This is a genomic window from Bradyrhizobium agreste (assembly GCF_016031625.1).
In the GTDB taxonomy this organism is placed as follows: Bacteria; Pseudomonadota; Alphaproteobacteria; order Rhizobiales; family Xanthobacteraceae; genus Bradyrhizobium; species Bradyrhizobium agreste.
On sequence record NZ_JACCHP010000004.1, the window covers coordinates 109556 to 165655 of the forward strand.

Here is a 56100-nt window from a genome sequence, read left to right on the forward strand (position 1 = left end):
AGAACACCATCAACACGATGGTGGACCAGCTCAACGGCTTTGCCGGCGAAGTCACGCGCGTGGCGCGCGAGGTCGGCACCGAAGGCAAGCTCGGCGGCCAGGCCGAAGTGCCCGGCGTCGCCGGCACCTGGAAGGACCTCACCGACAATGTCAACTTCATGGCCTCCAACCTGACGGCGCAGGTCCGCAACATCGCCGAGGTCGCGACCGCGATCGCCGGCGGTGACCTGTCGAAGAAGATCACGGTGGACGTACGCGGCGAGATCCTTCTCCTGAAGGATACGCTGAACACCATGGTCGAGCAGCTCCGCTCCTTCGCCGCCGAAGTCACGCGCGTGGCGCGCGAGGTCGGCACCGAGGGCCGGCTCGGCGGCCAGGCCGTCGTGCCCGGGGTCGGCGGCACCTGGAAGGATCTCACCGATAACGTCAACCTCCTGGCTGCGAACCTCACCACGCAGGTCCGCAACATCGCCGAAGTCACCACGGCGGTCGCGCGCGGCGACCTCTCGCGCAAGATCACGGTGGACGTGAAGGGAGAAATCCTCGAGCTGAAGAACACCATCAACACCATGGTGGACCAGCTCAACGCCTTCGCCGGCGAGGTGACGCGCGTGGCGCGTGAGGTCGGCACCGAGGGTAAGCTGGGCGGCCAGGCCCAGGTGCCCGGCGTCGCCGGCACGTGGAAGGATCTCACCGACACCGTCAACTTCATGGCGGCGAACCTGACCGAGCAGGTGCGCGGCATCGTCAAGGTGGTGACCGCGGTCGCCAATGGCGATCTGAAACAGAACCTCACGGTGAAATCGAAGGGCGAGGTCGCGGCGCTCGCCGACACCATCAACAACATGACCGAGACGCTCGCGACCTTCGCCGATCAGGTGACCTCGGTGGCGCGCGAGGTCGGCGTCGAAGGCCGGCTCGGCGGCCAGGCCAACGTGCCCGGCGCTGCCGGCACCTGGAAGGATCTCACCGGCAACGTCAACCTGCTCGCGGCCAACCTGACCTCGCAGGTGCGCGCGATCGCGGAAGTCGCAACTGCGGTGACCAAGGGCGACCTGACGCGGTCGATCCAGGTCGACGCCCGCGGCGAAGTGGCGGAGCTGAAGGACAACATCAACACGATGATCACCAACCTCCGTCTCACGACGGAGCTGAACACCGAGCAGGACTGGCTCAAGACCAACCTCGCCAAGTTCACCAACATGCTCCAGGGCCAGCGCGACCTCACGACCGTCGGCCGGCTGCTGCTCACCGAATTGTCGCCGCTGGTGAACGCCCACACCGGCGTGATCTACCAGGTCGAAAACGAGAACGATCCCCAGCTCCTGCTGCTTGCCTCTTACGCCAGCGACGGAGTCTACCCTTATCTGCCGGTGCTGCAGTTCGGCGAAGGCCTGATCGGCCAGTGCGCCCTCGACAAGCGGCCGCGCGTTGTCTCCGACATTCCGTCGGACGTGGTGCCGATCAACTCGGCGCTGTTCCGCGTCGCACCGAAGAACCTCGTCGTGCTCCCGGTCCTGTTCGAAGGCCAGGTCAAGGCCGTGATCGAGCTCGCCTCGCTGGTCTCCTTCACGACCTCGCAGATGACGTTCCTGGAGCAGCTCACCGACTCCATCGGCATCGTGCTCAATTCGATCGAGGCCACGATGCAGACCGAAGGCCTGCTCAAGCAGTCGCAGCAACTCGCCGGCGAGCTGCAGACGCAGCAGCGCGAGCTGCAGCAGACCAACGACCAGCTCGAGCAGAAGGCGCAGCAGCTCGCCGAGCGCAACGTCGAGGTGGAACGCAAGAACCAGGAGATCGAGCAGGCCCGCCGCGCGCTCGAGGAGAAGGCGACCGAGCTCGCGCTGACCTCCAAGTACAAATCCGAATTCCTCGCCAATATGAGCCACGAGCTGCGCACGCCGCTGAACTCGATCCTGATCCTCGGACAGCAGCTCAGCGACAACCCCGATGGCAACCTCTCGGCCAAGCAGGTCGAATTCGCCCGCACCATCCACGGCGCCGGCACCGACCTGCTCAACCTCATCAGCGACATTCTCGATCTCTCCAAGATCGAGTCCGGTACCGTGACGGTCGATGCCGAGGAAATCCTGACCGCGAACCTGCTCGAGACCGTCGGCCGGCCGTTCCGGCACGAGGCGGATAACCGCAACCTGTCATTCAAGATCGACGTCGATCCGAATCTGCCGCGCAGCATCGTGACCGACTCCAAGCGGCTGCAACAGGTGCTGAAGAACCTGCTCTCCAACGCCTTCAAGTTCACCGCCGAAGGCGAAGTGCGCCTGAAGGTCGCCGGCGCGGTCGGCGGCTGGGGGACAGATCATCCGGTGCTGAACTCGGCGCCGGCCGTGATCGCCTTCGAAGTGTCCGACACCGGTATCGGCATTCCCCTGGAGAAGCAGAAGCTGATCTTCGAGGCGTTCCAGCAGGCCGATGCCGGCACCAGCCGCAAATACGGCGGCACCGGGCTCGGCCTTGCGATCAGCCGCGAGCTGGCCAGCCTGCTCGGCGGCGAGATCCACCTGCGCAGCGCGCCGGGCAAGGGCTCGACCTTCACGCTCTATCTACCCTTGAAATATTCCGGCCCGACCCTCGCGCCGCGGGCGCCGGCGTCACAACAATACAGCCAGCCGCCGGCGCTGCAGCCTGCGGCGCCTGACCAGCAGCGCGTTATCGAACAGCTGCCGGACGACCGCCTCAACCTCGAGCCCGGCGACACCATCCTCCTGATCGTCGAGGACGACCCGCATTATGCCCGCGTCCTGGTCGATCTGGCCCGCGACAAGGGCTTCAAGGTTCTGGTCGCCGCGCGCGGCGCCGAGGCCCTCGATCTCGCCAAGCAGTACCAGCCGACGGCCGTCTCCCTCGACGTGTTCCTGCCCGACATGCTAGGCTGGACCGTGCTGAGCCAGCTCAAGCACAATCCGCTCACCCGCCACATCCCGGTCCAGATCATCACGCTCGACGAGGATCGCCAGCATGCGCTGGCCCGCGGCGCCTTCTCCTTTGTCAACAAGCCGACGACGACCGAGGGCGTCTCGGCCGCTCTGACGCAGATCAAGGAATATGCGCGGCCGCGGCGCAAGCGGCTCCTGATCGTCGAGGACAACGAGGCCGAGCGGCTCTCGATCCGCGAGCTGCTGCACCACGACGACATCGAGATCCTGGCCACCGATACCGGGGCCGGCGCGCTCACGACGCTGCGCGAGCAGCCCTGCGATTGCGTGGTGCTCGACCTCAGGCTGCCCGACATGAGCGGCTTCGAGGTGCTCGATCAGATCCGCAACGACGAGTCGCTATCGAACATCCCCGTCGTGGTGTTCACCGGCCGCGAGCTTTCCGCCGAGGAGGATGCCGAGCTTCACACCATGGCACGCAGCATCGTGGTCAAGGGCGTGGAATCGCCCGAGCGCCTGCTCGACGAGACCGCGTTGTTCCTGCACCGCGTGATCACGGAGCTGCCGATCGAGAAGCAGCGCATGCTGGAGAAGCTGAACAGTTCCGACGAGGACCTGATCGGCAAGACCGCCCTGCTCGTCGACGACGACGCCCGCAATATCTTCGCGCTGTCCAGCGTGCTGGAACGGCGCGGCATGAAGGTGCTGACGGCCACGACCGGCAGCGAGGCGGTGACACTGGTCGAATCCAATCCGGAGATCGCGATCGTGCTGATGGACATCATGATGCCGCAGATGGATGGCTATCAGACCATCGGCGTGATCCGCGAGAACCCGGCCTTCGCCCGTCTGCCGATCATCGCGTTGACCGCCAAGGCGATGAAGGGCGACCGCGAGAAATGCCTCGAAGCCGGCGCGTCCGACTACCTCGCCAAGCCGGTCAACACCGACCAATTGCTGCTTGCGATCCGCATGTGGCTGCATCGCTGAGTTGGGCCCGCGTATGGACCAGGAAAAGGTCAACATCCTGCTCGTCGACGATCAGCCGGCCAAGCTGCTCGCCTACGAAGTGATCCTGAAGGATCTCGGCGAGAACCTCGTGATCGCCTCCTCGGGCCGCGAGGCGTTGGAGGTGCTGCTCAAGACCGAGATCGCGGTGATCCTGGTCGACGTCTGCATGCCCGAGCTCGACGGCTTCGAGCTCGCCGCGATGATCCGCGAGCATCCGCGCTTTCAGAAGACCGCCATGATCTTCATCTCGGCCATCCAGGTCAGCGACATCGACCGGCTGCGCGGTTACGAGATGGGCGCGGTCGATTATGTGCCGGTGCCGGTCGTGCCGGAGGTACTTCGCGCCAAGATCAAGGTGTTTGCCGAGCTCTACCGCAAGACGCGCGAGCTCGAACGGCTGAACCACGAGCTCGAGGACCGCGTCCGCGCCCGCACCGCGGAACTGGAAGCTTCCACCGCGAAGCTGCGCGAGAGCGAGCAGCGGCGGAGCATGGCGATCGCGGCCGGCAAGATGGGGTCCTGGGACTGGGACTGGATCAGCGGCGACTGGATGTGGGACGAGGGGCAATACCGGATCTTCGGCGTCAGTCCCGAGAATTTCGAGGTCAATCCGGCCAACGTTCAGGCCCTGTTGCACCCTGACGACGTCGACCAGTTGCGCAAGGCGATCGCCGAGTTCAACAAGGGCACGCGCGCCTACGAGACGGAGTTCCGCATCATGCGGCCCGACGGCGAGGTGCGCTGGTGCGTCGGCACGGCGGCCGCGACCACGGACGAGAGCGGACGCGTGGTGCGCGTCAGCGGCGTTACCGTCGACATCACCGAGCGCAAGCGCGCCGAAGAGAGGCAGAACCTGCTGGCGCGGGAAGTCGATCATCGCGCGAAGAACGCGCTGGCGCTGGCGCAGTCGATCGTGCGCCTCACCCGGGCCGACGAGGTCAAGGCCTATGTCAACGCCGTCGAGGGGCGCATCAATGCGCTGGCGCGCGTGCACACCATCCTGTCGCTGTCGAGCTGGCAAGGCGCCGAGCTCTCCAGGCTCATCGACGAGGAGCTTGCGCCCTATTCGCTCGGCGACCAGATCAAACTGGCAGGGCCCGAAGTTCAGTTGCTGCCGGCGACGGCCCAGACCCTGGCGCTCGCACTGCACGAGCTCTTCACCAACTCGGCAAAGTACGGCGCGCTATCCACCCGATCGGGGCGGCTCGCGATCGATTGGCAGGTCGACGACGAGCTGCTCACGCTGAGCTGGGAGGAATCCGGCGGCCCCCTGGTCAAGACCCCGAAATCGCGCGGCTTCGGCACGCGAAGCCTGCTTGCGAGCATCGAGTCCCAGCTTGGCGGACAGGCGCAGTTCGATTGGCGCGCCGAAGGCCTGTTGTGCCGTCTGGAGGTGCCGTTGACACGCAAGACCGCGACGGCTGCACCTGGCAAGTTCGACACCGCGGGCGCTGCCGAATTGCAGCGCGCATCCGGCTAGCCGGACGCTGCGCTCGTCTTGCGCTGAGCGGTGCGCGGTTCACGCGCGATGCGCCCCTCGAGCCAGGCTTCCGTTCGCGCGAGATCGCGCAGCGCCCGGGCGTAGCGGCGAGCCGCGCTCCGCTCCGCGCCACGCGGGAGCTTGCGCGCCTTGCGCAGGATGTCCGCGGCTGCGTTGCGATAGGCCAGCGAGCGGTAAAGAAAGACGACCTTACCCATATCGATGTTCCCGTTTTGCTGGCGCCCATCTTGGCAAGCCCCGCATGAACGCCGGATGAAGCGGGTGGTAACAATTCCTTCCGCGGAACGGAACCAGGGAATCGCATGCGCGTTGGCTTGGCAGTCGGGATGCCGTCCCATGCGCACCAAGAAGTCGTCTGAGCTGATCTCCGCCAGCGGCCTTATCAAGCTGATGACGCATGCGATGATGGGCGCAGCGCTCGGCCTCACCTTCAGCCTCGCGCTCGTCCTGTCCAATCCAGCCGTCGCCAACCTGCTGAACAATGGCGGAAGCCAGGCCGCCATAGTCTTCACCATCATCTTGGTGACGACCTTCGCGATCGGCGCGACGCTCACCGGCGCCGTGTTTATCCTGGCCGAGGACGACCAAACTTGAAGCGTGCGTGACGCAAGCTCCGCATCGGGAGGCCCTTTCGTCTTCTATGCCTTATCGTGGGTTCGACACTCGGCCCTCAGTATCTGGCGCCCACGATCTCAGGGACGCTCGGCTGCGCGCGCGGGATTGCCGCCTGTCTTCACGGCACGAAGCCGCACCCGGTCGCGGACGTCAGGCAGCACGTCGCTACCGCCGGCCGCCCTCCATTCGGCAATCAAGAGGTTGATTTTCCGGCGCAGGTCCATCTGCGCCAGGGCCCTTTCCGTGCAGTCGCGATCGCGCTCGACGAGGTCGCGCACCGACGCCTCGACGTCGGCCATCTCCAGCCTCAAGGCTCTGATTTTACGTCGAATTTCATTAATTCTGTTGTCCATGGCTTGTTAGAACAAAATAAGAACATATAGTCAAGTCACGATTTCGGGACGGAGAAGCCAGATGCAGGTTCAAGGTAAATACGACGCCAAATTTTTCCTGAGCGAGCAGATGACGCGGGCACAGGGTCTCAAGCTGAAGCGGCTCAGCGAAGAGGCCTATCAGCCCGGCCAATATGCGCGGGATCTGTCCTTCAGCGAGGCGGCCCGACGCATCCAGGCGCTGGAAGCGGAGATCGAGCTGGCAAATTCCTTCTAGGCTGCGCGGTCCACGCTCCCGGAACCATGGCTGTGCCGAATGGTTCTCCTCTTCCGAGGGAGAACAGGCATGGCACGCAAGGCAAAGAAACGCCGCTACTCACGCAGCTCGGGCAGCGATGTCGCCAGCGAGATGCGGCGTTACAAGAAGGGCACCGCGAAGAGCGGCCGGGGCGGGCGCGGCGGCCGCGTCAAGAGCCGCAAGCAGGCCATCGCGATCGGGCTGTCGAAGGCACGCAAGAAGGGCAAGAAGGTCCCGAAGAAGGCTTCGAAGCGCAAGAGCGCCAAGAAGACGTCCAAGAAATCGTCGAGGACGTCGTCGAAGAAATCATCGAAGCGCAAATCATCCAAACGGTCGCGCTGACCGGTCTCAGATCATGCTGCCCGGCATGAAGCAGCGGATCGAAATCCCGAACGCAGTCTTGACCGGCCATACCATGGTGCGGCCCGCCCGGTTCGGCTCGGTGATGACGGCCTCATCCGGCACGTCGATCCACTGCCCGTCGAGGCGGACACGGTAGCGCCCGTTGTGCGACTCCCAATCGGGATCGGCGACGGCGAAACCGTCCGCATCCGAGCAGCACGGACCGAGATGGCTGCGCAAACTGTCGAACCATGGCTTCAGAGGGGAATTCGCGTAGCGGCCGTCGTCGCGCCCGAGCGCGTTTCCGCCCGAGAGCACCAATGCCGCCACCAGCAGCGCACTCCTGAGCGAGAGCTTCAATCGATCCATGTCGGCACCGATCACATGTGAACCACCGGCGAGTTCCACAAAGCGCCGGGAGGTTCGAAGTTCCACGCTTGCAACCCCTTTCAGTGGCGACGTTGCCGCAGAAGCACCGAGGCGCCTTGCGAGTGTGATCAGCGATCACGGCTTTTTCGGACGCACCGCGTCACCATCGCTGCCGTTAACGAGAATGTTATCGGGCCTTGGCGAGCTTGATTGCGCGTGCGAAAGGCGGCCCGAGGCCGCCTTTCTGGACTTGTAGCGGTCGAGGTTCGCGTTAGGCGAGTGGCACCGCGACGAAGCGGGTGGCTTCCGCGCCTCTGACCTGAAGCAGCACGCTGCGCTTGCCCGACGATTTGGCCTGCGCCAGCTCGGAGCGCACCTCGTCGACATTGCTGACGGCCTTGCCGCCGACATTGAGGATGACGTCGCCGGTCCGGATGCCGCGTTGCGCGGCCGGGCCTTGCGGATCCACCTCGGTGACGACGACGCCCTTCTGGCCTGCGCCCTGGACGTCACCTGCGGGCGCCAGGCTGAGGCCGAGGCGCGGCGTGCCGGCACCCGGCTGCCCCCTGCCCTCGTCGGCATTGCCCTTGCTATTGCCCTTGGCCTGCCGCTCGTTCGGCAATTCGCCGAGCGCCAGGGTCACCGTCTTGCTGTCGCCCTTGCGGGAGACATCGAGCGTCACGGACGTACCCGGCGCCAGGCCGGCGATGGTGCGGGCGAGATCGCGGGAGTCCTTGATCGCGGTGCCGTTGACGGCGGTGATGACGTCCCCCGCCTCGATGCCGGCCTTCGCCGCCGGGCTGCCATCCTGCGGATTGTCGACGATCGCGCCGCGCGCCTCCTTGAGGCCGAGGCTCTCGGCGATATCCGACGTCACGGGCTGCACCTGCACGCCGAGCCAGCCCCGGGTGACCGCGCCCTTGTCCTTCAATTGCGCAACGACGAGCTTGGCGGTCGAGGCCGGAATATCGAAGCCGATGCCGACCGAGCCGCCCGAAGGGGAGAAGATCGCAGTGTTCACGCCGATCACGTTGCCGTTCATGTCGAAGGCCGGGCCGCCGGAATTGCCCTTGTTGATCGGTGCGTCGATCTGGATGAAGTCGTCATAGGGACCGTTGCCGATGTCGCGGCCGCTGGCCGAGACAATGCCGGCGGTCACGGTGCCGCCAAGACCGAAGGGATTGCCGACCGCGACGACCCAGTCGCCGATGCGCGGCTTCTGGTCGGAAAATCTGACGAACGGAAAGTCCTTCTTGCCGTCGACCTTGATCAGCGCGAGATCGGTCTTCGGATCGGTGCCGACGACCTTCGCCGTGTAGGTCGTGCCGTCGTCCATCGTCACCTGCACGGACTCGGCGTGATCGACGACGTGATTGTTGGTCACGGCATAGCCGTCGGCGGAGATGAAGAAGCCGGAGCCTTCGCCCGTGATCATCTGGTGGCGCTGGCGCGGCATGCCGTTCGCGCCGCCAGGGAAGCGAAAGCCGAACTGTCGCGAGAACTGGTCGAACGGCGTGTCCTCGTCCGAACCCATGCGGTTCTGCTGCAGCATCGCGCTTTTGTCGTTGTCCTGATCGATTCTGACCCGCACCGAGATCACTGCGGGTTTGACCTTGCTGACGAGATCGCCGAAGCCGGGCGGCGTCGCGGCGGCTTCGGCCGCCTGCGCCGGCGCAATCAAGGCGTTGATGCCGTACGGCGAGATGCCCGGTGCAATGGCCAGGGCGGCCACGCCGAGCGCGGCCACGGTGCCGAGTAGCGCGAGCCGGCGTGGCCGCAAGATCTTGCGAGGCGTGGTGATGTCGGAATTGACGCGATCGTTCATGTCGAAATGTCCATGTTGAGCTGGTGTCGCCTTGCCCTCAACATGGTCGCTGCCACCTTACGGCGTCCCGTCCGTCCGATTAAATCTCGGCAAAGAACGGTTGAGCCGACGCAGCAGGCAATCCGGACGTTTGATGCAGCTCAACACGCTTCCCTTGCGCAGTGAAAAAACTGCGCTCCTCGGATGATGTCCACTGGAGGCGCGCCATGTACAAAGACATTCTCGTCCACATTCCCACTGAACGTCCCATGCGTCCCGCGATCGACGGCTCGATCTCGCTCGCGGCGAACCTCAACGCGCATCTCGACGTGGTCGCGGTCGGCTATGTCGCCACCAGTACGGCTTACGTCATGGAAGGCGGCGCGGCGGTGGCGGCCGTGTTCGAGCTGGAACGCGAGCGTGCCGTGGAGCGGGCCGAGGCTGCGCTTGCGGTATTCAAGAGCGAGGCGGCGAACGCCGGCATCTCCTATACCTGCCACGCACTCGGCGCGATCCCGGCGGATGCCGCCGGTTCGCTCGGCGAGATGGCACGGCTGCACGATCTCAGCATCGTGCTCCAGCCCGATCCGGCGCAAGGCTCGTTCGACAACGACATGCCGAGCGAGATTCTGTTCCAGTCGGGCGGCCCGGTGCTGTTCCTGCCCTACACCTTCCGCGGAGCCTTCAAGGCGAACCGGATCGGCATCTGCTGGGACGGCAGCCGGCTCGCTGCCCGCGCCATGCGCGATGCAGCCCCGTTCCTGGCGCGCGCCGCCGAGATCGTGATCATCAGCGTCAACGAGACCGACGCCGTAGCCCGCGAAGCTTCAGCGAGCGGTCTGGCCAGACATCTCGGCCGGCGCGGACTGTCGACCCGCACAGTGAGCCTGACCGCCACGCGCGCCGACATTCAGCCGACGATCCTTTCGTTGGCGGCTGACGAGAGTCTCGATCTGCTGGTGATGGGCGGCTACGGCCATTCGCGGTTGCAGGAGCGCGTTCTCGGGGGCGTCACCCGCGCCATGCTGGAAGCCATGACGGTCCCGACGCTGATGTCCCATTGATGAGCCGGCTTGGCGCCGTCACGCCGCGACGGGAGCCTCCCTCGTGGCCCGCGCGGCGGCGTCCTCGTCGCGATGCCCGTTACACGCGGCGAAGTGCGCCTTGAGCTCGATTTCGGCGAGATGTTCGAAATGTTCGGCTTGGCCGAGGAGTTCCCAGTTCTGCAGCGGCCGGTAGGCCGCCTGCTGACGGCAGAGGGACGCCAGCGCCCGGTAGCGACGTACGTTCTCCATGAGACCCTCCCTCGCGTTCACAGGCTTATTGCCCTGATTTGCGTCAGGCCAATGGCGTTTATGCAAAACATTTGCTGCGCCCACAACGCGCCCGAACCAAGTTATTTTTTCGAGAAGCGCCGCTAAGGTTTTAGTTCCAAACGTCCGCCTGGAACCAGGTACCCAACGCTAGGCGTAGAGGCGGCGCTCTACGGCGACGCCGACCAGGTCGAGATAGCGTTCGATCAGGTCGGGCCGGCCGACGAGATAGCCTTGCATCTCCTCGCAGGCCTCGCGGGCCAAAAAGGCGCGCTGGGCTTCCGTCTCCACCCCCTCGGCAATCACCGGGATCTTCAGGGCGTGCGCAAGGCTCAGGACGGCGCGGACAATCTCGGCCGATTGCGTTGTAGCCTCCAGGTTGGAGATGAAACTGCGGTCGATCTTGATCTTGTCGAACGGGAACGACTGCAGATAGGACAGCGAGGAATAGCCGGTGCCGAAATCGTCCATGGCGATGCGGATGCCGAGCGCCTTCAGCCGCCGCAGCAGATTGAGCGCGCGGGTGAAATCGCCGATCAGCACGCCCTCGGTGATCTCGACCTCGAGCCGCGTCGGCGTCAGCCCCGTCTCCAACAGGATCTGGTGGACCGAACGCTCGAGATCGCCGGCCTGGAACTGGACCGGCGATAGATTGACCGCGACCTGCAGCGGCCGCGGCCAGGATGCCGCCTCGCGGCACGCCTCACGCAGGACCCATTCGCCGATCTCGACGATCAGCCCGTTCTCTTCCGCGAGCGGAATGAACTGGTCCGGCGGCACGAAGCCGCGCGTCGGATGGTTCCAACGCAGCAGCGCCTCGAAGCCGATGACCTCGCCATCCACCCGCGCCTGCGGCTGGAAATAGACCAGGAACTGGTTCTGCTCCAGCGCCTGCCGCAGGTCGTGCTGCAACAGCCTGCGGTCGCGCAGCTCCTGGTCCATCTCGGATTCGAAGCAGCGGACCCGGCCCCTGCCCTCGCGCTTGGCGCGGTAGAGGGCCGAGTCGGCGTTGGCGAGCAGCGTGGCGGCGTTCACGCCATCGTCCGGATAGAACGCGATGCCGACGCTGAGGCTTACGTGGGAGAGATAGTCGTCGACCTCGAGCTCCTTGCCGATCGTCTCGACCAGGCGTTCGGCCAGCGCCAGAACGTCCTCACGGCCGGCATCGTCGGGCATCAAAATCATGAACTCGTCGCCGCCGATGCGGGCGACGAAGGCGCCTTCGGCTTCCGCGGCGAGCCGGTCGGCCGCCGCCCGCATCAGCATGTCGCCGACGGGGTGACCGAACACGTCGTTGACCTCCTTGAAGCGGTCGAGATCGAGGCTCAGCACCGCAAAGCTGGTCGACGCCTCCTCCGCCCGCTCCAGCCGTTCGTCGAGCGCCGCGTTGAAGGCGCTGCGGTTCGGCAAGTCCGTGAGCACATCATGCTGCGCGAGATGGCTGATGCGCTGCCGGGTGGCGACGCGCTCCGTGACGTCCTCGATCACGCCGACCAGATATTGCGGATCCCCGTTGCCATCTGTGATCAGCATTTTGCGTGAATTGACCAGTCGGTCGCGGCCTTTGATGCCTACTTCGAGCAGATGCTCCTCGAGAGACATCGGCATGCCGCTGGCGACGACGCGTCTATCCTGCTCGTTGACCACGCGGGCCACGTCGGCCGGGAAGATCTGTTCGGGCGTTCGCCCCAGCATCTGTTCGCGCGGCATGCCATAATAGCCTTCCCCGGCTCGGTTGAGCAGGATGTAGCGCGAACTCGTTGCGCATTTCGCGAAGACGGCGATCGGGATGTTCTCGATGATGGTGTCGAGGAATTCGCGGGTCCGCAACAAATCCTGCTCGGCCTCGTCCTGCGCTTGCGCGCGCCCGTCCGTGATGCGTTGACGCTCACGGGTCTCGTAGGCCGCGCTGACGAGCTCGCCCAGCTTGTCGAGATCGACCTGCCCAGTTGCGTCGGTCGCGCAACGAAGCTGCTCTGCGTACAAGCGATGTAGGCTCACATCATCGCTCCACGTCGCACGCAGACGTCATGCCCGCAAATTGTTCCAGTCCGCATCCGCGTGCCTCTTGCGCTCCTAAACCAGAGATTGAGACGACTAGAGTTGCGCGAGCGTTAATCGTGCGTTCGTCTCAAAGACGTGGTTAGCCCGGCCTGAAGGAAGGGACGGCTTTTGCACGGGAGTCCCGTAAAAGCCCGGAGAGAATTGCCACGGTTTGAGACAACCGGCACCGGAGCGGTGTGGTCAGCAATCTAGCGGATACGCGAAGTCTCCCTGGTCCGTAGCGCCTGTGCGGAAATATCCTGCAGTCTTGTAACCCGCGCCGCCTCTGCTGCGAGGCGAATGGCTGCGATGTTTGCGGCATATTCTGCGCAATTCTTGCCGCGAAATACTGCAGAGCCCGCGACGAGCGTATCGGCGCCGGCCGCGGCAACGGTCACCGCAGTGTCGCCGGTGATGCCGCCATCGACCTCGAGCCGGATCGGCCGGTCGCCGATCATGGTTCGAATTCGTCCGATCTTCTCGATCTGGGACTCGAGAAACGACTGGCCGCCGAATCCGGGATTGACCGTCATGACAAGCACGAGGTCGATGCGGTCGAGCACATATTCGACGACAGCTTCCGGCGTTGCCGGGCACAAACTGACGCCGGCCTTCTTGCCGAGCGCGCGAATGGCCTGAAGTGAGCGGTCGAGATGCGGGCCTGCTTCGACATGAACGGTAATGACATCCGCTCCGGCCTTCGCGAACGCCTCGATATAGGGATCGACCGGGGCGATCATGAGATGCACGTCGAAGACCTTCTTCGTCATCGGCCGGATCGCCTTGATGACATCGGCACCGAAGCTGATGTTCGGCACAAAGTGGCCGTCCATCACATCGCAATGGATCCAGTCGGCGCCAGCCGCGTCGATCGCGGTGATCTCCTCGCCGAGACGGGCGAAATCGGCGGCCAGGATCGAGGGAGCGATGAGGATCTCCTTGGTCATGACTTTGCACTCCGCGTGTCGGCGCCACCGCTGAAGACCCGGCTCGCCAGGACGTCCGCGGGATCGACCGTTTCGAGGTCGGCGACATCGAGCATGCGATCGAGATCGGACACCAGGCGATCGGCCTGCCGCAGCCGGATGCGGTCGACGGCGTTGCGGATCGAGCGCGCGTTGGAGAAGAACGGCTGGGTCCGGCGCAGCGCGATGTATTTCTCGAACGCCTCGCGCGCCGCGGTCGAGAAGCGATAGCCACGCTCCTTCAGCATCAGCTCGGCTATGACGAGCAGCTCGGCCTCTGCATAGTCGGGAAATTCGATGTGGTGGGCGATGCGCGAGCGGAAGCCGGGATTCGAGGCGAAGAAGCTCGTCATGCGCTCGCCATAGCCGGCGAGGATCACGACCAGGTCCTCGCGCTGGTTCTCCATCACCTGGAGCAGGATCTCGATCGACTCCTGGCCGTAGTCGCGCTCGTTGTCGGGACGATGCAGGTAATAGGCCTCGTCGATAAACAGCACGCCGCCCATCGCCTTCTTCAGGATCTCCTTGGTCTTCGGCGCGGTGTGGCCGATATACTGGCCGACGAGATCGTCGCGCGTCACCGAGATCACCTGCCCGCGCCGCACGAAGCCGAGACCGTGCAGGATCTTGGCCATGCGCAGCGCGACGGTGGTCTTGCCGGTTCCGGGGTTACCGGTGAAGGACATGTGCAGCGTCGGCGGTGCAGAGACCAATCCAGCGCGCTGCCGGATACGTTCGATCAATAGCAGCGAGGCGATCTGGCGCACGCGGCTCTTCACCGGCTTCAATCCGACCAGCTCCTGCTCGAGCTGCTGCAGCGTGTCGGTGATCCCGGCCGCTTCGGCCTCCTTGCGAAGATCGAAATGGGTCTCGTTGTGTTCGGTCGTCGTTGCGTGGGGCACATCGAGCATCGGAGCCTCGAAAAAAAGGGCTTCGCCGCGTGGGAGGCGGCGAAGCAGTTGGTCCGCCAAGGATGCGGAGCAGGGAGAGCTCCGCGCGGAAGCGGATAGTTAAGTCGACGCGTGCGCGGCCTGCCGGCGCACAGTGGTGTAACGGATCGCGCGGCCGCCGACCTCCTGTCGCACCAGTTCGAACTCCGCCTCTCGCGGCGGCCGGTTGACGAGGAAGGAGATCCGGACCGATTCCCAGCCATGACTGGAATCGAAGCCGCTGATCCGGATGTAGCGATCGCCATAGACCCTGCGGCATTCGGCGAGCTCCATCATCACGCCGGCAGCGTCCTGGAGGTCGAACATCGGCAGGCCCCACATCTCCCAATAGATGTTGCGGGGATGCGGATCCTCGGTGAACTCGATGTTCACCGCCCAGCCGTTGGCGAGACAGTACTGCACCTGGCGGGTGATCTGCTCGTCGGTCAGATCCGGCAGATACGAGAAGCAGCCCTGGGTGATCTTCATCTCAAATCTCCTCAGACGGTTTCCAGCGCCGTCGGCACGAAGTCCGGCGTGTCGGTGGATTGATAGTTGAAGGTGACGTCCTTCCAGACCTCGAGCGCGGCCTTCAGCGGCGTGCAGGTCTCGGCTGCCCTGGCAAGGATCTCCGGACCCTCGTTGACGTAATCGCGGCCCTCATTGCGGGCGAGGATCATCGCTTCCAGCGCCACGCGGTTGGCGGTCGCGCCGGCCGCAATGCCCATGGGATGGCCGATGGTGCCACCGCCGAACTGCAGCACGACGTCTTCGCCCAGGAGGTCGAGCAGCTGGTGCATCTGCCCGGCATGGATGCCGCCGGAGGCGACCGGCATCATCTTGTTCAGGCTCGCCCAGGACTGGTCGAAGAACAGGCCATGCTCGAGCTTGGCCGGGTTGAAGTCCTCGCGGCAAACGTCGTAGTAGCCGCGCGTGGTGTTGGGATCGCCTTCGAGCTTGCCGACCACCGTGCCGGCATGGATGTGGTCGACGCCGGCAAGCCGCATCCATTTGGCGATGACACGGAACGACACGCCGTGGCTCTTCTGCCGGGTATAGGTGGAATGGCCGGCGCGATGCAGATGCAGAATCATGTCGTTGCGCCGCGCCCACTTGGCCATGGACTGGATCGCGGTGTAGCCGATCACGAGGTCGATCATCACGATGACCGAGCCGAGTTCTTTTGCGAACTCGGCGCGCTCGTACATGTCCTCCATCGTGCCCGCGGTGATGTTGAGGTAGGTCCCTTTCACCTCGCCCGAGGCGGCCTGCGCGCGGTTCACCGCCTCCATGCAATAGAGGAAGCGGTCGCGCCAATGCATGAAGGGCTGCGAGTTGATGTTCTCGTCGTCCTTGGTGAAGTCGAGCCCGCCCTTCAGCGCCTCATAGACCACGCGGCCGTAATTGCGACCCGACAGACCCAGCTTCGGCTTCACGGTCGCGCCGAGCAGCGGCCGGCCGAACTTGTCGAGCCGCTCGCGCTCCACAACGATGCCGGTCGCCGGTCCCTGGAACGTCTTCACATAGGCGACGGGAAAGCGCATGTCCTCGAGCCGCAACGCCTTCAGCGGCTTGAAGCCGAACACGTTGCCGATGATCGAGGCCGAGAGGTTGGCGATCGAGCCCGGCTCGAACAGGTCGAGATCATACGCGATGTAGGCGAAATACGAGCCGGGCGAGCCCGGAACGGGATCGACGCGATAGCACTTGGCGCGATATTTCTCGGCCGCGGTCAGGCGATCGGTCCACACCACGGTCCAGGTCGCGGTCGAGGATTCGCCTGCCACAGCAGCTGAGGCCTCGATCGGGTCGACGCCTTCCTGCGGCGTGACGCGGAATAGCGCGATGACGTCGGTGTCCTTCGGCGTGTAGTCGGGCTCCCAATAGCCCATGCGCTTGTATTCCATCACGCCGGAGCGATAGCGCTCTTTGCCGCGGACCGTGCCTGCATGTGCGTTCATGTCTCTCTCCTGCTCTCTTATCTGCTCTTTCTGATCGACTAGGCAGCCACGGATTCGCGGGCGTCGACGCGCGGATCGAGCTCGCCGGCGCGATAGCGACGCGCCATCTCGCTCATCGGAATGACCTTGATCTTGCTGGCGTGGCCTGCGGTGCCGAACTGCTCGAAGCGCTCGCGGCACAATTCGCGCATTGCGTCCATCGCCGGCTTCAGGAACTTGCGCGGATCGAACTCGGAGCGCGCTTCCGCCGCCACCTTCCGGAACACCGCGGTCATCGCCAGCCGGCAATCGGTGTCGATATTGACCTTGCGCACGCCGCTCCGGATGCCGCGAACGATCTCCTCGACCGGCACGCCCCAGGTCTGCGGCATCTCACCGCCGAACTGGTTGAACATGTCCTGAAGCGGCTGCGGCACCGAGGAGGAGCCGTGCATGACCAGATGCGTGTTCGGCAGGCGGCGGTGGATCTCCTCGACCACCCGCATCGCCAGGATGTCGCCATCAGGCTTGCGGCTGAACTTGTAGGCGCCGTGCGAGGTGCCCATCGCGATGGCGAGCGCATCGACCTTGGTGGCGCGAACGAAGTCGACCGCCTGATCGGGATCTGTCAGGAGCTGGTCGTGGCTGACCTTGCCCTCGACGCCATGACCATCCTCCTGCTCGCCACCGCCATGTTCGAGCGAGCCGAGCACACCGAGCTCGCCTTCGACGGAAGCGCCGACCCAATGGGCGAGATCGACGACGCGGCGCGTGATGGCGACGTTGTAGTCGTAATCGGCGGCGGTCTTGGCGTCGGCCTTGAGCGAGCCGTCCATCATCACCGAGGTGAAGCCATGGGCGATGGCGGACGCGCAGGTCGCCTCGTCATTGCCGTGGTCCTGGTGCATGCAGAGCGGAATGTCCGGATAGGTCCGCTCCAGGGCGTCGATCATGTGCGAGAGCACGAGATCGCCGGCATAGCTGCGCGCGCCGCGCGAGGCCTGGATGATGACGGGCGCATCGACCGCGGCCGCCGCCTGCATGATCGCGATGCCCTGCTCCATGTTGTTGATGTTGAATGCCGGCACGGCGTAGCCGTGGTTGGCAGCGTGATCGAGCAATTGGCGAAGGGTGATACGGGCCAAGGGTCGTTCTCCTATTGGCTGTTGCGGGCGATCGCCCGGCGGGCGGCTGCCGCAATGCTTTGCGATGTGATGCCGAATTCGCGGTACAACACCGGGGCGGGAGCCGAGGCGCCGAAGCCGCGCATGCCGACGAACTCACCGTCGGCGCCGATCCAGCGATGCCAGTCGCCGGCGACAGCGGCCTCGACACCGACACGCGGCGCGGTGCCGAGTACGGCGGCGCGGTAATCGTCCGGCTGCTCCTCGAACAGTGCGAAGCACGGTGCCGAGACCACGGCGGCACGAACGTGCTCGGTCGCGAGCAGGCGCGCGGCTTCCAGCGCGATCGAGACTTCCGAGCCGGTTGCGATGAGCGTCACGTCGCGGCCGCCATCCGGCGACACGACGAGATAGGCACCGTTCGCGACGCGGTTTCTGCCGCGCGCATCGCTGCGGAATGTCGGCAAGGCCTGCCGCGACAGGCACAGCACTGAGGGGCGATGCTCCGCCGCGAGCGCGCAGTCCCAGGCCTCCAGCGTCTCCACGGCGTCGGCGGGACGGAACACGAGCAGGTTCGGAATCACACGTAGCGCGGCGAGATGCTCGACCGGTTGATGTGTCGGTCCGTCCTCGCCGAGGCCGATGGAGTCGTGCGTCATCACGTGGATGACGCGCAGCCGCATCAGGGCCGCAAGCCGGATCGCCGGCCGGCTGTAATCGGAGAACGCGAGGAACGTGCCGCCATAGGGGATGAAGCCGCCATGCAGCGCAAGGCCGTTCATCGCCGCAGCCATGCCGTGCTCGCGAATGCCGTAGTGGATGTAGTCGCCGGCGAACTTGCCACTTCTGACCGGCGCCTGCGCCTTGGCATGCGTCAGGTTCGAATGGGTGAGGTCCGCGGAGCCGCCGACCAGCCCGGGAATCGTCCCGGTGATGGCGTCGAGCACCTGTTGCGAGGCCTGCCGCGTCGCGAGCTTCGGCCGCTCACCGGCAAAGCGCTCACGCAATTTCGCCGCGGCCAGCGCATACGAAGCCGGCAGAGCCGCGGCCTTGCCCGCGACGAACAGATCGCGTTGCTCTGGCGTCGCATCTTCGTAGCGATCGAGCCAGGCGAGGCGGTCGACCTGCCCGCGCTGCCCGATCATCCGCCACGCCTTGAGCACCGGGATCGGCACCACGAAGGGCTGATAGTCCCAGCCGAGATTCCGGCGCGCCGCCGCCGTCTGCTCGGTGCCGAGCGGCGCGCCATGCGCCTTCTCGGTGCCCTGCCTATCAGGCGCGCCATAGCCGATGATGGTGCGACAGGCGATTAGCGACGGCTTTGCGGTCTCCCGCTCCTCCGCTATCGCTTGCGCCACCGCCTCGGGATCATGCCCGTCGACGCGGCGCACCGACCAGCCGGAGGCAGCGCAACGTGCGAGCTGATCGTCCGACGTCGCGAGCGAGGTCGGACCATCGATGGAGATGCCGTTGTCGTCGAACAGCACGATCAGCCGGCCGAGCCCGAGATGGCCGGCCAGCGAGATCGCCTCCTGGCTGATGCCTTCCATCAGGCAGCCATCGCCCGCGATGACATAGGTGAAGTGATCGACGAGCCGGTCGCCATGCCGCGCGTTCGCCATCCGCTCGGCGAGCGCCATGCCGACCGCGGTCGCAATGCCCTGGCCGAGCGGTCCGGTCGTGGTTTCGACACCAGGCGTATGGCCATATTCGGGATGGCCCGGCGTCTTCGAGCCCCACTGCCTGAAGGCCTTGATGTCATCGAGGCTGACGTCGCCGCCGGTGAGATGCAGCAGCGCATAGAGCAGCATCGAACCGTGCCCCGCCGACAGCACGAAGCGGTCGCGGTCCGGCCAATTGGGATGCGCGGAGTCGAATTTCAGGAAACGCGAGAACAGCACGGTCGCGACGTCGGCCATACCCATGGGCAGGCCGGGATGGCCGGACTGCGCTGCTTCGATGGCGTCGACTGCAAGGAAGCGGACGGCATTGGCGAGATCGTTGTGCGTGACCGCACTGAGGTCGGCTTCGGCATGGACGGAGATGTTCATCGGAGTCTCTCCCTGTTCACTTCAGGCTGCGCTTGCGCTCGATCAGCTGCATGATCAGCGGGGTCAGGATCAGCTGCATCGCAAGGTCCAGCTTCGCGCCCGGGCACACGATCGAATTGGCCCGCGACATCCAGCTCTGCGGCAGCATCGAGAGCAGATAGGGAAAGTCGATACCGCGCGGATTCTTGAAGCGGATCACCACCATCGATTCGTCCGGCGTCGGAATCCAGCGCGCGATGAACGGATTGGAGGTGTCCACCGTCGGCACACGCTGGAAGTTGATGTCGGTCTCGGTGAATTGCGGGCAGATGTAGTGGATGTAGTCGGGCATCCGCCGCAGGATGGTGTCGGTGACCGCCTCGGTCGAATAGCCGCGCGCGCTACGGTCGCGGTGCAGCTTCTGGATCCATTCGAGATTGATGACGGGCACGACGCCGATCTTGAGATCGGCATAGCGCGCGACGTTCACCTTGTCGGTGACCACGGCGCCGTGCAGGCCCTCATAGAACAACAGGTCGGAATTCTCCGGCAGCTGCTTCCAGTCGGTGAAGGTGCCTGGTGCCGCGCCATGCAGCGCCGATTCCTCGGCATCGTGGACATAGTGCCGCGTCACCGCGGTGCCGGTCTCGCCGTAGTCGCGGAACGCGCGCTCCAGCTCCTCGAACAGGTTGGTCTCGGGGCTGAAATGGCTGAAATGCCTGTTGCCGCGCTCGGCCTCCTTCGCCATCTGCGCACGCATCTCGGCGCGGTCATAGCGGTGGAAGGCGTCGCCCTCGATGTAGACGGCGTTGACCTTCTCGCGGAAAAAGATCTGCTCGAAGGTCTTCTTGACCGACGTGGTGCCGGCGCCGGAGGAACCGGTGATGGAGATGATCGGATGCTTCCTGGACATGGGACGCCTCGCTCAGAGCCGGAAGAATCCGCGCCGCGCGAACAGCGGCGCCGAGACGCTGGCGACCAGCAGCGGATCGCAATGCAGCTCCTCGGCGCGCCGCACCTCGTTGCTCGAGCCCATGATCAGCGGCACGCGCTGGTGCAGGCTCTGCGCTGACAGCTCGAGGACGCGCTCGCGCCCGGTCGAGGCCGAGCCGCCGGCCTGCTCGATGATCATCGCCATCGGGTGTGCCTCGTAGACGAGGCGCAGGCGGCCGTCGCCGTAGCCGGGCCGCGCATCGGATGGATAGAGGAACACGCCGCCGCGGGTGAGGATGCGATAGGCCTCCGCGACCAGCGAGCCGATCCAGCGCATGTTGAAATCGTGGTTGGCCGGCCCTTCGACGCCGGCGAGGCACTCGTCGATGAAGGCGCGCACCGGCGGGTCCCAGTGCCGGCGGTTCGACGCGTTGATCGCGAACTCCTCGCAGGTCTCGGAGATCTGCACGGCGCTGCGCGCGAGGCGGAAGCAGCCCGCCTTGCGATCGAGCGTGAAGATGTCGACGCCGTCGCCGAGCGTCAGCACCAGCGAGGTCTGCGGGCCGTAGGTGACGAAGCCCGCCGCGAGCTGCGCCGAGCCGCGCTGCTGAAAGGCGAGCGAGAGATCATCGGGGGCCGGCAGGATCGAGAAGATGGTGCCGACGGTCATGTTGATGTCGATGTTGGAGGAGCCGTCGAGCGGATCGATCGCGATGCAGATGCGCCCGTGACGGTCGACGATCTGGGCCTCGCGCATCTCCTCCGACGCCAGCGCGGCGATCGGCAGCCGGCCGAGGCAGCGGCGCAGGATGGCGTCGGCGTGGACGTCGAGGTCGCGTTGGAGGTCGCCGTCGCTGTTGCGCCCGGTGGTCAGGCCCGAGGCGTCGGCGAGATCGCCGCTGGCGATGAGACCGGCAATCTCGATGGCCGCGGTCGCGATGGCGTCGACCGCGGCTGCCACGGCCAGCGCATGCGGCGCGGTCTCTGTATACCGTTGAAGGTGGTCGTCCAGCCTGAGTTGCCCGATCATCTGCGTCCATCCCCTTTGCCGGTGCCGCATCCATTCCCTCCCCGGTGGAGGCAGGTCGGTCAGTGCCGGCATCAGGAGATTGACAGGGGCTGCCTAATAAGGAAAATTTCTATTCATAATGGCTCTCAAAGAATTTTCTTATAATGGCGCCGGCCATGCAGCGGCCCAGCTCCGGCATCTGACGATCCGGCAGCTGCGCTCGCTCGCGGCGCTCTCGGCCAAGGGCAGCGTGACGGCGGCCTCCAGCCATCTCGGGCTGACCCAGCCGGCCGTGACCCAGCAGCTGCGGCAGTTGCAGGACCTCGCCGGCCTGCCCCTGGTGCAGCGGACCGGCGAGGGCATGCTGCTGACCGAAGCCGGAAAGGAGGTGCTGGCGCTGGCCGAACGGGTCGAGGCCGCGATCACGGATTGCCAGGGGGCACTCGACCTGCTTGCGGGGCGGACCGGCGGCACGGTGCATCTCGGCGCGGTCTCGACCGCGAAATATTTCGTCCCGCATGCGATCGCGGCGTTCTCCAAGCGCTACCCCAAGATCGAGATCAAGCTGACCATCGGCAATCGCGAGGAGATCCGCGAGGCCATGCACGGCTACGATCTCGACTTCGCGGTGATGGGTCGGCCGCCGGCCGACGTCACCGTCGACGTCCGCCAGCTCGGACGCAACCCGCACATCATCGTCGCGCGCAAGGGACATTGGCTTGAGAAGGATTCCGGCCTCAACCTGACCGACCTCGTGCACGAGACCTTCCTCACCCGCGAGCCCGGCTCGGGCACGCGGACGTTGATGGAGGGCATGTTCCAGAAATCGGATCTCGAGCCGATCATCGGCATGGAGATGAGCAGCAACGAGACCATCAAGCAGGCGGTCATCGCCGGCCTCGGCATCGCCTTCATCTCGGCCCACACCGTGGCGCATGAGCTCGCCGAGGGCCGGCTTGTCGTGCTCGACGTCGCGGGCCTGCCGATCGTACGGCAATGGTACGTGATCCGCCGCAGCGACAAGGTGCTGCTGCCGCCCGCGCAGGCGATGTTCGATTTTCTCGGCTCGGAAGGCTCGAATTATCTGCCCGACGTGCCCGAGCTCGGCGGGCGATAGAAGGCCCTCGCTCAGCTCATCAGCTTCATGGCGATGGTCGCCGCCAGCACCACGATGATCTGGAGCAGGCGCTCCGTCGTGAAGATGCGGTTGAAGGTGGTCATCGCGTGCCCCGGCCGACGTGAAGAATGTCTCGATCGGCCCGTTGCTAGCACAGAAGGGCGCGGACGCAACTCCGTAATCGGCCCGTGGGTGATCGCGCCTGCGGCAGGCCGGTTCACGGCCGCGCAGACGGTTAACGGTCAGGCCGCGAGCGGGGCGGCGTGGTCCGCGCGCGAGGCGAAATAGGCTTCCAGCTCCGACAGTGCCCGCGCTTCCCACTCCCTCGCCTGCTCCAGCAGCGACCAGCTCTGGCCCGGGCGGAACGCTGCAGTCTGGCGATAGAGCGATGCGATGCCGCGGTAGCGGCGCACGTTCTCCAGGATGGCGTGACCGTTCATGTGCGAAAACTCCCTCGTCATTCCCGCGGGAGAAACTGCGGCCAAATCTTTTTCGAAAAGTTAGCGGCGCGCGGCAAGTTCGCGGATGGTTGCCGGACTGTTGCGCGGGCGCAACGCGCGCAGCGCGATCTATTGCGGATTCGTTGCCGCGCTCTCGCCCGAAGGCTTCAGCCCGCCGTTTCTGACCATCGTCACCGTCGCGCGGCAGAGATCGGCAAGGCCGATCAGGAGGACGGCGAGAAGACAGAACAGGTTGATGGAATCGGCATGCGCGCTGGTCAGCGCATTGAACTCGAAGAACGGTGGGATGAACGCCCACCACACCAGCGGCACGGTGAGCAGCGCGGCGAACGCCGCCGCCGGTGCGCCCGTCATCAGCGCAAGCCCGAACAGGCCGGGCAGGAAGGCTGCGAAATAAAGCTTTGCGCCGAGCAGGACGCAGAGGCCCTGAATTACGGCCGACACCGCGACGACGGCGAGCCCGAGCAGAAACGCCTGCCACGACCACGGCCCTAGCCGCGGCACCCCAAACAGCCCCGCACGTTTCATCAGCCTCCCCCCGCCGCCCGTTAACCCGGTGCGTTTGCGACGAAAGTACTACAACCGCAACCAGTCCGCGAGATCGAAATTGCGGTGCTACGCGATTGGTAAACGAACGGCATCGCCGCGCGCCCTGAACGCCGGTATGCTCATGCCGCGATGCCACCGCCGCGCTACACGCCGGGGCACGATCGAGAGTTTGGCTCCCGCCCTCTCCGCCCGTCATTGCAAGGAGCTCGCGATAAAATTGCGTAGCAATTTGCGTAGATGCGATGAGGCAATCCAGAATCCGCCGCGGAAAGACTCTGGATCGCTTCCGTCTTCGCCAAAGGCTTCGGCGGACAAGTCGCTGCGCTCGCATCTCGCCTGCAGACATGCCTTCGCATCCTCGCGGCGCAATTCGCCCGAGCTTTGCTTGGTCTCGCCGCCCTCTTGAGCCAAGGGGGCACAGGGAAGGCCGGGTGCCGGCGGCACCCGCGGTCCGCTGCGCAAAGGTGCACGCAGGAAGAACCGCACAGCAGCATACAGGTGAAGCCCAACACACGGCCTTCCCTGCGCGATGGTCGGACGGCTTATGCCGCGCTCTCCCGGGAGCCGAGTTCGTTCTGGCCTCCCTCACTCTCACGAAAGTCGCCGGCACCGCGCCGGTTGACGCGAGAAGCCGCATTCGCCAGAGCTTGACCGTAGCAACGACGGCCAGGACCACACGGTTTTGCCGTACGCGCGGCTCGTTGGCGCCGCAGGGTTCGACGGCGTGGTGCACGTTGCCATCGAAATGCCGGCGCGACGAACCGGACAGCGCCGCTCGTCCGTACGAAGCCTTCGGGCTCACGGAGAGCAATCCGCCCCGCCCTCAGGCTCTCGTACACGACGCTGCCGCGTCCACCGCAAGCCCGGCTCGCGACAATGACGACCGCATGATCGCCCCTCGAGAATGAGCCGGGATAAGCGACACATACGATATTTCCGAATTTCGGTAAAGCGGAATATTTTCCCGTGAGCTGGTTGACAATCCGCGAAACACCGCCGGTCCGGCAGTTGCCGGCTCCAGCCGCTCAGTATGGTGCGTAACGATAGCCCGGATCGTAATAATAGGGACCGCCGCCGTAGTAGCCGGGACCGCCGTAGTAAGGACGCGGGCCATAGCCATAGTAATAGCGGTTTTCATAATATTCCTGGCGGCGGCTTTCGGCGATCGCGCCTCCGATCAGACCTGCCGCCAGGCCCATGAAGGCGAGACCTGCGGCATTCGGCCCGCGTCGATAGTAATGGCGACGCCGGTGTGCGCTGAAATCGGTGACGTCGGAGGCAGCCTCGCCGACAACGGCCGCCTTGGCGGCCGGTGTCCCGGCCGACGCCGCTGCGGAGGGGGATGCGGAAGCCGCAATCAGGGCGAGGCTTGCAAGCGCGACCACGATCGTGTTGCGGCCGGCTGCTGAAATCAAGGGTCCAATACTCATTCTTGAATTCCTCTCTTCTCGCCCCAAAGAGACGTAAGCAAGCGATCTATAATCCGCAAACCACTGAAATGGTTTCATGATCGCGGCGATCTGCCACGCTTTGAACGATTGTAAACCGAACGATCAGATCCAACTTGAACCATCCAACCTGAGCGGATAATGAACAGCCGCGCCGTTTTTCGGTCGCCGTAAGCGTTTCACGTGAACCAACGCATCAACCGACGCCGTCGGGATCGATGCCATTTTCGGGTTCAACGTGATCGACGCGTCCTTTTCCAAGAGAAACCAGATGATTGTGGTTCGCAAACTGCCGGCGCGCTATGCGCCGATCGTAATGCCATTCGTGTTGTCCATCCTCATGACGGCGGTGGTGTCGGTCATTTCGACGCTGCGGAGCCTGGGGGCAACGCCGGCGTTCCTGGCGACCTGGCCGGGTGCCTGGGGGCTGTCCTGGCTCGTCGCCTTCCCGACCCTGCTCGTGGTGCTGCCGCTGGTCCGCCGGATCGTGGCTTGGCTCGTCGCAGCGCCACCCGGCCGCTAGCCGCGCTTACGACAGCGCCCCCAGCACGCCTCTCGTCGCCTTGTCGATCTCCTCGACATAGCGGCGACGGGCGAAGTTCTCGGTCAGGAAGCCGACCACCTTGCGGCTGTCGGTGGAATCGACCACCGCCAGCATCTCGGCCTCGGCCTCGTCGAACACCGCCATGGCCGACTTCACGTTCATTTCTGGGATCAGCACGATGTCGATCAGGCGGGCGAGCTCGATCACCTGGATGTCGTCGGCGATGGTGTCGAGATCGTTGGAGAACAGATCCGGCAGCAGGACGAGGCCGACATATTCGTCAGCATTGTTGACGATGACGATTCCCGGCCGCGAGCCGAGCGCGAACTCGCGGCGCGCGGCGGCGATCGTCGTGGTCGACGGCACCTTGCCGACGTCCGAGCGCATCAGCCGCTCGACCGTGAGATTGCGCAGCCAGCCGACGTCGTTGGCGCTGCGGATGGTCTCGCCGCGCAGATGCAGGCGCCAGGTCGAGAAGGAATGGCCGAACATGAAGCGCACGCAGATCGAGGTCACGATGCAGCCGGCCAGCACCACGGCCGTGACGTCGACGTTGCGGGTCATCTCCAGCACCAGGAACGACATGGTGAGAGGACCGCCGACGATGGCGACGCCGAGCGTCGCCATGCCGGTCAGCATCGCCACCAGCGGATCGATCGCGAAGTTCGGGCTGATGAGCAGCAGCACCGCGGCAAAGAACTTTCCGATCAGGCTGCCGACGAACAGCGAAGCGAAGAACAGGCCGCCGCGGAAGCCCGAGGCGAGCGAGATCAGGCAGGCCGTCACCTTCAAGGCGATGATCAGCGCGATCAGGCCGACCGTCATGTCGTGGAAGAGATCGAGCACCATGGCGCCATGGCCTGCTGCGAGAACCTGCGGCGTGACGATGGCGAATCCGCCGACGATGAGGCCGCCGATCACCGGACGCAGCCAGACCGGCATCCAGGCGAACAGCCGCTCGAACATCGGCGAGGAGCGCATCACGGCGATGCCGACGCCGCTGGTCATGAGGGCGAGCCCGATCAGCGCCAGATATTGCTCGACACCGACGGCACTGACCTTGGGGACCTCCAATGAATAGGGCGCGCCGCCGAGCCATTGCGCGGTCAGGGCGCCCGCCAGCGAGGCTGCCAGGATCGGCGCTGCGCTGCCGACCGCATAGACGCCGACGATCAGCTCGCAGGCGTAGAAGGCACCGGTGATCGGCGCGCCGAATGCCGCTGCGATCGCCGCCGCGGCCCCGCAACCGACCATCAGGCGCAGATCGTTGCGGCGGAGATTGAAGAATTTGCCGAGCAGCGAGGCGATGCCGGAGCCGATCTGGGTGTAGCCGGCCTCGAGGCCGACCGAGGCGCCGCAGCCGTTCGAGATCAGGGTCTGGCTCGACACCACCACGCTGTCGCGCATCGACAGATTGCCGCCGCGCAGCGCATTCGCCTCGATCGGGTCTACCGCGTTCGAGATCTTCATGCGCCGCCGCGACCATTCCATGATGCCGAGCGAGAGCCCGCCGAGCGCAGGCGCGATCAGTGCCGCCCACGGACTGACGCTGGCGTGAGCCGACAGGTGGACGTCGATGGGGATTCCGTAGATCACCACATGCGCGATCTGCGCGACGACGGCCATCAGCGTCACGACCGCCCCGGCGAGCGTGCCGATCACCAGCGCCAGCGGGATCAGGTAGAACTCGTTGCTGCGCAACAGGGCGCGCAGCCGAACCACGGTGCGGTTCGATGCCTTGCGATCGACGAGATGCCTGAACCGCACGAACACCGTCTGCCCCCGCCTCCTAGTCTTCCGACAGGCCGTAGCCGGCCATGCGCTGGCGCACCCGCTCGATCTCATCGCTGGAGAGCAGCGGCGGTTGTCCGATCTGCAGACAGCCGTGATATTGCCGCGCCAACGTCTCGACCTCGACCGCCAGCCACATCGCTTTGTCCAGCGTCTTGCCGATCGCGATCATGCCGTGATGGTCGAGCAGGCAGGCGAGCCGGCCCTCCAGTGCCCGCACCGCATGCTCGGACAGCTCCGCCGTTCCGAACGTCGCGTAGGGCGCGCAGCGGATGCTGTCGCCGCCTGCCGCTGCAATCATGTAATGCACCGGCGGGATCTCCATGCCCATGATCGCCAGGACGGTGCAATAGGTCGGGTGGGCATGCACGACGGCGTTGACGTCGGGCCGTGACTTCAGGATGTCGCGATGGAAGCGCCATTCGCTCGAGGGCTTCTGGTCGGGCGCATGCGAGCCGTCCATGGCCATGAGGACGATCTGGTCCGGACTCATGGCCTCATAGGGCACGCTGGTCGGCGTGACCAGGAGCCCGTCCGCATGCCGGACGCTGATATTGCCCGATGTGCCCTGGTTGATGCCGAGCGCGTTCATGCGCCGGCAGGCGTCGATAATGGCCTGTCGCTTGGCGAGTTCGTCCGCTGTCATCGACATGTCGATTTCCCGTCGAGGGCTTGTTGGACCGAGTTACGTCAAAGCGACATGACAGTGCAAGCGAAAGCGTCCCGTATCCCGTGACACGCCGGCTGAACGGGATAGCACCAGGTTAACAGATTGTCGCGGCTCCAGGGCAGGCAGGTCCCGGATCGGCTGTTCATGTGGGAGCAATAACAAAAGTTAGCGCTGGTGCGGAGACAATGGGATCGAGCAGTGCAATCGCAAAGCAACCATTCCCGACGATTGCCGTTTCACTGTGCATCGGTACACGAACAGAAGCAGCCCAAGCAATTGCACGAGCGCGTCCCAGAATTGATCCGCACGATCCCCTTGCCTGCAGCCGCTGGGCGCTTCGATTGGGGACAAACGCGCAAGGGCGGAGTCCTGCAACAGATCTGCGGCGCGGATTCGATTCAAGTGAATTCGCTGCACAGCTTCCTGATCGCCGATCTCGCACCCGGTCTCGTCGCGGAGGCCGTCGCCGAGGACGGCTCGATCGAGGCCGTCAGCGTCGAGGGCGTGAGCGATTTCGGAACCTTTTCGGCGACGTGACCAAGCTGCGGACCTCCACCGAAGCCGGAGACTTCACCTCCCGGGGCGGCGAGCCGAAGGCGCCCGCGGTGCGGCAACCGCTGACCGACCTGGTCTGACGCCGCAGGCCGCGGCCGCATGGAACGAGGTTTCGGCCGCCGACTTAGCTCACCGTGACAGCAATGGACAATGGTGGAGACCAATCATGAGCGACAGCGGAGTTAGCATGCTGTTGGGCCACGCCTCGGCCCAGATGCTTTGGCTCTGGTTCATCGGCGCGTTCGTGCTCGGCGGGGCCCTCGTTTACGGGGTGATGAAGGCCGGCCATCTGCGCCGCAGCGAGCGCGCACGCCTCGACCGCGCGACGGAAGAGCGCCAGCGTCAGGAAGACCCCTACAAGCGCCCGACCTGAGCGAGCGCCGGTTGCGGTTTGGAACTTTCGTTCTCCGACGGCTTTGATCGCCCGAGGATTGAGGAAGGCGAGGCCTTCCCGTGTCGCCTCATGAGGAGGACGTATGGCTAAACGAGCGAAGAAACGCACGACCAAGAAGGCCGCGGCGCGCCGGCCGCGGCAGGCGCCGAAGATGCTCAGCGACCTGTTTCTGGAGACGCTGAAGGACATCTATTTCGCCGAGAACAAGATCATCAAGACCCTGCCCAAGATGGCCAAGGCCGCGAATTCGAAGGAGCTTGCGGCCGCGTTCAACAAGCATTTGCGCGAGACCCAGGGCCAGGTCAAACGGCTCGACCAGATCTTCAAGATGCTGGGCAAGCCGGCACGCGGCAAACCCTGCGAGGCCATCAACGGCATTGCCGACGAGGGCGCCGAGATCATGAAGGAGTTCAAGGGGGCGCCGGCGCTCGACGCCGGACTGCTCGCGTCCGCCCAGTCGGTCGAGCATTACGAGATCTCCCGCTACGGCACGCTGCGCACCTGGGCCGAAGAGCTCGGCATGCAGGACGCAGCAAGGCTGCTCCAGGAGACGCTGGACGAGGAAGAGGCGACCGATCGCACGCTGACCGAGCTCGCCACCTCCGTGATCAACCTCCAAGCGGAAGAAGAGTACCGCGCGGCGGCCTGACCGCGCGCTCTGCCAATGAACGGAACGTCGCGGCGACATGCCGCGGCGTTCGCTTGTCTTGATCGCACGAGCGCGCATGGCACATCGGCGCGGCTGCACTGGATTTCCGTACTGGATTTCCGCGGAACCAGCCCCATATGCAGGCTTTCCCACCCCAGAGCCCGCATCATGCAACCCAAAAATCCCCTCGACTGGATGCTGTCTGAAGCCCTGGACTCGCTGACCCGCGCCGATCGCCTGCGCCAGCAGTTCGGCCGCCAGGAAGCGTGCTGGGAGCCGCCGATCGACGTGCTCGAAACCGAGCGTGAGCTTCTGATCCTGGTCGCGCTTCCCGGCGTCAATCCGGACAATGTCGAGACCGTCATCCATGACGGCGTGCTCGTCATCTCGGGCCAGCGCACCCTCCCGCCGGAGCTTCGCAACGCCCGCATCCATCGGCTCGAGCTGCCGCAAGGCCGCTTCGAGCGGCGCATTGCGCTTCCCCTGGGCCGCTACGCCATCAGCCGCTTCGTGATGGACGGCTGCGTCGCACTGCGCCTCGCGAAATCCTGAGGTCGATCATGGCCACCGAACAGATGAACAACGAACAAACCAATAACGACGTGAAGATCCCCGACGACGCGCTGATCATCGTCCCCGTGCGCGAGATGGTGCTGTTTCCCGGCGCCATCGCGCCGATCACGATCGGCCGGGCGAAGTCCATTGCCGCCGCGCAGCAGGCGTTGCGCGAGCAGCGGCCGATCGGCATCGTCCTGCAGCGCAGCCCCGAGACCAATGACCCCGGGCCGGACGACCTCTATAGGGTCGCGACCATCGCCAACATCGTGCGCTACATCACCGCGCCCGACGGCACCCATCACATCGTCTGCCAGGGCGTGCAGCGCGCGCGCATCCTCGATTTCCTGCCAGGCACCCCCTTCCCGGCCGCGCGCATCCAGCAGATCCCCGAGCCGACCACGGCCTCGCCCGAGATCGAGGCCCGCGCCCTGAACCTGCAGCGCCAGGCCATCGAGGCGATCGAGCTGCTGCCGCAGGCGCCGCCCGAGCTCGCCGCGATGTTCCAGGGCACCAGCGCGCCCGGCGCGCTGGCGGATCTGGCGACGTCGTTCATGGACATCAAGCCGCAGGACAAGCAGGAGGTGCTGGAGACCATCGACCTCGCGCTCCGCATGGACAAGGTGTCGAAGCACCTGGCCGAGCGGCTGGAGGTGCTGCGCATTTCCAAGGAGATCGGCCAACAGACCAAGGCCTCCTTCGACGAGCGGCAGCGCGAGGCGATCCTGCGCGAGCAGATGGCGACAATCCAGCGCCAGCTCGGCGAAGGCGACGGCAAGCAGGCCGAAGTCACCGAGCTGACGGCTGCGATTGCCAAGGCCAACATGCCGCCGGAAGCGGAGGCGCATGCCAGGAAGGAGCTGCGCCGCTACGAGCGCATGCCGGAGGCTGCCGGCGAGGCCGGCATGGTCCGCACCTATCTGGACTGGCTGATCGAGCTGCCCTGGGCGCTGCCCGCGGAGAAGCCGATCGACATCAAGGAGGCGCGCGCCATCCTGGATGCCGACCATTTCGGCCTCGAGAAAATCAAGAGCCGGATCATCGAATATCTGGCGGTCCGCAAGCTCGCCCCGCACGGCAAGGCCCCGATCCTGTGCTTCGTCGGCCCGCCCGGCGTCGGCAAGACCTCGCTCGGCCAATCCATCGCACGCGCGATGGATCGCCCGTTCGTGCGCGTCAGCTTGGGCGGCGTGCACGACGAGGCCGAGATCCGCGGCCACCGCCGCACCTATATCGGTGCGCTGCCCGGCAACATCATCCAGGGCATCAAGAAGGCAGGAAGCCGCAACTGCGTCATGATGCTGGACGAGATCGACAAGATGGGCCGCGGCGTGCAGGGCGATCCGTCGGCGGCCATGCTGGAGGTGCTCGACCCCGAGCAGAACGGGACGTTCCGGGACAATTACCTGGGCGTGCCCTTCGACCTGTCGCGCGTCGTGTTCATCGCAACCGCCAACATGCTGGACCAGATCCCAGGTCCGCTGCTGGACCGCATGGAGCTGATCAGCCTCGCCGGCTATACCGAGGACGAGAAGCTGGAGATCGCGCGGCGCTACCTGGTGCGGCGGCAGCTGGAGGCCAACGGCCTCTCGGCCGAGCAGGCCGAGATCGAGGCGGAGGCCTTGAAGCTGATCGTCAAGGGCTACACCCGCGAGGCCGGCGTGCGCAACCTCGAGCGCGAGATCGGCAAGGTGTTCCGGCATGCCGCGGTGCAAGTCGCCGAAGGCACGGCCACGAAGGTCGTGGTGACGGCAAAGGACATCGCCACCGTGCTCGGCCAGCCGCGCTTCGAGGGCGAGATCGCACTGCGCACCAGCGTTCCGGGCGTTGCCACCGGCCTTGCCTGGACGCCGGTCGGCGGTGACATCCTGTTCATCGAAGCCACACGCGTGCCCGGCAAGGGCGGGCTGATCCTGACCGGCCAGCTCGGCGACGTCATGCGCGAGAGCGTGCAGGCTGCGCTGACGCTGGTGAAGAGCCGGGCCTCTCAGCTCGGCATCGATCCGCAAGTGTTCGAGAAAAGCGACATCCACGTTCACGTCCCTGCGGGGGCGACCCCGAAGGACGGTCCGAGCGCCGGGGTAGCGATGTTCACGGCTCTGACCTCCCTGCTCACCAACCGCACGGTGCGCAGCGACACCGCGATGACCGGCGAGATCTCGCTGCGCGGCCTGGTGCTGCCGGTCGGCGGCATCAAGGAGAAGGTGGTGGCTGCGGCTGCTGCCGGCCTGAAGCGGGTGATGCTGCCGGCGCGCAACAAGCGGGATTACGACGACATCCCGAAGAGCGCGCGGGACAACCTCGAATTCGTCTGGCTGGAGCGCGTCGATGAAGCCATCGCCGCGGCGCTCGAGCCGGCTGAAGCCAAGGAAGCGGCGGAGTGAAGGCGATGAAGAAACTGCTGGAAAGAGCGAAGCGATCGCGGAAGACGCAGCGGCTGCGCGAGTTGCTCGATCGCGCCATCGACCGCGTTCGCGATGCGCTGGCAGGACCCGAACCGCGGCTTCAGCCGCTCCCGGTCCGGGTGAAGCGCCGCAAGGGTTGAGCCCTCCGTCTCGAACCCTCGCGGCAGCCCCAGACAAAAGGCCCCCTCGATCGAGGGGGCCTTAGCGTTGTTAGCCCACGGCGTCCTTGGCGGCCTTGACCGGGCGGGCGCGGACGATCTTCCGGGCCGGCTTGGCCTTGAACATCATCTCCTCACCCGTGAACGGGTTGGTGCCCTTGCGCGCCTTGGTCGCGGGCTTCTTGATGACCACGAACTTGGCGAAGCCCGGCACCAGGAACAGGCCGTTCTTCTTGAGCTCCTTGTGGCCGACGTCGGTCAGCGTCTCCATGACGTTCTTGACGTCACGCTTGGAAAGCTCGGTGGCGGTCGCAATCTTTTCGATCAACTGCGATTTGGACATCTGGGTTGGCATCGTGTCTCCTCTGATTCGTTGCCGGTTGCATATTAGACCAACCGTTGAAGGCCTATAGCCTTCTGCACAGTTTTGTCGCGAAATTACGGGCTTTTCTGGCCTGCTGTGACAAAAAACCCTGCTTTTTAGCTACTTCCGGAGTGGAGGAAGCCTCGGGCAGCGGTTTTTGCCTTGTTTCAAAGGCCCGCACGACATCTTGCTAGAACTGATTCGCCGCTTTCGACAAGCGACGACCGGCCTCTTTGTGAAGCAGGCGCGTGTTTCGCCCTGAAAAATAAGGGTCGGATCGCAGGTCGCCGGTCTTCCTCCCCGTAAAAATGGGGAGAAAGTGAGTGGCGATTGGCTAGACGCGCTCGATGATGATGGCGGGCGCCATGCCGCCGGCGGCGCACATGGTGACGAGACCGCGTTTGAGGTCGCGCCGTTCGAGCTCGTCCAGCACCGTGCCGATCAGGATCGAGCCGGTGGCGCCGATGGGATGGCCGAGCGCGATCGAGCCGCCGTTGACGTTGACCTTGGCCCGGTCGAGCTTGAGGTCACGAATATATTTTTCCGCCACCACGGCGAAGGCCTCGTTGATCTCGAACAGGTCGATGTCGTCGATGGTGAGGCCCGCCTTGGCCAGCACTTTGCGCGTTGCCGGCACCGGCGCGTTCAGCATCAGGGTCGGTGAATCCCCCATGTTGGCCATCGCGACGACGCGGGCCCGGGCTTTAAGGCCGTGGGCCTTGGCGTAAGCGGGCGAGGCCAGCAGGATCGCGGCAGCGCCGTCGACGACGCCGGAGGAGTTGCCGGCGTGATGCACGAAGTCGATATCGAGATCAGGATATTTCTGCAGGATCAGGCCGCGATAGGTCGTACCCTTGTCGTCGAGCGCGTAGTCAGCGATGGCGGGGAACGCCGGCTTCAGGCTGCTGAGGCCTTCCATCGTGGTCTGCGGTCGCGGGTACTCTTCATGATCCAGCGCCAGGCTGCCGTCCTCGCGGTGAACAGGCACGAGACTCTTCTTGAAGTAGCCGTTCGCGATCGCGTGCGCGGCGCGCTTCTGGCTCTCCAGTCCGAGCGCGTCGACGTCCCTTCGGGTGATGCCTTCCAGCGTCGCGATGGCATCGGCGCAGACGCCCTGATGCGACTGCGGATGCCGTGCCCGCAGGCGCAGATTGCCGCCGTCCATCATCATCGGACCGCCGCCGCGGCGTCCCTCCATCGACATCATCTCGCAGCCGCCGGCAATGACGAGGTCTTCCGCACCCGCCATGATCGAGGATGCCGCCATGTTGACGCTGGTGATGCCGCTGCCGCAGAAGCGGTCGAGCGTCACCGCGCTGGCACGCACGTCATAGCCGGCATCGAGCGCCGACATGCGGCCGAGATCGCCGCTTTGCGTTGCCACCTGCGCGCTGCAGCCCCAGACGATGTCATCGACATCGGCGGTGTCGATGCCGGTGCGGTCGGCGAGCGCGCGCAGCACTGTTGCGCCGAGCTGCTGCGGATGAATGCCCGACAGGGCTCCCTTGCCGGCCTTGCCGATGCCCCGCGGGGTGCGGCAGGCATCGATGATCAGCGCGTCAGCCATTGGCGTCGTCCTCTTGTTTATGGGTGTTGAGGGCGTTGTGAATCAGAGGGACTGGCGAGTCAATGCGCGCTGCCCTCTTGGCCTCTCCCTGCGTGCGGGGAGAGGCCGGATTTTACGCCCAGCGGAAAATCCGGGTGAGGGGGAGCTTCCACAAACTCGGTGGCAGCCGGACTCGCGGAGAGTCCCCCTCACCCTGCCTCTCCCCGTAAGAACGGGGAGAGGGAGAATAGCTACGCCCCCGCCGCGTTCTTCGCGATCACGTTGCGATAATAGCTGGCGCTGAGTTTTGCCGTGCGGACCTGGGTGTCGAAATTGACGTGGTACAGCCCGAAACGCTTGTTGAGGCCGTACACCCACTCGAAATTGTCCATCAGGCTCCAGAGAAAATAGCCGCGCACCGGCACGCCTTCGTCGGTGGCGCGCTGGAGCTGGGCGAGATAGTTGCGCAAATACATGATGCGGTCGGTGTCGTAGATCTTGCCGTCGGGCGACACCACATCGTCGCCGGAGGTGCCGTTCTCGCTGATATAGATCGCATCCGTCTTCCAGATTTTCGCCGCCAGCTTCGGCACCCAATAGATCGTCTCGGGCCCGACGCGCAGCCAGTCCGAATTCATGTGCGGGAACGACTTCGGGATCGGCAGCGGCCTGAAGCCCGCGCCCTGGTCGGACGCCACCACATAGTTCTGCGGCGCGTAGATGTTGAGGCCGAGGAAGTCGACCGGCGACGAGATGATCTTGAGCTCCGCATCGGTGTATTTCGGCGCGTTGGGCCCGGCGTATTTCAGGAAGGCGTCGGTATAGCGGCCGGTCATGATGACGTTGAGATAGCCGGCATTCATCTCGCGCAGCGCGATCTCCGCGGCGCGCACGTTTTCCGGCGTGTCGAACGCAGGCGCGCAGGCATCGATGTTCTCCGCCGGCCCCACCCGGGTGCCGCGGCGGCCGTGAGCGCGCACCGCCTGCACCGCGAGCCCGTGCGCCAGCGCGCTGTTGTGCCTGATCTGGTTGACATCGGCCTGCGGCAGCTTCAGGCCCGGCGCGTCGATGCCGATGCCGTAACCGAAATAGACGAAGCGCCCGCTCTCATTGAGCGTGAACACGTTCCCGACGCGGTCGGTGAGGTGCTCGGCGACATAGGCGGCGTAGTCGCCGAAGATCTTGCAGGTCTCGGTCGAGCGCCAGCCGCCGAAGCGGTCTTCGAGCGATTGCGGCAGGTCCCAATGATAGAGGGTCAGCCACGGCTCGATGCCGCTCTTCAGGAGCTCGTCGACGAGACGATTGTAGAAGTCGAGCCCTTTCGGATTGGGCTTGCCGTCGCCGTCCGGAAACAGCCGCGGCCAGGCTACCGAGAAGCGATAGGCCTTGCAGCCGAGCTCCTTGATGAGGGCGATGTCCTCCCGGTAGCGGTGATAGTGCTCGTTGGCGCGGTCGCCGGTGGTGCCGTCCTCGATCTTGCCGGCGATGCGGACGAACTTGTCCCAGATCGAGACCCCTCGCCCGTCCTCCTCGACCGCGCCCTCGACCTGATAGGACGAGGTCGCCGTACCCCAGAGAAAGCCTGCCGGAAAACCGCTGTCGCGCGATGCTGCTGCCGCTGCCGCCGGCTCGGCGTTGGCGCCTTCCAAGGGGGGTGCGATTGCTGCCGCGGACAGTCCCGCAAGCGCAGCGAGCTGGCGACGCGAGATCTTGTCCGACATGTGATGCTGCCCCCGCGATGGTTGTTGCAGCCGTACAATGGCAAGTCAGGGGCAGTTTGAGAAGCAGTGGGGCAGGCGTTGACGATGCAAAAATGCAGAAGCGCCGGCTCCGGAAGCGCCTATTCAGGCTCGATGCCGAGCCCCTGGATGATCTTGCCGGACGAGGCGAGCTGGTCGTCGAGAAAGCGCTTGGCGCCTGCCGCCGTCACGGCATCGCCGACACGGACATCGAAGCCGAGGGTCGGCGCGCGCTCGCGCACATCGGACGATTCCAGGGCGCGCGCAATCTCGGCGCTCAGTTTCGCGACGATGTCGGCGGGAGTACCGGCCGGCGCCATGAACATGAACCAGCCCTGGAGATCGACGCTTTGCAGCATCTCAGCAATCGCGGGAACGTCCGGCAGGGAGTCGATCCGTTTGGAACCTGCTACCGCAACCGGTCGGAGCGTACCCGCCTTGATGAAGGCCTCGGCGATCGAGGCCGATTGGATCGTCACCTGGACGCGGCCTGAGATGGCGTCCTGCACCGCATTCGTGGTCGTGTTGTAGGGAATGAGGACGAAGCCGGTTCCGGCGCTCTTGTTAATGGCTTGAGCGATCAGGCCCGAGAGGTTGCGCGCACCGTCGACGGCGAGGCTCAACGAGCCCGGCGCCGATTTTTCGAGCTTGATCAATTCGGGCAGCGTATTGGCCTTCACCTCGGGATTGACGAGAAGGACGTGGTTGCTCTTGGCCACCATCGCGACCGGCACGAAGTCTTTCACGGGATCGTAGGGGAGCTTCTTGAACGTGTAGGGATTGGTGACGAGCGCCGCCGATGTGGCGAACAGGAATGTGTAGCCGTCCGGAGCGGCACGGGCGACCGACTGCGTGCCGACGAGGTTTGCGGCGCCCGGACGATTCTCGACGACGAACTGCTGCCCGAAGGTCCGCGAGAGCTTTTCGGTGATGAGGCGACACATCACGTCGGGGCTGTTGCCCGCCGGCTGAGGCACGACGACGGTCACGGGCCGCTGCGGCCATGACTGCGCGAAGGCTGGAAGAGAGCAGCAAAGCGCGGCGCCGGCGAGCAGCAGACGACGGGATAATCCGGACATGGGTGTTCCTCCCTCAAGATCCCGCTTTGCGGGCCATTATTGGTCGTTCGCGCGAAGCAGCCGCGGCCGGCAGCAGCTCGCTCGATCAGGCTTCGTCTGTGACGACATTCCTGAGCACGCCGAGGCGTTCGACCTCGATCTCGACGACATCGCCAGGCTTCATCCAGAGCGGCGGCTCGCGCCGCGCGCCGACGCCCCCCGGCGTTCCGCTGACGATGACGTCCCCGGGCTCGAGCCGCGTAAACGTGGAGCAGTATTCGATCTGGCGCGGGATATCGAAGATCATCTGCTTGATCAGGGCTTCCTGCATGACTTGCCCGTTGAGGCGGGTCTGGAGCTTGAGCTCGCCGAGCGGACCGAGCTCGTCCGGGGTCATCATCCAGGGCCCGAACGCGCCGGTATCCGGAAAATTCTTGCCCGGCGTGAATTGATGGGTGTGACGCTGGAAATCGCGAATGCTGCCGTCATTGTAGCAGGAGTAGCCCGCGACATGATCCATGGCATCTGCCCGGGAGATGTAACGTCCCGCCTTGCCGATGATGACCGCAAGTTCGCCTTCGAAATCGAGATCAGTCGAGACGCGCGGCCGCACGATCGGCTGCAAGTGTCCGGTCTGGCTGTTGGCATAGCGCGAGAAAATGGTGGGGTGATCGACCTCGGCGCGGCCCGTCTCCTTGCGGTGGGTCTCGTAGTTCAGGCCCACGCACAGGATCTTGTCCGGGTTCGGGACGACCGGCAGCCAGGTGACCTTCGAGATCGGAACGCCAGCGACGGAGGTCTTTGCATCCGCAACGCCGGCGAAGGCGGCGCCGATGGCGGCCTTGAGATCGGCATAGCGCGCCTTGAGCGCAGCTCCGACATCGAAAAAGCTTTCGCCTTCGACGATGCCCCAGGTGGTACGGCCGTCAATCGACACGGTGGCAAGCTTCACGGTGTTCTCTCCATTTCAGATCGGGAATCTTGTGTTGGTCGGACGTCGCGACGACGCAACTCGATCTCGCGCAGGAGATCACCGAGCCCGGAGGCATTGCGCGCCGTGCCGAAGACGTAATGGTCGGGTCGCACGACTGCGGCAACAACACCGTGGCGGTCGAACCAATTCGCGAGCACGCCCTCGGTCTCTTCAAGGGCATTTGGCAGACCCGCGCCGGCAGGCACGACAGCCGCCGCCGATACGTCCGGGCGCGCGGCACAGAGCGAGAGCATGAAAGCGGCATCATCGCTGCGGCCGTCGATCAACACGCGCCAGCCGGTCCCGGTCACTTCGTCCAGCAAGCGAGCGGCACCGCCCCTCGCGATGCGCGGCTGCGGAAACAGCGTGCCACGTGCGGGCATCTCGTGCTGTGACAGGCACCCTGCGCGGAGCGGCGGAATGATTTCCTGCCGCGTCAAACGCTGCGGCTTGCCGCTGCCGTCGGCGAGGATTTGCGCATCGCGCCGCCGGGCGGCTGCCGGATCGCGTTCGCATATGGACTGGCCGATGGCCTTGATCTTGCCGGTCAGCTCGATGACATGCTGCTTCCGTTCGATCCCGTAGCTGTCGAGCAGGCCGTCGGAGGAGACGCCTTTGAGCACGTGATCCAGCTTCCAGACGAGGTTCGTGGCGTCGCGCAGGCCCTGGCACATGCCCTGGCCGATGAAGGGAGGCTGCTGGTGCGCGGCATCGCCGGCGATCAGGATCCTGCCGTTGCGCCACTCTGTGGCAACGAGCGCGTGAAAGCGATAGGAGGCTGCCCGCCACAATTCCCCGTCCTGTGGCGTGAGCCAGGGCGCGAGCAGCTTCCAGACATTTTCGGGCCGCTCCATCTGCCGCCCGTCTTCACCCGGCAGCAGCATGATCTCCCAGCGGCGATGGTTCTTCGGGCCGATCAGGAAGCTCACGGGGCGCGCCGGATTGCAGAATTGCGCGGAGCATTGCGGCAGGCGTGCAAGCGCGTCTTCGTTCACGCGGACGTCGACCACCAGCCAGGGCTCATCGAAGATGAGGTCCTCGAGCGCGAGACCTGCGATCTGACGCACGGTGCTCGATGCGCCGTCGCAGCCGAGCACGTAGCGCGCCGTCACGGAGCGGTTCTGTCCATCACTGTTCTTCAGGCATGCTTCGACGCGATCGGGCGCTTGAACGAGACCGAGCAGCTCGACGCCGAGTTCGGCACGCACATTGGAAAAACCGGTCGCGTGGCGGCGCAGCTCGGCCTCGACCGCGGGCTGGCTGAACACCATGCTCGGCGTGTAGCCGAGCGGATAGGGCTTTGCGACCATGTCGATGCGCCGGATCAGCTGGCCGTCGACGCCAAAATGCTCCGATGCGGTGAATGGCTCGATATAGGGCGAAATTGCATCTGCAAGGCCCATATTGTCGAGGTGACGGAAAATCTCGTGATCGAGCGCGATCGCGCGCGGCTTGTTGTAGACGTCGGTGAGCCTGTCGATGACGAGGGTGCGATGACCGAGGCGGCCGAGCAGGCCTGCGGCGACGGCGCCGGTCGGCCCGAAGCCGACGACGAGCACGTCGCAGTCGAGGGCGGCAGCCGTATCCGTCATGCGCGCGCCGTCGCGAAGGGAACGGCGAGCTGCGCCGTCTTACAGGCCTCCGATTTCGGCGGGGCTATGCCCCATTGATCGGTCCGTCCCGGAGGCCAGACCCAATCGCTCGGACCTTTCGCGACGTAGCTGTCGTCGATCTGCAAGACTTCGGCTGTGTATTCGATCACGACACCTGCCGGGTCGACGAAATAGGCGAACACGTTGTCGCCCGGACCGTGGCGGCCGACGCCCCAGCCGATCGGATAGTCATGATCGATCATGCGGCCGGAGCCGCGCATCACGGACTCGAGGTCAGGCATGAGGAAGGCGACGTGATTGAGGCCGTTGCGGGGGGCCTCCGCCAGCACGATCGCGTGGTGATCGCTGTTGCAGCACAGGAAGGCCATCAGCTTGGACCGATCCGATAGCCTGAACCCCAACGTCTCCTGGTAGAAGGCCGAGAGCTTTTCGATGTCGGCGCTGTTGATGTTGACATGCGCCAGCCGCTCGGGGCGGTCGGCGATCACGCGCGCCGGCTTGGTACGATCGCCATGAACGAACTCGATGACGCATCCCTGCGCTTCACGGACCACGAAACTCGCCCCACCCGACGGCGCAGGCGACAGCGCGGGCGAGCTGATCACCTCGCAGCCGGCTTGCCGCGCACGCGCGAACAAGCGGTGCAGATCGTCATGGGAGCGGGTGCGGAAGCTGATCTTGCGGAGCGATGTCGCCTCGCCCGGCGTGAGCTCGAGGACGTGGAAGTCGCTGCCCGTTGCGGCAAGGTACACGGTGCCGCCCGCTTCCGCCGCGACGTCGAGGCCCCAGACCTTGCTGTAGAACTCGACCGAGCCGACAAGCTGCGGCGTCGTGATTTCGACGCTGCGCAGGGCCGTCACCGGAAAGGCGGACATTTGGCTTCCTTGTCAGGGGACACGAACGTCACCCCTTAATATGTAAAAAGTAGCACGTAAAGCAAAAATTTATAAATAGATGGCTGGCGCTATGCTAATGTACATAAGTACTGGAGAATCTGATGGATGCCGATGAGCACTGACGGCCAAAGGGATGACCAGCCGGCGACGCTGGCGACCACGATCTACGCGCGCCTCAAGGCCGACATCCTGACGACGCGGCTCGAGCCCGGACGAAAGCTCCAGTCGCGCTTCCTGATGGAGCAATACAATGTCGGGCAGACGCCGCTGCGCGAGGCGCTCAACCGCCTGACCACCGAAGAGTTCGTCGTCGGCATGGAGCAGCGCGGCTTCTATGTGAAGGACGTCAGCAAGGAGGAGCTGCAGGAGCTGACCAAGACGCGGTGCTGGGTCGAAGGCCTGGCGCTTCGCGAATCCATGCAGAATGCGACCCAGACCTGGGAAGAGGCTCTGCTGGTTGCGCATCACCGGCTCGATCGCACGCCGCGCTCGCTCAAGCCCGACACATTCGAGAACAATCCGGATTGGGAGAAGGTGCACCGCGCTTTCCACACGACGCTGATCGGACTTTGCGGGTCACGGCCGCTGCTCGGCTTCTGCGAGCAGCTTGCCGACCGGCTCTATCGCTATCGCATGATGTCGATCGCGAAGGCCTATCCGGCGCGCAAGATCGGTGCCGAGCACAGCGATATCTTGCAGGCGGTTCTCGGCAGGGACAGTGAGCGGGCCGTGCATCTGCTTCAGCAGCACTATCAGCGTACGGCCGACGTCATCTATTCCGATCTCGCCGGTTTCCTGGGGTAGCTTCGTCTCAGGAACATGGCGCGCTGCGTTCAGCGCGCGCGCTTCGGCAATTTCGGCAGCTTGTCGGGATTGAATGCCGGCATCTGCCCTGGTGGTTCAGGTGCGGGCGGCTTTTGTTCCGTGAGAATGAGCGTTCCGTGGAGGATCATGCCCGGCGCCTGAGGTGCCGTCGCGGTGTAAGTCGCGATCTTGCCAGGGCAGCTTCCTTCGATCGTCAACGTCAGCTCATGATCGTTGCCGAACACGGTGGCGCGACCTTCGGTGTGCCGCTTCGTCAATACGATTGCGGTGAAGCTGTCACCATCGACCTCGCAGGTGATAGGTCATCAGGCTGTCACGGCCCCAGATCTGGCCGTCTGCGACATGGACGATCCCGGTACCCTGGTCGATCGGCGTCTTGTACCATGCCGCGTAGCTGCCGTCCTTCAGCATGGGAGCAGCCTCCTTGGTGTTCCCACGCCGACAATTGGCATCATCAGCGCCAACAAACGGTTAATGACCGGGCCCGTGCCAATCCGGTCTTTCCTTGCGCAGCTCGGCCTCGAGCTCCTCGATGATGCTGTGAAGCAGACTCGCTGCAAGCGGATCGGTCACCTCGCGCTCCAGATGCCGGTAACGCGCAATCTTAAATTCCTGCTCTCTCACCTGGCGATCTGTCATCAGACGGGCCCTCCGGCGAACCGACGCGGAAACGGCCGGAGAGTTTCGTTACAATTTTCGGATCATTTGTGATGGTTTCCAATCGGTTAAAGGCGCGGCCGGGTTGCGGATTGCCCGAAAAGGCTGCCGTGGGACCGGCGACACCAGCCTGAGCGCGGCGGTTGACGTCCAGGCCGTTGCTTCCAATTGCGTGCGCGGCGGGCTTCTGCTAGCTTGAGGTACGTGCCTCATTTCACCTCGCCGGCCGGGTCGTTGACCCGCCTCTGCCGCAACGATGCGGGTGGCGGCTGATTGCCGCGCCGCTGGGGGTGGGGCATGCGCCCAATCTGGGCTCAAGCAGAGTTGGCCATCGAAAAGGGCCGACCGCCTTTGGGGAGGATGATATGCAGCGTCTCTTGGTTGCGGGTGTGTCTGTTGCCTTCGCGATTGCAGCGGGGGTCGGCTCGGCCGGTGCGGCGGACAAGAAGGTTCTGGCCTTCGTCGTCAATGGCGCATCCGATTTCTGGAAGATCGCCGAGGCCGGGATGAAGAAGGCCCAGGGCGAGCTACCCAACTACGACCTCCAGTTCAAATATCCGGAACAGGCCGCGGCGGCCGTGCAGCAGCGCGTGATGGACGACCTCGTCGCCGCCGGTGCCGCCGGCATCATGGTCAGCGCGGTCGATCCGAAGAACCAGACCGAGCATCTCAACAAGGTTGCGTCTCAGACGGTGCTGTTCACCACCGACAGCGACGCGCCGCAATCCAAGCGCGTGGCCTATATCGGCTCCTCCAACACCGACCTCGGCAAGGAGGCTGGAAAGCTGATGGTCAAGGCGCTGCCGAACGGCGGCAAATGCGTCGGCTTCGTCGGCCTGCCCGGCGCCGACAATGCGCGCGAGCGCATCGAAGGCGTGAAGGAGACCATCAAGGGCTCGAAGGTCGAGCTCGTCGACGTTCGCGGCGACGAGATCGACCAGACCCGCGCCAAGCGCAACGTCGAGGACATCCTCGCCGCCATGCCCGATGTGAGCTGCCTCGTCGGCTTCTACTCCTACAACACGCCGCGGATCTACGAGGTGCTCAAGGAGGCCGGCAAGCTCGGCAAGATCAAGATCATCGGCTTCGACGAGGATCCGATTACGCTCGGCGGCGTCAAGGAAGGCAGCATCGTCGGCACGGTGGTGCAGCAGCCGTTCGAATGGGGCTATCAGGGCATGAAGCTGATGGCGAACTACATCAGCGGCGAGAAGTCCGGCATTCCGGCCAACGGCATCATCATCGTGCCCGGCAAGGTCATCGAAAAGGCGAATGTCGATGACTTCATGGCCTCGATGAAGCAGATGCTGAAGAAATAGGGGTATCCCCGCTGCCCGCCCCGCAGCCTGCCATGTCAGAACCATTTCTCGAACTGGTTGACATCAGCAAGAGCTATCCTGGCGTGGTCGCCCTCGACCACGTCAGTCTCCAGGTCTCGCCCGGCGAGGTCATTGCGCTGATCGGCGAGAACGGCGCCGGCAAGTCGACGCTGATGCGCGTGCTCGGCGGGGTCGTGGAGCCGAGCGGCGGCGTCATCCGTGTCGACGGCACCGCGCGAGGCTCGCTCACCGTGGCGGACGCGATCAAGGCGGGCATCGCCTTCGTCCATCAGGAACTGAACCTCTTCGACAATCTCGATGTCGCCGGCAACGTCTTCATCGGCCGCGAGCCCGTGCACGGCGGGCCCTTGCGGCTGATCGACCGCAAACGGATGTATGCCGATGTCGCTCCGCTGCTGGAGCGGCTGGGCTGCGATTTCGCGGCCGATGCCCCGCTCGCCGAACTGTCGCTGGCGCAGCGCCAGCTCGTCGAGATCATGAAGGCGCTTTCGCTCGATGCTCGGCTCGTCATCATGGACGAGCCGACCTCGAGCCTGACGCTCGCCGAGACGGACCGCTTGATGCGGACCGTGGCCGGCCTGAAAGCCCACGGGGTCAGCATCATCTTCATCACCCATCGGCTCAACGAGGTGATGCAGTGCGCCGACCGTGCGGTCGTGCTGCGCGACGGCCGCGTGGTCGGTGCACTGACGCGTGCGGAGCTCTCGCCGGCGGCGATGATCCGCCTGATGATCGGCCGCGACCTGAAATCGCTCTACGTTCCGCCGGCCGCGCCGCCCGGCGACAGCGTCCTCGATATCGTCGATGCCGTCACCGACACCTATCCCGGCCGCGCCGTGAGTCTGTCGGTTCGCCGCGGCGAGATCCTCGGACTTGCCGGTCTCGTCGGATCCGGCCGCACCGAGCTCGCGCGCGCCGTCTTCGGCATCGACCCATTGCGTGACGGCGCGATAATACTCGATGGCGAGCCGATCCGGATCGCAAGCCCACGGGCTGCCATCGAACAAGGCATCTATCTCGTTCCGGAGGACCGCAAGGGCGCGGGCCTGCTGCTCGACGTCTCGATCACCGAAAACATCTCGCTGCCGGATCTGGCGTCCTATATGCGCTTCTGGCTGGTGGATACCGCGCGCGAGAACGACAATGCGGTGCGTCAGCGGGAGCGCCTCAAGATCCGCGCGCCCGACGTCAGGACCGCCGTTGGCTCTCTATCGGGAGGCAACCAGCAGAAGGTCGTGCTCGCCAAATGGCTATCGATGCGGCCGAAGGTCCTGATCGTCGACGAGCCGACGCGCGGGGTCGATGTCGGAGCCAAGCAGGAGATCTACGGCATGCTGCGCCGCCTGACCGATGCCGGCGTGGCGATCCTGATGATCTCCAGCGACATGGAAGAGGTGATCGGGGTCAGCGACCGGCTCGCGGTCATGCATGAAGGCGCCATCTCGGGCTTCCTTGATCGCAGCCAATTCAGTGAGCACAATGTACTGCAGCTTGCCGTCGGCCACACAATCGAGGCGGAGGGACCTTGAGCAAGAAAGACCTGAGCCTTTTGGTTCTGATTCTGGTGGTCGGGACCGTCGTCGCCCTGATCAATCCGAGATTTCTGTTCGTCGGCAATCTCTCGAACACCGCCAATCAGATCGGGCTGTTCGGCATCTTCTCCATTGCGGAAGCCTTCATCATCATCATCGGCGGGATCGAGCTGTCGGTCGGTTCGGTGATCGCACTGCTGGGCGTCCTGTTCATCGACCTCATCGTCAATCACGACGTCAACTGGGTGGTAGCCCTTGCGATGATCGTCGCGGCGGGGCTCGTGATCGGCCTCGTTCATGGCGCGCTGGTGACCAGGATGCGGATCCAGCCTTTCGTGGTGACGCTGTGCGGTCTCCTGATCTACCGCGGCGCGGCGCGCTATTACACCGAAGATGCGACGGCAGGCTTCGGCTTCGGCGCGAGTTTTCCGACGCTCGAATGGTTGGCCGCCGGCCGCACCAACGTGCTCGGATTCCCGCTGCCGCACAGCGTGGTGGCGCTTGCCGTGGTGGCCGTGATCGCCTGGGTGGTGCTGCACCGCTCGGTGTTCGGCCGCTATCTCTTTGCCGTCGGCAAGAACGAGGAAGCGGCACGCTATTCCGGCATTCGTACCAACCGCGTGATCGTCTCGGCCTATGTCATCTGTGGCGGGCTGACTGCGTTTTCGGCAATCCTGATCGCGATGTACACCCGTTCGATATCGCCGGCCGTGCACGGCTCGTTCTACGAGCTCTACGCCATCGCCGCCGCCGTGCTCGGCGGCTGCTCCTTGCGCGGCGGCGAAGGCTCGATCGTCGGCGTCGTGCTCGGCACCGTGTTGCTCCAGGTGCTGCAGAATCTCGTCAACCTCCTGGGCATTCCGAGCTCGCTCAATTTCGCGGTGATGGGAACGGTGATCCTGGCCGGCGTCCTCGGCGATCAGTACCTGGTGCAACGACGCCACCGCGTGGGGGCGGCCAAAGACCGGGTGCAGGCGAGCGTCGCGGCGGCTCCGTTCGAGCGCGTGAAGGTGGAGTGAAAGCGAGGGTTGCGTCGGCATGTGGCCGACATAAGCGGCCACCAAAGAGAGGACGCGGGAACTTCCAACATATCTAGAACGTCACCCGCATCCCCGCGTAGAACGCGCGCGGCCGTGCCGGGCTGAGCGAGCGCGGGTCGGTGAAGGCATTGCCGCCGTTGGTGAAGTTGGGCAAGGCCCCGGTGTCGAAGAACTGTCCATAGGTCGCGTAGCGCTTGTCGAAGATGTTGTCGATGCGGCCATAGAGCTGGATGTTCTTCGTCACCTGGTAGGAGGTGTGGAGATTGAACACCGTGTAGGACGGCAGCTTCGCGAACTGGTTCGACTCGTCGCCGACGAGGTATTGGCTGGAGACGAACAACGCGTTGCCGCCGACCTTCCAGACGTCGGTCACGGCGTAGTCGACGCCGACCTTGACGCGATGGCGCGGGATCGCGGGGATCTGGTTGCCGGGCCTGACCTGGATGGTCTCTGTGGTAGGATCTCTGAACGGGCTCTCCGAGCCGAGCTCGAGCGGATCGAGGAAGCGCGCGTCGACGAATGCATAGCTCGCCTGAAACTGCAGCGTGGGCGATTTGATGCTGACTTCGGCTTCGAGTCCTTGCCGCCTTGTGCGGCCGACATTGGAGAAATAGCCGAAGCCGGTCCGCCCGACGGCAGGCACCGCGACGATGTCGTCATAATTGGTGGCGCGGAAGCCGCCGACCTTCCATCCGAGCGTGCCGATGTTCAGCTCCTTGGTGCCGCGAAAACCGGCTTCCACGGTCTTGGAGACGACCTGCTTCAACGGCGGATCCGAAACCAGGAACGCCGCGAGCAGGCAGGGCCTGACGGGATCGGCGCAGCCGAGCTCGAGCGGCGTCGGGACGCGGTTGGCCTCGGAATAGCCGGCATAGGCGGTCAGCTCAGGCGTGATCTTGTAGGTGCCGCCGATGATCGGGTTGAAACGAGTGAATGTGTGATCGCCGTTGAGCGCGGTCCCGAGCTGGTCCTCCAGCGAGATCCGCGCCACGTTGAAGCGGCCGCCGCCCGTGATGGCGAAAGCATTTGTGACGTTGAACGTGTCCATCGCATAGAGGCCGTTGTACTGGTTGACGGTCCGCAGCGAGACGGGGCCGGCAACCGGGTTTACCGCGGGGGTCGCGCCCAGGAAAACGCCGCTGCCTCTGACGACGTAGTTCTCTCCGATCGAGCCGATCTCGGCGGTGGCGTTGTAGCGCGTGACACTGGCGTCGTAGGTTGCACCCATCAGGAAGCGGTTGTCGTGGCCGAACAGTTGATCGGTGTTGGTCGCCTGCCCCGACACGCCGAGCGTGGTCGAACGGATCGAGCCCCGGTCGATCTCGCCGAGGATGGTGCCCGGCGCAAAGGGATTGGCGAGTTGCACGCCGCCCGCGCCGTTCGCGGCGGTGGTGTCATCGCCGAAGCACAGCAGCGCCGGATCCGCACCGCACTCCTGCACGTCGGTCGGGTTGCCGTCGACCACCTTCTGCTCGTACCTGCGCACGTGAGCGGTGCCTTCCAGCGTCCAGGTCGGCGTCGCGTCGACCTTGCCGGTCAGGTTGAGATAGCCGACGCGATTGGAGGTGGTCTGCGGCGTGGTGTAGGTCGCGCCCCAATATTTGTCGAGCAGCTCGGCCGGGACGGTGGCGTTGGCGCCGAAATCGTTCTTGGCGACGCCCATATTGGCGTGGAATTCGCTGTCGCCTGCCTTGTAGCCGACATCGCCGTAAAAGCGCCGTACCGTCGATCGGGAAAAATTGCGGAAGCCGTTGTCGCGCAGTCCTTCGAGTGCAGCATAGACGGCGTAGTTCTGATCGACCTGCTTGCCCCATTGCGCCGAACCCTGGATGCGCCCGAACGATCCGCCCATGAGGTCGAGCTCGGCGCCCTGATAGGTGAAGCCGTCCTTCATTTGCAGGTTGATCGCGCCGCCGAGCGCGTTGAGGCCGAAGGCCGGGTTGTTGGTGACCAGCGTCACCGACCTGATCGCGGCCGTGGGGATCAGGTCCCAGTTCACGGCATCCGAGAATGCCTCGTTGATACGGACGCCGTTCTGGTACACCGCAAGGCCTTGCGGTGTACCGGTCACGGGCGAGGCGACGAAGCCGCGGAATTCGACATCCGGCTGGAACGGATTGCCGGTGACTTCGCTGATGTTGACGCCGGCGATGTTGTCGCGCAGCGCGTCCGTGACGTTCAGCGAACCCGTGCGCCTGATCTGGTTGGCATCGACGGCATTGATCGCCGACGGGACCTTGTCGACGTCGAGACCACGGCCGATGCCCGGCGAGGTCGGATAGACGTAGATCCGTCTCCTCGGCGCGGCGGACGACGGCGCCCCGACCCGCGCAACCGGTCGCGACGGCGCCGCGCGCCGCGTCGCCGGAGGTGGTGCGGAGACCTCGACCGGCGGCAGGTTCTGGACGTTGGTCTCCTCGTCCGGCGCGGCCCCGGCAGGGCTCGCAAAGATCAAGCCCGATACCAGCCCGGTCGACACCGAGGCCATCAACACACCACGCTTGAACGGAACACCCCTGCCCATCCCCGCCTTCCCATCCGTGACCACCGACTGTCTTGATTTTGCGCCGATTGGTCGAGGCGAGTTTATTCGGCCGCAATGAGGGCGCCAGCCACAAAAGGTCGGGTCCAATCCGCACCCATTTTCCCGACCAAATCGGGAATTTTTCCCGATCGCTTCGGATGCGATCAGGTTGCCGCTGTCGGCACTAGCGCTTCCACGGTCACGCCGCCGTCACCGGAGACCACATTAAGCGTGCCGCCGAGCGCCAGGATCCGCTCGCGCATGCCGACCAGACCGAAGCCGAGCTTCTGGCCCGGCTCCATGCCACGGCCGTTGTCGCTGACCCGCACCCGGGCGCAGCCGCGGCCGCCGGCCTGCTCGACCGGCTCGATGACGACGCTGACCGAGGTCGCGCCGGCATGGCGGAATACGTTGGTGAGCGCCTCCTGCACGATGCGGTAGATGGTGAGATCGGCGGTCTCGCCGGTTGGGCCAAGCGCCGGCGAGATCGAGGTCTCGATCGCAACGTCGGGACGCGACTCCCGCCACAGCCGCGTCAGGGATTTGAGCGCCTGGCGCAAGCCGAGCTCGGCGAGGCCCACGGGCCGAAGGCGCTCCAGCACGCGGCGGTTGAACTGCTGGAGTGCATTGATCTGCTCCAGCATGGCGCTGCCATGTTTTCGCACGGCATCCGCGCTCGGCTCGCGTCCGTCCGCCTGCTTGGCCAGCGCGCTCGCATGCGCGCGGAGCGAGAACAGATAGGGTCCGAACTCGTCATGCAATTCGCGCGCGATCTCCTTGCGCTCGATGTCCTGCAGAGACACCGCACGCTCGGCGAGGCGCCGCTTGTCCTCGACCGCTTCACCAAGCGTCGCCGCAAGATGGTTGAGCCTGGTGCAGATCGCGGCGAGCTCCGGCGCGCCGCCCGGCGCGACACGGGCCTCGTAATGTCCGCTTTCGAGCTTCCCCATCGCCTCTGCCAGCGACTGCAGCGGTGCCAGCGCACGGCCGACCACCTTCATCATCAGGAAAAACAGCGCGAGCGCGATCACCGAGCCGACCTCGAGCTGGGTCACGATGCCGTCCCAGATCTCGGCCATCTCGTCGTCGGGATGCGAGATGATCACGAGCGAGCCGGGCTTGCCCCGGAGCGAGACCGGCACGCTGACCGCGGTCTGCTCCGGATGAACCAGGCTGACGAACCAGGCCGGCGGGCCGCGCGTGTCGGCATCAGTGCCGAGCCGGGGCGGCGTCAGCGGGTTCCCAGCGGAATCGTGCAGCGCGATGCTGACATGGCGCAGGCGGCTGAGATCGCGGCCGATCTGGTTCAGCCGGGCATCCGGATCCAGCGCCTCGTTGAGATCGGCAACGATCATCTCGATGAATTCGCGCGCGAGGCGGATCACGCTCTGGTCCTCGGCCTGCACGCGCGGGCCGGCCTCGGCGACCTGGCGGCCGATATTGACCGCGAGCCCCAGCGCCAGCAGCAACGCCAGCAAGAGATTGATGCGCCCTCGCAAGGAAAGATTCTGCCACATTGGTCTCGCTCGTACCTCGCGAAGGGCCGGCGCCTGTCCGACGACGTTGACAGAGGCGAACCGCCCGATATCTAATCGGAAGCGTACAGCAATCCCGGCCGGGTTGCATGAGCCGACACGAGACGCGCGTCTTGCCTGGTCAGGCTCATGCGGCGCAGAACAGGCAAGCTCCAAGGGAACGGGCTGTCGCGGGGAACGCCTATGCGCATTCTGATCGTCGACGATCATCCCATCGTCGCCTCCGGCTGCCGCGCCGTGCTGGCCGACGAAGGCGAGATCGAAATCTTGGAGGCCGCCGACGCCGAAGACGGCGAGTGCGTCTTCATCGTCGAACGTCCCGACCTCTGCATCATCGACATCAATTTGCCGACCGTCTCCGGCTTCGAGCTCGCGCGCCGCATCCTCGAGCGCGCGCCCGAGGCCCGCATCATCATGTTCAGCATGAATGACGACCCCGCTTTCGCCGCCCGCGCGATCGAGTGCGGCGCCAAGGGCTACGTCTCCAAGACCGGCGACCCCGACGACCTCGTCGAGGCGATCCGCGCCGTCGGAAGCGGCGGCACCTATCTTCCGACCGCGATCGCGCGCAGCATCGCTTTCGCCGGACCGACGCTGGCGCAAAACCCGCTCTCGAAGCTGAACGCGCGCGAGATGGAGATCCTGCGGCTGCTCAGCGCCGGCAAGAGCCTGTCCGAGATCGCGTGGCTGGTGCAATCGTCCTACAAGACGGTGGCCAATACCTCGTCCCTCATGCGCCAGAAGCTCGGGGTCAAGACTTCGGTCGAGCTGGTGCGGCTGGCGATCGACAGCGGCGTCGCCTGATCACGCCACGAATTCGGTCACACAAGCGTTGCAATCTTGATGTGGTGAGATGCCACGGAGTCCTTGCGCATGACGATTCAGACTGTCTCGACCAACAAATCCCATGGCGGCGTGCAGGGCGTTTATCGCCATGCCAGCCAGGCGACCGGAACCGACATGGTGTTCTCGGTCTATATCCCGCCGTATGCGGACGGCGCCAAGCTGCCCGTGGTCTGGTATCTCTCCGGGCTCACCTGCACGCATGCCAACGTCACCGAGAAGGGCGAATTCCGCAGGGCCTGCGCCGAGCTCGGCCTGATCTTCGTCGCGCCCGACACCTCCCCGCGCGGGCCCGACGTGCCGGGCGATGCCAACAACGCCTATGATTTTGGCTTAGGTGCCGGCTTCTATGTCGACGCCACGCAACAGCCGTTCGCGCGCAATTATCGCATGTGGAGCTACGTCACTGACGAGCTGCCGAAGCTCGTTGCGGAGAACTTTCCGGTCGATGCCAGGCGGCAATCGGTCATGGGGCATTCGATGGGCGGTCACGGCGCGCTGACGGTGGCGCTGCGCAACCCGCACCGCTTTCGAGCAGCCAGCGCCTTTGCCCCGATCGTGGCGCCCTCGCTGGTACCCTGGGGCATCAAGGCGCTGACCGGATATCTCGGGCCGAACAAGGATTCCTGGCGCAACCACGACACGGTGGCGCTGATCGAGGACGGCGCGAAATTCTCCGGCTTCCTGATCGACGTCGGCGAGGCCGACAATTTCCTGAATGAGCAGCTCAAGCCGGAGCTGCTCGAGGCCGCCTGCGCCAAGGCCGGCATCCCGCTGACGCTGCGGCGCCAGGCGGGCTACGACCACAGCTATTATTTCATCTCGACCTTCATGAGCGATCACCTGCACTGGCATGCGCAGAAACTGAAGGCGTGATGCTTGCTTACCCTCCCCTGGAGGGGGAGGGTCGCTTCACATCGAGCGAAGCGAGAAGTGAAGCGGGGTGGGGTGATCTCTCCACGCGGGCACCGCCTCAAAGGAGAGACCGTCACCCCACCCCGCTCGCGCTTTGCGCGATCGACCCTCCCCCTCCAGGGGAGGGTAAGAGTCCCCTAATCACGGCTTGCCGTAATTCGGCGCCAAGAGGCGGTTGCGGATGAGATAGTTCATCGTGCGCGACCAGGATTCATCCGTGTTGCCGCGCATGTCGGCGCTGGCGACGGTGATCATGTTGCCGGTCTTCACGTCGCGCAAATAGATGTTGAGATTGATGATCAGGTTCGAGACCTTTTGCACGAGGCCGGTGATCTCCAAATCGGCGCCGAGCTGCCCGGCGAGCTTGAGATCGCAGCCGCCGCAGGCCTGCAGGTTGGCGTGACGGGCGGCCTCCCGTACCGGCGCGATGTCGAGCACCTGGAACTTGCCCGACTCTGCCAATGCCTTGCGCAACTGCTCGCTGATGCGCAAGAGCCGCGCCTCTTCCGGCTTGGAGCCGTAGAACTCGCCGGGCAGGCTGGTGTCGATCAGCTCGAAATCGAACACCGCGAGTTTCGGCGGGTCGGCGAGCGCGGCCGAGCCCGTCGACAGCAAAGCTGCGATCGCCAACAATGCTCGCATGATCGTGATGCCCGGCCGCGTGCGCGCGCGGACGAAATGCGGGGTTGCATGGCCTGATAAATTGGTCATGCTTGAAGCAGAGACAATTCTTCACCGGCGGTCAAGCCGGGGAGGTCGTCTGGAGGAAGCATGATCCGATGGTTGGCCGGCCTGATCGGCTTTGGTCTTGCCGCGACGAGCGCACTTGCGGCCGATCCCGTCACGATCGGCGTCGGCTATCTCGCAATCGCCGGCACCCGATCGACGCTGTCGCTGGTCGAGCAGCCCGCCGAGAACGATGGCGTCGCCGGCGCGCGCCTTGCCATCGAGGACAACAACACCACCGGTAAGTTCACCGGCCAGCGCTTCACGCTGGAGGAGCGCCGCATCAAAGAGGGCGAGGACGTGGTGCAGGCTGCGACCGCGCTCGCCGAGAAGAACGGCTTCATCATCGCCGACCTGCCCGCCGATGCGCTTCTGAAGGTCGCGGATGCCCTGCGCGAGCGCGGCACGCTGCTGTTCAACGCCGGCGCGATCGACGAGCGGCTGCGCGAGGCCGATTGCCGTGCCAACGTCATCCACACCGCGCCGACGCGCGCGATGCTGGCGGACGCGCTCGGCCAATATCTGGTGTGGAAGAAGTGGTCGCGCTGGCTGCTGGTGGTCGGCTCGCACGACGAGGACAGACTGTTCGCCGATGCTATCAGGCGTACCGCGGCGCGGTTCGGCGCCAAGATCGTGCAGGAGCGGACCTTCGAGGACAAGGGCGGCGCGCGGCGCACTGACAGCGGCGTCACCCAGATCCAGCGGCAGATGCCGGTGTTCACGCAGCAGGCACCCGCTTACGACGTGCTGGTCGCCGCCGACGAAAGCGAGGTGTTCGGCGCCTATCTGCCCTATCGCACCTGGGATCCGCGCCCGGTCGCGGGCTCGGCCGGCCTCGTGCCGCGCAGCTGGGACGCCTCGCAGGACCAATGGGGCGCGATCCAGATGCAGAACCGCTTCATCAAGCTGAATTCGCGGCGGATAACCGCACTCGACATGCAGGCCTGGACCGCGGTGCGCATGATCGGCGAAGCCACCTCGCGCACCAATTCCGGCGAGGTCAAGAAGGTCACAGATTTCATCAAAGGCCCGGATTTCTCGGTCGCCGCCTTCAAGGGGACGCGACTGACCTTGCGCGACTGGAATTGGCAGCTGCGCCAGCCGATCCTCTTGGTCGACGGCCGCATGGTGGTGTCGGTGTCGCCGCAGGAGGGATTTCTGCACCAGGTCTCCGAGCTCGACACGCTCGGCTATGATCGCCCGGAGAGCAAATGCAAGTTGAAGTGAGCGATGTGATGCGATGCAGCCGTTCCGGAGATGGTGCGCTCCCTCCCCCGCAAGCGGGGGAGGTAAGGGCCGCCCGCAGGCGGACATCGCACATGTTCGGAGCAGCATTGCTCGCGGCTCTAGCGCTGGCGGCAGCGCCCGCGCATGCGTTCATCGCCTATGTCTCGAACGAGAAGAGCAACACGGTCTCGGTGATCGATACCGACAGCTGGACCGTGACCAAGACCATCAAGGTCGGCCAGCGTCCGCGCGGCATCGATTTCACCCGCGACGGCAAGTTTGTGATGGTCGCGGTCGGTGACGACGACACCATCCAGGTCATCGACGCCAAGACGCAAAGCGTGGTGGACAGCCTGCCTTCCGGACCCGACCCCGAGCTGTTCGCGCAGGATGCCGCCGGCAAGATCCTCTATGTCGCCAACGAGAACGACAACACGGTGACGGTGATCGACCTCGAGAAGCGCGCCCGGCTCGGCGACATCCAGGTCGGCGTCGAGCCCGAAGGCATGACCATCAGCCCGGACGGCAAGACGCTGATCAACACGTCCGAGACGACCAACATGGCGCATTTCATCGACACGTCGTCGCGCCAGATCGTCGCCAACGTTCTGGTGGATGCGCGGCCGCGCTTTGCCGAGTACAAGCACGATTCGTCGGAGGTCTGGGTGTCCTCGGAGATCGGCGGCACCGTCTCAATCATCGACCCCAAGAAGCACGAGGTGATCGGCAAGGTCACGTTCGAGATCCCCGGCCTGCGGAAGGAGGCGATCCAGCCGGTCGGGATCGGCATGACCAAGGACGACAAGACCGCCTTCGTCGCGCTCGGCCCCGCCAATCGCATCGCCGTGGTCGACGTGGCCTCGCGCAAGGTGACGAAATATCTCCTGGTCGGGCAGCGGGTCTGGCACATGGCGTTCACGCCGGACGAGAAACATCTGCTCACCACCAACGGTGTGTCGAACGACGTCTCCGTCATCGACGTCGCCGCGCAGAAGGTGATCAAGACCATTCAGGTGGGCGAGCTGCCCTGGGGCGTCACGATCGCGCCATGACCAGCCCTGCCCCGATCGCCGAAGCGCAGGAGACGCCGAGAACGGGAACGGCCGCGGTGCCGGCGCTGTCGATCGACGGCGTCAGCCATTCCTATGGTCCGCGGCGCGCATTGATGGACGTGTCTTTCAGTGTCCAGCCCGCGAGCTTCACGGCGCTGCTCGGACTCAACGGCGCCGGCAAGAGCACGCTGTTCTCGCTGATCACGCGCCTGTTCGGCATTCAATCCGGCCGCGTCGGCATTTTCGGCCACGACGTCAGCAAGAGCCCCGGCGAGGCGCTGCGGCTGCTCGGTGTCGTGTTCCAGCCGCGCACGCTCGATCTCGACCTGTCGCTGACGCAGAACCTGCTCTACCACGCCGCGCTGCACGGCATCGGCCGCCGCGAGGCCTCGGCGCGCAGCACCGAGCTGCTCGGCCGCATCGGGCTTGCGGATCGCGCTGCAAGCAAGGTGCGCGACCTCTCGGGCGGACAGATGCGGCGGCTGGAGATCGCACGCGCATTGCTGCACCGACCACGCCTCCTGTTGCTCGACGAGCCGACCGTCGGCCTAGACGTCAAGGCGCGCGCCGACATCATCAGCCACGTGCGCCAGCTCGTGACCGAGCAAGGCATCGGCGTGCTCTGGGCGACGCACTTGTTCGACGAGATCTTGGCCGATGACGATCTCGTGGTGCTGCACCAGGGCAAGGTGCTGGCGCAGGGGCCGATGAGCCGCGTCATCGCGGAGGCCGGCGCGCAGGACGTCAACACCGCCTTCATGCGCCTGACCGGCGCGAAAACCATGCCGGGAGGCGGCGCATGAGCAGCATCGCGACGCGCGAGGCGCCGCGCGGCTTCTCGTTCGCCGAGTACATGACCTGCCTCGGCGGGATCGTCTGGCGCGAGGGCCTGCGCTTCCTGCATCAGCGCGAGCGCTTCGTCTCGGCGCTGGTACGGCCTT

At 65.0% G+C, this 56100-nt stretch carries 54 protein-coding genes and 1 pseudogene (2 of these 55 only partly in view); 24 read left to right on the top strand and 31 right to left on the bottom strand.

Annotated features, from left to right (window positions below):
• Both HZZ13_RS07440 and HZZ13_RS07445 read left to right on the top strand, forming a co-directional pair.
• Nucleotides 1-3890, top strand: partial view of a HAMP domain-containing protein gene (locus HZZ13_RS07440; protein ID WP_197958993.1) — the 3' portion only. 2404 nt of this gene lie to the left of the window's left edge; only the last 3890 of its 6294 coding nucleotides appear in the window; the start codon falls outside the window, past its left edge; its stop codon occupies nucleotides 3888-3890.
• A gap of 13 nt (nucleotides 3891-3903) precedes the next feature.
• Nucleotides 3904-5391 carry an HWE histidine kinase domain-containing protein gene (locus tag HZZ13_RS07445; RefSeq protein WP_197958994.1) on the top strand — a complete coding sequence of 496 codons (1488 nt, stop codon included), beginning with the start codon at nucleotides 3904-3906 and terminating at the stop codon, nucleotides 5389-5391.
• Here HZZ13_RS07445 and HZZ13_RS07450 read toward each other — a convergent pair.
• A complete protein-coding gene (locus tag HZZ13_RS07450) occupies nucleotides 5388-5609 on the bottom strand; it encodes a hypothetical protein (protein ID WP_197958995.1) in 222 nt (73 codons plus the stop codon). The two genes, HZZ13_RS07445 and HZZ13_RS07450, sit on opposite strands and share 4 nt — an antisense overlap.
• Nucleotides 5610-5748: 139 nt before the next feature.
• Between HZZ13_RS07450 and HZZ13_RS07455 the strand changes: the two genes are divergently transcribed.
• Nucleotides 5749-6006: a hypothetical protein gene (locus HZZ13_RS07455; RefSeq protein WP_197958996.1), complete on the top strand. Its 258-nt coding sequence runs from the start codon at nucleotides 5749-5751 to the stop codon at nucleotides 6004-6006.
• A gap of 98 nt (nucleotides 6007-6104) precedes the next feature.
• On the opposite strand, the gene HZZ13_RS07460 is transcribed toward HZZ13_RS07455, so the two are convergent.
• Nucleotides 6105-6326 carry a hypothetical protein gene (locus HZZ13_RS07460; protein ID WP_197958997.1) on the bottom strand — a complete coding sequence of 74 codons (222 nt, stop codon included), beginning with the start codon at nucleotides 6324-6326 and terminating at the stop codon, nucleotides 6105-6107.
• Nucleotides 6327-6441: 115 nt separating this feature from the next.
• On the opposite strand from HZZ13_RS07460, the gene HZZ13_RS07465 reads away from it, so the two are divergent.
• The gene (locus tag HZZ13_RS07465) at nucleotides 6442-6636 is read left to right on the top strand and encodes a DUF3072 domain-containing protein (RefSeq protein WP_197947653.1); all 195 of its coding nucleotides are present in this window, start codon (nucleotides 6442-6444) and stop codon (nucleotides 6634-6636) included.
• A gap of 69 nt (nucleotides 6637-6705) precedes the next feature.
• Nucleotides 6706-6999 carry a DUF6496 domain-containing protein gene (locus HZZ13_RS07470; RefSeq protein ID WP_197958998.1) on the top strand — a complete coding sequence of 98 codons (294 nt, stop codon included), beginning with the start codon at nucleotides 6706-6708 and terminating at the stop codon, nucleotides 6997-6999.
• Between the two features lie 6 nt (nucleotides 7000-7005).
• Here HZZ13_RS07470 and HZZ13_RS07475 read toward each other — a convergent pair whose 3' ends face one another.
• Nucleotides 7006-7368, bottom strand: a complete 363-nt coding sequence (locus HZZ13_RS07475) for a hypothetical protein (RefSeq protein ID WP_197947655.1) — start codon at nucleotides 7366-7368, stop codon at nucleotides 7006-7008.
• A gap of 271 nt (nucleotides 7369-7639) precedes the next feature.
• On the bottom strand, nucleotides 7640-9193 hold the full coding sequence (locus tag HZZ13_RS07480) for a Do family serine endopeptidase (protein WP_197958999.1): 1554 nt from the start codon (nucleotides 9191-9193) through the stop codon (nucleotides 7640-7642).
• Between the two features lie 206 nt (nucleotides 9194-9399).
• On the opposite strand from HZZ13_RS07480, the gene HZZ13_RS07485 reads away from it, so the two are divergent.
• Entirely contained in the window at nucleotides 9400-10236 is an 837-nt protein-coding gene (locus tag HZZ13_RS07485) for a universal stress protein (protein ID WP_197959000.1), read from the top strand.
• Between the two features lie 18 nt (nucleotides 10237-10254).
• Here HZZ13_RS07485 and HZZ13_RS07490 read toward each other — a convergent pair whose 3' ends face one another.
• From HZZ13_RS07490 to HZZ13_RS07535, 10 genes are all read right to left on the bottom strand, one after another.
• Entirely contained in the window at nucleotides 10255-10467 is a 213-nt protein-coding gene (locus tag HZZ13_RS07490) for a hypothetical protein (protein WP_197959001.1), read from the bottom strand.
• Between the two features lie 168 nt (nucleotides 10468-10635).
• Nucleotides 10636-12486 carry a putative bifunctional diguanylate cyclase/phosphodiesterase gene (locus HZZ13_RS07495; protein WP_197959002.1) on the bottom strand — a complete coding sequence of 617 codons (1851 nt, stop codon included), beginning with the start codon at nucleotides 12484-12486 and terminating at the stop codon, nucleotides 10636-10638.
• A 251-nt stretch (nucleotides 12487-12737) separates the two neighbouring features.
• Entirely contained in the window at nucleotides 12738-13475 is a 738-nt protein-coding gene (rpe, locus tag HZZ13_RS07500) for a ribulose-phosphate 3-epimerase (RefSeq protein WP_197959003.1), read from the bottom strand.
• Nucleotides 13472-14404, bottom strand: coding sequence for a CbbX protein (gene cbbX, locus HZZ13_RS07505; protein WP_197959004.1), 933 nt, complete (start codon nucleotides 14402-14404; stop codon nucleotides 13472-13474). Before cbbX ends, rpe begins: the two co-directional genes overlap by 4 nt.
• A gap of 99 nt (nucleotides 14405-14503) precedes the next feature.
• Nucleotides 14504-14911, bottom strand: coding sequence for a ribulose bisphosphate carboxylase small subunit (locus HZZ13_RS07510; RefSeq protein ID WP_197959005.1), 408 nt, complete (start codon nucleotides 14909-14911; stop codon nucleotides 14504-14506).
• Between the two features lie 11 nt (nucleotides 14912-14922).
• Nucleotides 14923-16383 (bottom strand): form I ribulose bisphosphate carboxylase large subunit, encoded by a 1461-nt coding sequence (locus HZZ13_RS07515; protein WP_197959006.1) that lies wholly within the window; start codon nucleotides 16381-16383, stop codon nucleotides 14923-14925.
• 38 nt (nucleotides 16384-16421) lie between these two features.
• Nucleotides 16422-17507 (bottom strand): class II fructose-bisphosphate aldolase, encoded by a 1086-nt coding sequence (gene fba, locus HZZ13_RS07520; protein WP_197959007.1) that lies wholly within the window; start codon nucleotides 17505-17507, stop codon nucleotides 16422-16424.
• 11 nt (nucleotides 17508-17518) lie between these two features.
• Nucleotides 17519-19537 carry a transketolase gene (tkt, locus tag HZZ13_RS07525; RefSeq protein ID WP_197959008.1) on the bottom strand — a complete coding sequence of 673 codons (2019 nt, stop codon included), beginning with the start codon at nucleotides 19535-19537 and terminating at the stop codon, nucleotides 17519-17521.
• A gap of 16 nt (nucleotides 19538-19553) precedes the next feature.
• Nucleotides 19554-20429, bottom strand: a complete 876-nt coding sequence (locus tag HZZ13_RS07530; RefSeq protein ID WP_197959009.1) for a phosphoribulokinase — start codon at nucleotides 20427-20429, stop codon at nucleotides 19554-19556.
• A 12-nt stretch (nucleotides 20430-20441) separates the two neighbouring features.
• A complete protein-coding gene (locus HZZ13_RS07535) occupies nucleotides 20442-21479 on the bottom strand; it encodes a class 1 fructose-bisphosphatase (RefSeq protein WP_197959010.1) in 1038 nt (345 codons plus the stop codon).
• Nucleotides 21480-21597: 118 nt separating this feature from the next.
• Between HZZ13_RS07535 and HZZ13_RS07540 the strand changes: the two genes are divergently transcribed.
• Nucleotides 21598-22575, top strand: coding sequence for a LysR family transcriptional regulator (locus HZZ13_RS07540; protein ID WP_197959011.1), 978 nt, complete (start codon nucleotides 21598-21600; stop codon nucleotides 22573-22575).
• Between the two features lie 242 nt (nucleotides 22576-22817).
• Here the strand turns inward: HZZ13_RS07540 and HZZ13_RS07545 are convergent, their stop codons facing one another.
• From HZZ13_RS07545 to HZZ13_RS07555, 3 genes are all read right to left on the bottom strand, one after another.
• Nucleotides 22818-23015: a hypothetical protein gene (locus HZZ13_RS07545; RefSeq protein WP_197959012.1), complete on the bottom strand. Its 198-nt coding sequence runs from the start codon at nucleotides 23013-23015 to the stop codon at nucleotides 22818-22820.
• A gap of 129 nt (nucleotides 23016-23144) precedes the next feature.
• The gene (locus HZZ13_RS07550) at nucleotides 23145-23564 is read right to left on the bottom strand and encodes a DUF4118 domain-containing protein (protein ID WP_197959013.1); all 420 of its coding nucleotides are present in this window, start codon (nucleotides 23562-23564) and stop codon (nucleotides 23145-23147) included.
• Nucleotides 23565-24610: 1046 nt separating this feature from the next.
• Complete coding sequence (locus HZZ13_RS07555) at nucleotides 24611-25015, bottom strand: hypothetical protein (protein WP_197959014.1); 405 nt, start codon at nucleotides 25013-25015, stop codon at nucleotides 24611-24613.
• Between the two features lie 289 nt (nucleotides 25016-25304).
• On the opposite strand from HZZ13_RS07555, the gene HZZ13_RS07560 reads away from it, so the two are divergent.
• The gene (locus HZZ13_RS07560) at nucleotides 25305-25556 is read left to right on the top strand and encodes a DUF2798 domain-containing protein (RefSeq protein ID WP_197959015.1); all 252 of its coding nucleotides are present in this window, start codon (nucleotides 25305-25307) and stop codon (nucleotides 25554-25556) included.
• A 6-nt stretch (nucleotides 25557-25562) separates the two neighbouring features.
• Here HZZ13_RS07560 and HZZ13_RS07565 read toward each other — a convergent pair whose 3' ends face one another.
• A complete protein-coding gene (locus HZZ13_RS07565) occupies nucleotides 25563-27350 on the bottom strand; it encodes a chloride channel protein (RefSeq protein ID WP_197959016.1) in 1788 nt (595 codons plus the stop codon).
• Nucleotides 27351-27366: 16 nt separating this feature from the next.
• Entirely contained in the window at nucleotides 27367-28020 is a 654-nt protein-coding gene (locus HZZ13_RS07570) for an L-fuculose-phosphate aldolase (RefSeq protein WP_197959017.1), read from the bottom strand.
• Nucleotides 28021-28236: 216 nt separating this feature from the next.
• Between HZZ13_RS07570 and HZZ13_RS37170 the strand changes: the two genes are divergently transcribed.
• From HZZ13_RS37170 to HZZ13_RS07600, 6 genes are all read left to right on the top strand, one after another.
• On the top strand, nucleotides 28237-28575 hold the full coding sequence (locus HZZ13_RS37170) for a gamma-glutamyl-gamma-aminobutyrate hydrolase family protein (RefSeq protein WP_311972609.1): 339 nt from the start codon (nucleotides 28237-28239) through the stop codon (nucleotides 28573-28575).
• A 184-nt stretch (nucleotides 28576-28759) separates the two neighbouring features.
• A complete protein-coding gene (locus HZZ13_RS07580; protein ID WP_197949780.1) occupies nucleotides 28760-28966 on the top strand; it encodes a hypothetical protein in 207 nt (68 codons plus the stop codon).
• A gap of 103 nt (nucleotides 28967-29069) precedes the next feature.
• Nucleotides 29070-29636 carry a YciE/YciF ferroxidase family protein gene (locus HZZ13_RS07585; protein ID WP_197959018.1) on the top strand — a complete coding sequence of 189 codons (567 nt, stop codon included), beginning with the start codon at nucleotides 29070-29072 and terminating at the stop codon, nucleotides 29634-29636.
• A 168-nt stretch (nucleotides 29637-29804) separates the two neighbouring features.
• Nucleotides 29805-30188, top strand: a complete 384-nt coding sequence (locus tag HZZ13_RS07590; protein WP_024342525.1) for an Hsp20/alpha crystallin family protein — start codon at nucleotides 29805-29807, stop codon at nucleotides 30186-30188.
• A gap of 8 nt (nucleotides 30189-30196) precedes the next feature.
• Nucleotides 30197-32575, top strand: coding sequence for an endopeptidase La (lon, locus tag HZZ13_RS07595; RefSeq protein WP_197959019.1), 2379 nt, complete (start codon nucleotides 30197-30199; stop codon nucleotides 32573-32575).
• Nucleotides 32572-32736, top strand: a complete 165-nt coding sequence (locus HZZ13_RS07600; RefSeq protein WP_197959192.1) for a hypothetical protein — start codon at nucleotides 32572-32574, stop codon at nucleotides 32734-32736. The genes lon and HZZ13_RS07600 overlap by 4 nt, the downstream gene beginning before the upstream one ends.
• A gap of 70 nt (nucleotides 32737-32806) precedes the next feature.
• Here HZZ13_RS07600 and HZZ13_RS07605 read toward each other — a convergent pair whose 3' ends face one another.
• The 7 genes from HZZ13_RS07605 to HZZ13_RS07635 form a co-directional block, all read right to left on the bottom strand.
• Nucleotides 32807-33109, bottom strand: coding sequence for an HU family DNA-binding protein (locus tag HZZ13_RS07605; protein ID WP_018320691.1), 303 nt, complete (start codon nucleotides 33107-33109; stop codon nucleotides 32807-32809).
• Between the two features lie 343 nt (nucleotides 33110-33452).
• Nucleotides 33453-34685 carry an acetyl-CoA C-acetyltransferase gene (locus HZZ13_RS07610; RefSeq protein WP_197959020.1) on the bottom strand — a complete coding sequence of 411 codons (1233 nt, stop codon included), beginning with the start codon at nucleotides 34683-34685 and terminating at the stop codon, nucleotides 33453-33455.
• Nucleotides 34686-34915: 230 nt separating this feature from the next.
• The gene (locus HZZ13_RS07615) at nucleotides 34916-36385 is read right to left on the bottom strand and encodes a GH1 family beta-glucosidase (RefSeq protein WP_197959021.1); all 1470 of its coding nucleotides are present in this window, start codon (nucleotides 36383-36385) and stop codon (nucleotides 34916-34918) included.
• A 119-nt stretch (nucleotides 36386-36504) separates the two neighbouring features.
• Nucleotides 36505-37482 (bottom strand): Bug family tripartite tricarboxylate transporter substrate binding protein, encoded by a 978-nt coding sequence (locus HZZ13_RS07620; RefSeq protein ID WP_197959022.1) that lies wholly within the window; start codon nucleotides 37480-37482, stop codon nucleotides 36505-36507.
• An 85-nt stretch (nucleotides 37483-37567) separates the two neighbouring features.
• On the bottom strand, nucleotides 37568-38413 hold the full coding sequence (locus HZZ13_RS07625; RefSeq protein ID WP_197959023.1) for a fumarylacetoacetate hydrolase family protein: 846 nt from the start codon (nucleotides 38411-38413) through the stop codon (nucleotides 37568-37570).
• Nucleotides 38410-40026 carry a bifunctional 3-(3-hydroxy-phenyl)propionate/3-hydroxycinnamic acid hydroxylase gene (locus HZZ13_RS07630; protein WP_197959024.1) on the bottom strand — a complete coding sequence of 539 codons (1617 nt, stop codon included), beginning with the start codon at nucleotides 40024-40026 and terminating at the stop codon, nucleotides 38410-38412. The genes HZZ13_RS07625 and HZZ13_RS07630 overlap by 4 nt, the downstream gene beginning before the upstream one ends.
• Nucleotides 40023-40922 (bottom strand): VOC family protein, encoded by a 900-nt coding sequence (locus HZZ13_RS07635; RefSeq protein ID WP_197959025.1) that lies wholly within the window; start codon nucleotides 40920-40922, stop codon nucleotides 40023-40025. The genes HZZ13_RS07630 and HZZ13_RS07635 overlap by 4 nt, the downstream gene beginning before the upstream one ends.
• Before the next feature lie 132 nt (nucleotides 40923-41054).
• Between HZZ13_RS07635 and HZZ13_RS07640 the strand changes: the two genes are divergently transcribed.
• Nucleotides 41055-41747: a GntR family transcriptional regulator gene (locus tag HZZ13_RS07640; protein WP_197959176.1), complete on the top strand. Its 693-nt coding sequence runs from the start codon at nucleotides 41055-41057 to the stop codon at nucleotides 41745-41747.
• Between the two features lie 29 nt (nucleotides 41748-41776).
• Here the strand turns inward: HZZ13_RS07640 and HZZ13_RS37345 are convergent.
• Nucleotides 41777-42179, bottom strand: a pseudogene (locus HZZ13_RS37345) (hypothetical protein).
• A 60-nt stretch (nucleotides 42180-42239) separates the two neighbouring features.
• Nucleotides 42240-42407 carry a hypothetical protein gene (locus tag HZZ13_RS07650; protein ID WP_197959026.1) on the bottom strand — a complete coding sequence of 56 codons (168 nt, stop codon included), beginning with the start codon at nucleotides 42405-42407 and terminating at the stop codon, nucleotides 42240-42242.
• 383 nt (nucleotides 42408-42790) lie between these two features.
• Here HZZ13_RS07650 and HZZ13_RS07655 point away from each other — a divergent pair, with 383 nt between their 5' ends.
• The 3 genes from HZZ13_RS07655 to HZZ13_RS07665 are packed head-to-tail and all read left to right on the top strand — an operon-like array spanning nucleotide 42791 to nucleotide 46316.
• Nucleotides 42791-43744 (top strand): sugar-binding protein, encoded by a 954-nt coding sequence (locus HZZ13_RS07655; protein WP_197959027.1) that lies wholly within the window; start codon nucleotides 42791-42793, stop codon nucleotides 43742-43744.
• A gap of 32 nt (nucleotides 43745-43776) precedes the next feature.
• Nucleotides 43777-45294 carry a sugar ABC transporter ATP-binding protein gene (locus HZZ13_RS07660; RefSeq protein WP_197959028.1) on the top strand — a complete coding sequence of 506 codons (1518 nt, stop codon included), beginning with the start codon at nucleotides 43777-43779 and terminating at the stop codon, nucleotides 45292-45294.
• Nucleotides 45291-46316, top strand: a complete 1026-nt coding sequence (locus tag HZZ13_RS07665) for an ABC transporter permease (protein ID WP_197959029.1) — start codon at nucleotides 45291-45293, stop codon at nucleotides 46314-46316. Before HZZ13_RS07660 ends, HZZ13_RS07665 begins: the two co-directional genes overlap by 4 nt.
• 73 nt (nucleotides 46317-46389) lie before the next feature.
• Here HZZ13_RS07665 and HZZ13_RS07670 read toward each other — a convergent pair whose 3' ends face one another.
• Together HZZ13_RS07670 and HZZ13_RS07675 are read right to left on the bottom strand one after the other, a co-directional pair.
• Nucleotides 46390-48861, bottom strand: a complete 2472-nt coding sequence (locus HZZ13_RS07670) for a TonB-dependent receptor (RefSeq protein ID WP_197959030.1) — start codon at nucleotides 48859-48861, stop codon at nucleotides 46390-46392.
• 164 nt (nucleotides 48862-49025) lie between these two features.
• Nucleotides 49026-50378 carry a histidine kinase gene (locus HZZ13_RS07675; protein ID WP_197959031.1) on the bottom strand — a complete coding sequence of 451 codons (1353 nt, stop codon included), beginning with the start codon at nucleotides 50376-50378 and terminating at the stop codon, nucleotides 49026-49028.
• A gap of 201 nt (nucleotides 50379-50579) precedes the next feature.
• On the opposite strand from HZZ13_RS07675, the gene HZZ13_RS07680 reads away from it, so the two are divergent.
• Complete coding sequence (locus HZZ13_RS07680; RefSeq protein WP_197959032.1) at nucleotides 50580-51200, top strand: response regulator; 621 nt, start codon at nucleotides 50580-50582, stop codon at nucleotides 51198-51200.
• A gap of 69 nt (nucleotides 51201-51269) precedes the next feature.
• On the top strand, nucleotides 51270-52115 hold the full coding sequence (fghA, locus tag HZZ13_RS07685; RefSeq protein ID WP_197959033.1) for an S-formylglutathione hydrolase: 846 nt from the start codon (nucleotides 51270-51272) through the stop codon (nucleotides 52113-52115).
• Nucleotides 52116-52295: 180 nt separating this feature from the next.
• Here fghA and HZZ13_RS07690 read toward each other — a convergent pair whose 3' ends face one another.
• On the bottom strand, nucleotides 52296-52865 hold the full coding sequence (locus HZZ13_RS07690) for a DUF3280 domain-containing protein (RefSeq protein ID WP_197959034.1): 570 nt from the start codon (nucleotides 52863-52865) through the stop codon (nucleotides 52296-52298).
• 60 nt (nucleotides 52866-52925) lie between these two features.
• On the opposite strand from HZZ13_RS07690, the gene pedA1 reads away from it, so the two are divergent.
• The 4 genes from pedA1 to pedC all read left to right on the top strand — a co-directional run.
• Nucleotides 52926-54107 (top strand): lanthanide ABC transporter ABC transporter substrate-binding protein PedA1, encoded by a 1182-nt coding sequence (pedA1, locus tag HZZ13_RS07695; protein WP_197959035.1) that lies wholly within the window; start codon nucleotides 52926-52928, stop codon nucleotides 54105-54107.
• Nucleotides 54108-54199: 92 nt separating this feature from the next.
• Nucleotides 54200-55159, top strand: a complete 960-nt coding sequence (locus HZZ13_RS07700) for a YVTN family beta-propeller repeat protein (RefSeq protein WP_197959036.1) — start codon at nucleotides 54200-54202, stop codon at nucleotides 55157-55159.
• Nucleotides 55156-55962, top strand: coding sequence for a lanthanide ABC transporter ATP-binding protein PedB/LutE (gene pedB / locus HZZ13_RS07705; RefSeq protein WP_197959037.1), 807 nt, complete (start codon nucleotides 55156-55158; stop codon nucleotides 55960-55962). The genes HZZ13_RS07700 and pedB overlap by 4 nt, the downstream gene beginning before the upstream one ends.
• Nucleotides 55959-56100: the beginning of a lanthanide ABC transporter permease protein PedC gene (gene pedC, locus HZZ13_RS07710; protein WP_197959038.1), read on the top strand. 707 nt of this gene lie beyond the right edge of the window; only the first 142 of its 849 coding nucleotides appear in the window; it begins with the start codon at nucleotides 55959-55961; its stop codon lies beyond the right edge, outside the window. Before pedB ends, pedC begins: the two co-directional genes overlap by 4 nt.

Coding starts and splice junctions, on each gene's coding strand:
- HZZ13_RS07590 (WP_024342525.1), top strand. CDS start 29,805: ATGCAACCCAAAAATCCCCTCGACTGGATGCTGTCTGAAGCCCTGGAC.
- HZZ13_RS07550 (WP_197959013.1), bottom strand. CDS start 23,564: ATGAAACGTGCGGGGCTGTTTGGGGTGCCGCGGCTAGGGCCGTGGTCG.
- HZZ13_RS07605 (WP_018320691.1), bottom strand. CDS start 33,109: ATGCCAACCCAGATGTCCAAATCGCAGTTGATCGAAAAGATTGCGACC.
- HZZ13_RS07570 (WP_197959017.1), bottom strand. CDS start 28,020: ATGTCGATGACAGCGGACGAACTCGCCAAGCGACAGGCCATTATCGAC.
- HZZ13_RS07490 (WP_197959001.1), bottom strand. CDS start 10,467: ATGGAGAACGTACGTCGCTACCGGGCGCTGGCGTCCCTCTGCCGTCAG.
- HZZ13_RS07615 (WP_197959021.1), bottom strand. CDS start 36,385: ATGTCGGACAAGATCTCGCGTCGCCAGCTCGCTGCGCTTGCGGGACTG.
- HZZ13_RS07610 (WP_197959020.1), bottom strand. CDS start 34,685: ATGGCTGACGCGCTGATCATCGATGCCTGCCGCACCCCGCGGGGCATC.
- tkt (WP_197959008.1), bottom strand. CDS start 19,537: ATGAACATCTCCGTCCATGCCGAAGCCGACCTCAGTGCGGTCACGCAC.
- HZZ13_RS07690 (WP_197959034.1), bottom strand. CDS start 52,865: ATGACCAATTTATCAGGCCATGCAACCCCGCATTTCGTCCGCGCGCGC.
- HZZ13_RS07455 (WP_197958996.1), top strand. CDS start 5,749: ATGCGCACCAAGAAGTCGTCTGAGCTGATCTCCGCCAGCGGCCTTATC.
- HZZ13_RS07515 (WP_197959006.1), bottom strand. CDS start 16,383: ATGAACGCACATGCAGGCACGGTCCGCGGCAAAGAGCGCTATCGCTCC.
- lon (WP_197959019.1), top strand. CDS start 30,197: ATGGCCACCGAACAGATGAACAACGAACAAACCAATAACGACGTGAAG.
- HZZ13_RS07460 (WP_197958997.1), bottom strand. CDS start 6,326: ATGGCCGACGTCGAGGCGTCGGTGCGCGACCTCGTCGAGCGCGATCGC.
- HZZ13_RS07450 (WP_197958995.1), bottom strand. CDS start 5,609: ATGGGTAAGGTCGTCTTTCTTTACCGCTCGCTGGCCTATCGCAACGCA.
- HZZ13_RS07485 (WP_197959000.1), top strand. CDS start 9,400: ATGTACAAAGACATTCTCGTCCACATTCCCACTGAACGTCCCATGCGT.
- HZZ13_RS07510 (WP_197959005.1), bottom strand. CDS start 14,911: ATGAAGATCACCCAGGGCTGCTTCTCGTATCTGCCGGATCTGACCGAC.
- HZZ13_RS07530 (WP_197959009.1), bottom strand. CDS start 20,429: ATGTCCAGGAAGCATCCGATCATCTCCATCACCGGTTCCTCCGGCGCC.
- HZZ13_RS07660 (WP_197959028.1), top strand. CDS start 43,777: ATGTCAGAACCATTTCTCGAACTGGTTGACATCAGCAAGAGCTATCCT.
- HZZ13_RS07555 (WP_197959014.1), bottom strand. CDS start 25,015: ATGAGTATTGGACCCTTGATTTCAGCAGCCGGCCGCAACACGATCGTG.
- HZZ13_RS07640 (WP_197959176.1), top strand. CDS start 41,055: ATGAGCACTGACGGCCAAAGGGATGACCAGCCGGCGACGCTGGCGACC.
- HZZ13_RS07670 (WP_197959030.1), bottom strand. CDS start 48,861: ATGGGCAGGGGTGTTCCGTTCAAGCGTGGTGTGTTGATGGCCTCGGTG.
- HZZ13_RS07675 (WP_197959031.1), bottom strand. CDS start 50,378: ATGTGGCAGAATCTTTCCTTGCGAGGGCGCATCAATCTCTTGCTGGCG.
- HZZ13_RS07470 (WP_197958998.1), top strand. CDS start 6,706: ATGGCACGCAAGGCAAAGAAACGCCGCTACTCACGCAGCTCGGGCAGC.
- HZZ13_RS07560 (WP_197959015.1), top strand. CDS start 25,305: ATGATTGTGGTTCGCAAACTGCCGGCGCGCTATGCGCCGATCGTAATG.
- HZZ13_RS07580 (WP_197949780.1), top strand. CDS start 28,760: ATGAGCGACAGCGGAGTTAGCATGCTGTTGGGCCACGCCTCGGCCCAG.
- HZZ13_RS07620 (WP_197959022.1), bottom strand. CDS start 37,482: ATGTCCGGATTATCCCGTCGTCTGCTGCTCGCCGGCGCCGCGCTTTGC.
- HZZ13_RS07650 (WP_197959026.1), bottom strand. CDS start 42,407: ATGACAGATCGCCAGGTGAGAGAGCAGGAATTTAAGATTGCGCGTTAC.
- HZZ13_RS07630 (WP_197959024.1), bottom strand. CDS start 40,026: ATGACGGATACGGCTGCCGCCCTCGACTGCGACGTGCTCGTCGTCGGC.
- HZZ13_RS07480 (WP_197958999.1), bottom strand. CDS start 9,193: ATGAACGATCGCGTCAATTCCGACATCACCACGCCTCGCAAGATCTTG.
- HZZ13_RS07700 (WP_197959036.1), top strand. CDS start 54,200: ATGTTCGGAGCAGCATTGCTCGCGGCTCTAGCGCTGGCGGCAGCGCCC.
- HZZ13_RS07545 (WP_197959012.1), bottom strand. CDS start 23,015: ATGAACGGTCACGCCATCCTGGAGAACGTGCGCCGCTACCGCGGCATC.
- HZZ13_RS07540 (WP_197959011.1), top strand. CDS start 21,598: ATGGCTCTCAAAGAATTTTCTTATAATGGCGCCGGCCATGCAGCGGCC.
- HZZ13_RS07680 (WP_197959032.1), top strand. CDS start 50,580: ATGCGCATTCTGATCGTCGACGATCATCCCATCGTCGCCTCCGGCTGC.
- rpe (WP_197959003.1), bottom strand. CDS start 13,475: ATGACCAAGGAGATCCTCATCGCTCCCTCGATCCTGGCCGCCGATTTC.
- HZZ13_RS07635 (WP_197959025.1), bottom strand. CDS start 40,922: ATGTCCGCCTTTCCGGTGACGGCCCTGCGCAGCGTCGAAATCACGACG.
- pedA1 (WP_197959035.1), top strand. CDS start 52,926: ATGATCCGATGGTTGGCCGGCCTGATCGGCTTTGGTCTTGCCGCGACG.
- fghA (WP_197959033.1), top strand. CDS start 51,270: ATGACGATTCAGACTGTCTCGACCAACAAATCCCATGGCGGCGTGCAG.
- HZZ13_RS07445 (WP_197958994.1), top strand. CDS start 3,904: ATGGACCAGGAAAAGGTCAACATCCTGCTCGTCGACGATCAGCCGGCC.
- pedB (WP_197959037.1), top strand. CDS start 55,156: ATGACCAGCCCTGCCCCGATCGCCGAAGCGCAGGAGACGCCGAGAACG.
- HZZ13_RS07465 (WP_197947653.1), top strand. CDS start 6,442: ATGCAGGTTCAAGGTAAATACGACGCCAAATTTTTCCTGAGCGAGCAG.
- HZZ13_RS07535 (WP_197959010.1), bottom strand. CDS start 21,479: ATGATCGGGCAACTCAGGCTGGACGACCACCTTCAACGGTATACAGAG.
- HZZ13_RS07585 (WP_197959018.1), top strand. CDS start 29,070: ATGGCTAAACGAGCGAAGAAACGCACGACCAAGAAGGCCGCGGCGCGC.
- HZZ13_RS07655 (WP_197959027.1), top strand. CDS start 42,791: ATGCAGCGTCTCTTGGTTGCGGGTGTGTCTGTTGCCTTCGCGATTGCA.
- HZZ13_RS07475 (WP_197947655.1), bottom strand. CDS start 7,368: ATGGATCGATTGAAGCTCTCGCTCAGGAGTGCGCTGCTGGTGGCGGCA.
- cbbX (WP_197959004.1), bottom strand. CDS start 14,404: ATGCTCGATGTGCCCCACGCAACGACGACCGAACACAACGAGACCCAT.